This is a genomic window from Bifidobacterium reuteri DSM 23975, from assembly GCF_000741695.1.
Lineage (GTDB): Bacteria > Actinomycetota > Actinomycetes > Actinomycetales > Bifidobacteriaceae > Bifidobacterium > Bifidobacterium reuteri.
In genome coordinates, this window is record NZ_JGZK01000006.1 from 115343 (window position 1) to 173013 (window position 57671).

Sequence of the window (57671 nt, forward strand, 5' to 3'; positions counted from 1 at the left end):
TTGAGGGTCTGTATTGTGTGGGATTATGCCCGGAACGCGCGCATTGCGACGCGCGCGTCCCGGGCATAATCGGAGGAGTCACCAGCCGGCTTGCGTGCGCGAGGCTGTCAACTACTTGTGGATGAACAGCCCGCCGTCACCCCACGCCCACTGTCCCTGACCGGCACCGATCTGGAAGTGGAGCTTGGCGATGCCCAGATCATTGAGCGCATAGTGCTCATCACCGGCAGAGGTGTCGATATGCGCGGCGGCGGTATCGTCATCCGGATTATAGGAGAAGGTGATCGGCTGCCGATTCATGGCACTTGGCGCCTTCATCGCGGCCTCCACGCCGGCTTTGAACCAGTCCGGAGCCTGAGCACGAGTCGTGTCATCCATCGTGGCGGTGAACTGCTCATAGGTCTTCGAAGCGCGATGGGTGCGCTGACGCTCGCACAACTCGTCGTACGTCATGGACTGATACGCCAGACGGTTCTTGGGATAGCCGATCACCACGGCGAGCAGTAGCGCCTCATCCTTGGCGATTCGGCAGTGCTTGGCAGCCTCCGCCTTATCCCAGGAACCGGCGACCCAGAGCGTGCCCAGTCCGCGAAGCGTCGCGGTCAGCACCGCACGTTCCGCGTAGAACCCGGCTCGCTCCTTCGCCTGCTCGTCATCTTTCGGCGCCACTATCGCAATGTAGTTCGCCGCTCCGGTCAAATGCCCGGAAGCATTGGCTTCTTCGAACACCTTAGGCTGGTTGAGCACCAGCTGAAGGTTCACGTTGCCGAGCAGGTTGACCGGTTGCAGGGTCATATCAAGCTGTCGTGCCGCATCGTCGTCGATCGGCTCGCCATCATAGGCGCGCACTGCGGTACGGATATTGATCGCATCAATGAGTTGGTTATGTTCTGCCATGGCTCCATTATCACCCGTGTTCAGGTTTTTGTAAGGTGCGCAACGCCTGAGACACGTCGTGTCGTGTCTCAGAAGCGCCGGGTGCATCATGCGTCCACGGATTCGGGGTGCCGACTGACCACGTATCCGTCGGCACGTCAGGCAAAGCTGGTCGTGATCTTTGGCTTTGCGCTCAGGCGCGCGATAGACTAAGGGCGAACCATTCGACGTATCAGGAAAGGAAAGTCAACGATGATTGAAACCGCACAGGCGTTTGGCGTTGACATTGGCGGTTCCGGTATCAAGGCCGCCCCGGTGGATCTGGTCAAAGGCGATTTCGCCGAGCCGCGTCTGAAGATCCTCACCCCCGAGGTGTCCACTCCGCAGGCCGTTGCAGCCATCGTCAAGCAGCAGCTCGACCACTTCGAGGTGCCGGCATCCGCACCGGTCGGCATCGCCTTCCCGGCCCCGATCAAGCCCGGCAAGAAGCTCGACTTCATGGCCAATCTCGACCAGTCTTGGATTGGCGTGGACGTCACCGAGGTCTTCTCCGAGGCCTGCGGACGTCCAGTCGTCGTGGTGAACGACGCTGACGCCGCCGGTCTTGCCGAGGTGCAGTACGGTGCCGCAAAAGGTCAGGAAGGACTGGTCATCGCGACCACATTGGGCACCGGCATCGGCACCGCGCTGATCTACAACGGTCAGCTGATCCCGAACACCGAGCTGGGACACATCATCCTGAGCGCCAAGCATTTGGATGCCGAGAAGTACGCTTCCTCCGCAATACGCGAGAACGAGGATCTGGGTTACAAGAAGTGGGCCAAGAGACTGACCAAGTACTACGGTCTCATGGAGAAGTACTTCAATCCCGATCTGTTCACTGTGGGCGGCGGCGTGAGCCGCGTCAGCGAGAAGTTCCTGCCCTACGTGGACATCAAGACGCCGATCGTGCCCGCCAAGCTGTGCAATCAGGCCGGCATCGTCGGCGCAGCCTATTACGCCAGCACCAAGCAGGCGTAAGTCGTACTGCCACGTGCCACGCAAATGCAGATTCGTCTGAATTGCATTTGCGTGGCAGGTGACTGAACACCCTGAATGATATGAATGGCGGAATTCCGCCGATTGTGTGATGTACGTTGTGCCACACGAGTGCGAAATCGCTGAAAATGCGCTGGCGTGGCAATCACGCATGCCACGCAAATGCAGAATCGCCGGGAATGCATTTGCGTGGCACGGTCAGGCCGGATTCTATACCAGGCTCTATGGTGGAGAGGCATGACCGTGCATTTCTCCTCCCGCGTGAATGTCAGTGACCCGAATCCGATTGCGTTGGCCGAAGCCAAGGCCAAGGCGGACGGCGTCACGCTGGGCAAGCTCAATGACTCCAATCCCACGCGGCATGGGTTGGCGCCGGCACTGGTGCCGAGCGTGTACACCGCTGAGCCGCGCGGTCCGAAATCCGCGCGCACGGCTTTGGCGGCGTTCCTATCGGATCGCAATGCCGAGGATGCCGCGTCGCATGAGGCCCATATGGGCTATCCGAGGGTCGATGCAGACGACCTGTACATTCTGAGTTCCACATCCGAGGCGTATTCCTGGCTGATCAAACTGCTGTGCGATCCCGGCGACGCGGTGCTCGCCCCCAAGCCCGGGTATCCGCTCATCGAATCCATCGCCCGGCTTGAAGGGGTGGAAACGGTCGAATACCAGCTGCAGTTCGACGGTTCCTGGTTCCTGGACACCGCATCCCTCGCCGAATTGCTTGACGGTGAACACGGCAGCCGGATTCGAGCGCTGGTGTTGATCAATCCGAACAACCCCTCAGGTTCGTACATCAAACCGGACGAGCGCCGGCAGATTGTGAAACTGTGCGTGAAACATGGCGTGGCGCTGATCGCCGACGAGGTGTTCTTCGATTACAGCCTTGAGCCGTTCGCAGGTAACGCGCGGCTGGCGGGAGAGTCAGGTGTGCTGACGTTCGCGCTGGACGGATTCTCGAAGATGCTCGCCGCCCCCCACGCCAAGGTCGGCTGGATTCAGGTATCCGGCCCCAAGGATGATGTGGAACAGGCGAAGCGTCGTCTGGATGTCATCGCCGATGATTATCTGCCCATGAGCGATATCATCGCCGAACGCATCCCGGCACTGCTTGAGGCCGCGCCGGTCCAGACCGGGCGCGTGCGCGAACGGGTGCGGGGCAATCTCGCCCGGCTGCATGAGATGCTGAAAGCCGACCCGAATGGCCTGGTGAACGTCCTTCGTGCGGAAGGCGGATGGAATGTGCTGCTGCGTGTGCCTTCGGTCATCGACGAAAACGAATTGGTGCTGCGTCTCATCGCCGACTGCCGTATCACCGGCCAGCCCGGCTACTTCTTCGATATGACGTCCAACGGGTATCTGGCGATATCGCTGCTTCCTGAGCCCGCGGAATTCGAGCGCAACGTGCGTGCGGTACTTGACGTCACCGCACGCTTCATGGAGTGAATCATGCGGCGACGCCGGACACCTGACACTGGACACCATTCGAGGGCGGTGTCGTATGGCGGCTTCGGCTGCCGGTGATGAGCGGGGATTACAATAAGTGCTATGGGATTCTCATTGTTCAAGTCCAAGGAACTGCCGCGTCCGCAATCATTGACGTTTCGTCTTGAAGGCGCAGCTCATACGTACGATGACGGGCAGCTGGGGCTTGGTCCTACCACGCTGACCATCAGCGAGCGGCGCGTGGCGGTCATCGGTCTCAATGGCGCCGGCAAATCCACGTTGCTGGGATTGCTCGATGGGTCATTGAAGGCGACGGCCGGTGCCGTCGTGATCGAGGGTGGCGAGGAGCGGCTTGATCCGACGTCGAAGAAAGACGACAAACGCATCAACGATCTGGTCGGCATCGTTCGCCGCGAGGAGATCCCGAACAGCTTCTACCGTGCGAAGAACATCGCCGAAGCGGTATCGGAGGCTTTGAAGAAGCACAAGATCCCCGAAGGGGAGCGGCAGGCGCGCATCGGCAATCTGTTCGCCCATTTCGATCTGGCGCAGGTCTCGCGGGCGAAGGCCAGCGAGCTCGATTCCCTGAAGCGCCATCTGCTGGCCATAGCCGCCGCATTGAGCTTCGAGCCCAGTGCCATCGTGGCGGACGAGCCCAGCAAAGGGCTGGATGAAGTCGGCACCGCGCATGTGGCCAAGGCGCTGTTCAGCTATGACAAGCAGGTGGTGTTCGCCACACATGACACCGATATGATTCGCCGGCCCGAATACGCGATCGACCGCGTACTCGTCGTGGACGATCACAGTATTGTGTTCGACGGCACGCCGAACGATGCGGTGGCCTTCTATGAGCATCTGATTCGGGGCAAGTACGAGGCCGCCAAACAGCAGGAGTAGGCGTCCGGTGTGCCGGCTGGCCGCAGGGCAATGGGTCACAGCAGGGAGAACCATGAGGCCACGTCGTGCCACACCGTCGGATTGTTGTTGATCAGCGCATCATCGCGTGCCAGTACGAAACAGCTGAGCACTGCGATGGACAGCGTGAACAGTGTCAACAGCAATACAGTCCAGCGCATCAGCCAACGCCAAGGCGTCACATGGGCGATGCCGTCGCCCGAAGCGGCGTCGTTCGCCCCCGCCAAGGAGTGGCTGGGCTCCCTGCCATTGACCAGCCATAACGTCGCAGGTATCGAGGCCAACGCGAACAGCCAGCCGAAATCGGCGCTGTAACGCCAACCAAGACCGCCGACATAGGCGTCGAACACGATAAGTCCGCAAGCCAGCATCGGGCAGCCGATGAGCCAGGGCCGCAGACCATGCATCTCGAGATTGTTCATATATGGCAGCAATACGGCGAGCAGCATCACAGGCGTGGCGGTGAACAACGCGCCGACCATCACCTCGTAGTATCCCCACACGGGCATGGGAGCGGGGGAGATGGCAAGCCAGGGGAACTGCGGAACGAATCGCAAGGGCAGGAACAGGTAATACCATATGGACGATGGCATGTCCGCCATGGGCGTGGTGTACCGCGTCATATCGGACACGGTGAACTGATACGCGTTGCCGAAGTTGAACAATGAGCCGAACCTCGCATGGTTCCACGCCATAAGAGGGGCCACGACCGCAATGGCGGGAACCAGCATGGCAAGGGGAGCGCGCAACGCCTTGGCCACACTGATGCGATGGTGCCGCAGCTCGCCGATCACGGCCCGGATCTGCGGCCAGAACAGCGGGAACGCCAGTAGCGCGGCAAGGGTGAACGTCGGACGGCAGCCGAAGTTCGCGGCAATGCACAAGGCTCCGGCAGCCAGTCGCGGCAACGACAGCGGCGCCGTGTCACCGGCACGCCAGCGGTCGACGGACAGCACCGGCCGTGCGGAAGTCTCGGCACCGAGCCAGAACCATAGTCCGAGCGATGTCAATGCCAGTGATGCGGCGAACGGCACCTGATAGAAATTCGTGCGGTACACCAGATATCCCGTCTGTGCTCCCAGCAGACCGGAGACCGTGGTCAGTGATGCCGCAGCCAGAGAGGTTCGCGGCATCACACGGTGAATCGTGCGGATCATCAGCATCGAGAAGAAGATGATGAACAGCAGCATCAGGAACTGTTCGGCGGCTCCGGTGGACAGCATTCGCCCGGTAATGAGGCGATACGGGGCGAACAGCACTGCAGCCGGAACCACACCGAAGTAGGAATACCAGTGTCCGTCATGGAACGCATAATCCCAGTAGATCGGGCTGACTCCGTCGCTCAGCAGTTTGAGACGGGTCGGCACATCATACGGCTGCTCGGCCTGCGCAAGTTCGCTGGGCACGTCTAGATCCAGCCATGGACGGCCGGCAATCAGGGAATCCGCCACATGCGCGTACTGGTCATAATCGTAGGTGTATCCGCCTGCGGTATGGAACACCATTGGCGAAGCGTAGATGATCTGCGCAATGATCGACCAGCCTAGAGCGATCGCCGGAATAGCCATCACCGCTGCGAATGCCAGACGCTGTCGAACACTGGCGGGATTCAGTTCGATGCGCCACAGCCTCGACCCCGGCCTCCACAGCGCCACCAGAGCCGACAGCAGTGCCATCACTCCGACACGTATCCAGTTGAAGGCAAACGGCACTTTCACGTTCGCACGCGCATCGCTCACCGGTATCACGGCGCCGCGCTCCTCTTGGATCCAGACACGGACCAGGCCCGCGCCGACTGCCTTGACATAATGGCTGCGTGTGGAGCTCGGGCTGATCGACTGCATGCGTCCGGTCGTATCACCGATATCCACGCGAACATGCACGGTGGAGGAGGGCATGGCGAGTTCCGTATCCCCCTGGGAATGGGATTGCCTGAGGGTCTTGTCCCGTACGGAGCTGATGGTGGCCGCATCGACCGTATCGATGCGGAGGAAATCCGACGTGCCGTCCGCAGTCAATTCCAGATAGGCGTTGGTGGGATCGGTCACAGTCAGCATGCCGTCGCTGCTTCGGGTCAAGCCGCTGCCGAGCGCGTTATGCACGGCGTTGGTGTCGGTGCTTGCGCCAAGCGTGCGCCAGAACGGCATATTGAACACTATGCACTCCAAGGCGAGCATCACCATGGCCACCGCCATGATGGGAAGCAGGATGCGGCGAAGCCTTGACGCGATATGCGACGGCTGCGAATGGTGCGTCGTGGGGCTGGCTGCTGAGGAAAGGTCCATGGAATGCACGCCATTATTCTATAAGCTTTATGTCGGGCAAACAGGAGAGAATGAGAATCATGCCAAATCGTATGTCGAATCACAGGAACCAGTCGCGCAAGTCCCTGCTGGGGGAAATCATGGATTCGATGAATGCGTTCGCCGCCGATTTGGGCCTGGCAAAGCCGAAGAAGGCCGGAACGAATCCATTCGGTGACGCACTGCGGGAAAACAGCGAGCGTGAAGGCAGCGTCATCGATGAGCTGATTCGCCATGCGGTCACGATTTCCCCGGTGGTCAAGCGCCACACGTTCCCTGCCTTGGAGAATGTGCCGGAACATCTGGTGCTGGGATGGGCGCAGCTGCCTTCCACGCGAGGACGGGGCTTCTCACTGGGTATTTTCCCCGACCGTGATCATTTCGCCCAGGTGGCGTTCGCCGATACGCACGGCCGTGTATTCGTGGGTTCCGACCCCGACATGGATGTGCAGGACATGCAACCGCGGTTCATGTTCGGCAAGGAGAAGAACGTCACGCTGCCGGACGGGGAACGTCTGGGCTTGGATGAGAACGCGCAACGCGGAGCGATGGACGGTATGCGCGCGCTCGAGCGGGCGCTGCGCCGCAGGAACGGGAAACCGGTGAAGGCCGTGGCGGGCGGCGTCATAGGCAGGGACGATACCGGACGCATGACCTGGCTGGCATCCTGGCTGAAAACCGATAATCGGTACACGCTGGAACAGATGCGAGCCAATCTGCCGTCTGAGATGCGTCATGATCTCGAATACCGCGATGCGGTGGCCATCGCGTTCTTCGCCGCATATATGCTGCCGCAGATCAACGGACTGCTGATTGGCTTCGGATCCGGCAACATCTTCCGCCGTCTGAACCGTGAGGCGCCGATTGGCGCCATCCGGCGCTCCGTGCGTGATACGCTGGCTGCGCGCGCCCACGGCATGAGAGCCTCCGGATTGGAGGATCACTTCGCCGATCTGATGCGCGAGGCCGGAGCATTGGACAAGCTTGAGGGGCTTGAAGCCGTGCATGGCGCCGAAGCCTTGCACCTGTATACGTCCAGCTATTCGAACAGTTACTTCTTCACCTGGGACAAGTCTCTCGCATTCGCACAGGCATTGAAGGCGTTGAAGATCGAAGGCAATCTGAATCGTTTCGCCGCCGTCAGTGCATGGTTGGAGCGCAATTCCTCGCTAGGGCGCACACTCACCGAGGATACGGTGACCCGAGCGGAGGCGGCGCAGATCGATATGAAGCTCATCGAGAATTCAGCGATCATGGCTCTCGATCCGTTCGAAGGCACCGACGAACGTCAAGCCGTGCTCAAGCTGGTGGATATCGCCGGCCACACCGCCCGGAGAATCCGCGAGCAATTCCCCGATCCCAGAATCGCCTCGGATGGTCGACAGGACGCACATGGGTATGCCGGCAAGCCCAGCGAATGGGTGTATCGCCAGGCAATGGCCACGCTGCTGCGTCGGCTGCGCCTGCCCTACCGCTTTGATGTGGAATTCCGCTCATGTCTGGAATCAGGCGAGGTGGCCATCGGCTTTACCACGGCCGGCACGTCGATGATGCCCAACAGCCGTTATGACGAGATCAGCCATGCCTGGCGCACCTTGTCCAGTACCGAGCGCGCCGCGATGAGCGTGGCCTACAATCTGCGCGTCGGCCTGATGATGGCGGCACTGAGCTTTGGCGTCAGCCCGGCGGTCAAACAGGTGTCGTTGCACATCGACTCCATCGGATTGGAAGAGGCCATCACCGAGCAGGACAGCGCCATCGAACAGATGATGAGCGAGGCGTTGCGCGCATTCGAGCATCTGCGCAGCGGTGACCTGGGTCGTTCCGGTTCCAAGGCGGACCCCAAAGACGGTGATTTCCACGGTGACCCGACGCGACCCATCGCCCATGAGGAGTCCTTCGGACATGATGCGCATGAGGGCGATGCCGCTGATGGTCAGGACGAGGGACAGCACCAGTCCGATGGACAATCCATCGACTCCCAGTTCGAGGACCTGATGCGGGGTGTCGAGATCGACGATATGTCCTTCGGCTTGGGGGCCGACGATGGCGGGAATGCCGATGACGACGCCGATATGGCCGATGACCCGATGAACGTCCTGCGCAGGAATCCCACCGTGCGCAACATGGTCACCGTCACATTGAGCCGCGACGCGTTCCTGCGGCGTCTCCACACGGATGGTCTCGACCATCCGCAGGACACCTATCGCATGTTCGGCGCTGTGATGGACGTGGATGGCGAAGGCGGTCTGAAGCCCATCAATGCGGACTTTGACCTTGCCGACAGGCGTTTTTCGCCGCGCGGCTCCCAAGAGGAGCCCGAACTAACCGAACGGGTTTTCGACCCCGCTGTGGCCCAGGTGCTTGGCGCGGCCAGCAGCGATGGTCTGGCGATCCAACGTGTGGACATGCTGCAGCGCGCGGTGAACGAATTCCATGCGTTGGCTCAGAACCGGGAACTGGATTCCGTCGGCAAGGCGCAGCGTGCCGTGGGTCTCATCGAGAGCATATGCGATCCGGAACTGACCGGACGGTCCTCCGAGGTGACCAGCGCGCTGATCGACGGACGAGACACCCCGGATCTGACGTTCACGCTCGCCGATGAACTCGACAAGGCGCGTCTTCACGCCCGGGATTTGCTGTTCTCCGGTCAGGCCGATCAGGCCATTGAGACTTCGGAGGCGGCCGTGACCCGTATGGATCAGCTCTTCGCTTCCGGCGCAGGTGTGCCGCGGTATTTCAACTCCTATGCCGAACGCGTGGTGTACAACCGGCTGTTCGCCACACGGGATGAGCGAACCATGCTGATTCCGGACAACCTGTTCTATGCGCATATGGAATTGGCCGACGTGCTCAGTCAGATCAAGGGTGCCAAAGCCGCCATACCGCATCTTAACCGCATGGTCGCCTACGCTCCCGCATATCCGCTCTCCCATCTCAAGCTCGCCATACAATTGGCGCGTAGCGAGGATTGGGATTCTGCCCGCGCAGCCTGCCTCAATGCACTCCGCGTGGCCCTGGATCGTGATGATGCCGCGTTCGCCTACTATCGATTCGCCTATTGCGAGTGGATGCTGGACCATTTCGAAACGGCGGCTGCGGCCTATATCCTCAGCGATCACATCGCTCCGGGCGCCATCAGCAGTCTGGAAGGCGAACTGCAGGAGCTTGTGGCACGTGCCGATTCGCAATGCATCAACGTGCCCGAATCGGTGGATGAAGCGTCCTATGTGCTCGCATCGCATGATCTGCCGGTCTGGCCGCATGTGGAAGTAGGGGATATCGTGCGTGACGCCGCCCGTGTCTGCGTGGACGAAGGCATGTTCGTGCCGGCACGGACACTGTCCGTGGCGGTGGCCCGCATGAATGCCGGAGGCGACGGCGACATCGACGTCATCCAGGCGCAATACCTGCGTTCCCTGACCACCTGACGGATCCCCCGTATCTGGATTGCGGCCCATGTCCTGCATGTTGGCCGCTGACGGGTACGGAATACGCTTCCCGACACGCTCAAGGCCGTTCGGCCAAGCCTACGGTCGGGAGGTGCCTCCCACCACCCACAAGCTCCGTATCAATTCGGATTGCTTCGTCGGGCTTGCTTTGCGGACAATGCTGTGGTTCCTCATGCTCGGCTAGGATAGGCGGTTATGAGCACTGAACAGTTGGCATGGGATTTCGATGATGGCGGGATCGCCGAGGTGAAGCCCGACGAGGGCGCAACGCGTTTCGCGCCTGGCTCGGAGCAGTGGATTACGGCTTTGCAGCCCACCGATGACGATGCGATGCGGCTCGACCGGCTCGATGTGAACACGTTGAGCTCCGAAGCCGCGGCGCGCCTGTGGGCGCGTGTGGCTGCATGGGTGGAAGCCGACCAGATCGCCTATTACATCGATGATGCTCCGGTCAGCTCCGATGCCGCCTATGATGCTCGCATGCGCACGCTCGAACGGCTCGAAGCGGGCTTCCCCGCGTTGGACAATCCGCAGTCGCCCACCCATCGCGTCGGCGGAACATTCTCCAATGACTTTGCCTCCGTGCGTCATCCCAGCCGCATGATGAGCCTCGATGACGTGTTCTCCATCGAAGAGCTCAGGGACTGGTACGATTCGGTGATCCGCGACCTCGACTGGCCTGAAGGCAAGCCGTTGCCGATGAGCTGCGAGGTCAAGATCGATGGTCTTGCCCTGAATCTCATCTACCGCAACGGCGTATTGGAACAGGGGCTGACACGCGGCGATGGCGTGACCGGCGAGGATATCACCCTGAACGTGCGCACCATCGGCTCTATCCCGGCCAATCTGGGAGGGCCCAAGGAGGACATCCCGGACTTCGTGGAGATCCGTGGCGAGGTGTTCATGCGCTGGGATGACTTCCATACGCTCAACAGCGAGCAGGAGGATGCTGGACGCGCCCCGTTCGCCAACCCGCGCAACGCCGCAGCCGGTTCCCTGCGCCAGAAGGATCCGCGTATCACGGCCACACGGCGTCTTAGCTTCTATGCACATGGTTTGGGACAACTCACCTGGGGACCCGATCATCCGCGCGGCACGCATGACGTGGTGGCCGACCAGTCGCAGGCCTATGAGCTCTATCAAAAGTGGGGCATACCGGTCTCGCCGCACAATCGTTCAGTTACCTCCTTCCGAGAGATACTGGACATGATCGACTACTACGGCGAGCATCGCGGCGATATCGAGCATGCGCTCGACGGCATCGTCGTCAAAGTCGATGACTTGGCATTGCAGCATACCCTGGGTGCCACGTCACGTGCGCCGCGTTGGGCCATCGCCTACAAATATCCGCCCGAAGAGGTGAACACCGAGCTGAGGGACATCGTCGTGCAAGTCGGGCGTACAGGCCGTGTTACGCCGGTCGCCGTTCTGAAGCCCGTATACGTCGCTGGCTCCACTGTGGCCCGCACCACGTTGCATAATGCGTATGAGGTCAAGCGCAAAGGCATTCTCATCGGTGACACCGTCGTGGTGCGCAAGGCCGGCGATGTGATTCCCGAGCTGGTCGGTCCGGTGCTGGAGCGGCGTAAGGGCCGCGAAGGGGAGCTGCGTGAATTCGTGATGCCGGAATACTGCCCGTCCTGTGGGGCCAGACTGGCTCCGGCCAAGGAAGGTGACAAGGATATCCGGTGCCCGAATGTGGAAAGCTGTCCTGCGCAGCTGACCGAACGCGTGATCTCTCTGGCGTCGCGCAAAGCCTTCGACATCGAGCATTTGGGCGAGCAGTCGGCGTTGGCGTTGACGAATCCGGAGGAGAACCGCCCTGGTTCCGTGGACACGTATGCGCCGAATATCACCGAGATCGTCGTGAAGCCCGGCGAGGAGCCTGAACCGTACGAGCCGGTGGAGGGATTGGAACTGCCGGCTGAACAGACGCCGGTGCTGTCGAACGAGGCGGGATTGTTCGCGCTCACTGCCGACGACCTGAAGGACATACGCGTCTGGCGTGAGGCGGCTATCGTCGAAGTCCGGGAGCATGTCGACGATCATGGCAGGAAACGCAAGACCCGCAAACGCGTGGGCGGCTCGGGACTGTGGCATCAGGTGCCGGCGTTCTGGACAGCGCCGACTCCCGCGAAAAAGCTCACCGCCAAGCAGCTGGCCGCGCGCGGGGAATCGGATGCTGCTGATATCACGGTGACCGCCTACCCGGATTACGACGTACCCGCCGACGCCGTGATCGTACGCGTGGACCATAAGCGGACCCGCGCCGGCGAAACCGACGTGCCGGTGTACATTCGACCGGGCGAGAACACCCGCAAGATGCTCGATGAGATGGACAAGGCCCGTCATGCCGATTTGTGGCGTGTGCTGGTCGCGCTGTCCATTCGCCGACTCGGCCCGCCCACCGCACGTCTGATCGCCTCGGCTTTGGGGTCGCTGGATGCCATAGCCGCCGCGAGCGTGGACGATCTGACGCAAATCGACGGCGTGGGACCGGAAATCGCCGAATCCGTGGTGAACTGGTTCGCCGCCGCCCGCGAGCCCGGTGACTGGCGTGGGGAGACCTTGCGCGCGTGGACCGCGGCAGGTGTCGGTGTGGCTGCCGCAGAACAAAGCACGTTGCCGCAGACGCTGGCCGGCAAGACCGTGGTGGTCACCGGCTCCTTGGAGGGCTACTCGCGCGATTCCGCCAAAGAGGCGATTCTTGAGCGTGGCGGCAAGGCCGCAGGTTCGGTGAGCAAGAAGACGGATTACGTGGTGGTCGGCGCGAACGCCGGCTCCAAGGCAGCCAAGGCGGAGGAGCTCGGCATTCCGATGCTGAATGAAGCCCAATTCGCCCAGCTTCTGGAAACCGGCGAGGTCAGTGCTGAACGAGGTGAGGCATCGCCTGTCAGTCGCGCAATGCGAGCATGATCACCGGGAACACGATCGCGGCTGCCAGCGTAATCGTGCCGAGCAGCCGCACGTTGCCCGTGTAGAAGTCGGTCGGCTCCCCGCCTTTGACATCGAGATAATGCTTAAGCTTGAAGACAAGTTCGGGCTTCCATAACAGAAAGCCGCCGATGCCGATGAGAATCACCTCACTGAGCACTATCTGCAGGATAAGAGGCATCATTGCTCCTTTCCACGTGAAAGTATCACATCAAGACCCTAGCATGCCGGCCGATTGCACGGTACTCTGGTGGACGGCGATAAGGAGGATTGATGAGCGAAACCCGTGCAATCGAAGCAGCGATATACGAACGTCTTAGCCGTGTGATCGACCCGGAATTAGGACGATCGGTCACCGATTTGGGCATGATTGCGGCCATCGACGCAACCCCGTCTGCGAACGATGCGGAAGGCGACTACGACGTCACCGTGCATGTGGAGCTCACCGTGGAGGGCTGTCCGCTCTCAGAGACCATCACCAATCAGATCAACGGTGCGGTGGCCTCCTATCCGGATGCCAAACTCACACCTCATATCGAGGTCTCTTCGATGAGCCGGGACAAGCTCGACGATCTGGTGGCCGACCTGAAAGCCGAACGCAAGCAGAACCCGTTCAGCAAGCCCGGGGTCAAGACTCGCATCTTCGCCATCGCATCGGGCAAGGGAGGCGTCGGCAAATCGTCGGTGACGGCGAACCTTGCCGCCACATTCGCGGCATTGGGCTATGACACCGCCGCCATCGACGCCGATATCTACGGGTTTTCGCTGCCAAGGCTGTTCGGCGCGCACACCCAGCCGACGAACCTGAACGGCATGCTGATGCCGGTCACCGCGTGGGGCGTCAAACTCATTTCCATCGGCATGTTCGCGGGCGCGGATCGCGCCATCCTCTGGCGAGGCCCGCGTCTGCAGCGCTCGCTGGAACAGTTCCTGTCTGATGTGTGGTGGGGTCAGCCGGACGTGCTGTTGCTCGATCTGGCACCCGGCACCGGTGACATGGCGATATCCGTGGCTCAGGCGCTGCCGAACGCGGAGCTGGTCGTGGTCACCACACCGCAGCCGTCCGCATCCGATATCGCCGTGCGTTCCGGCTTGGTGGCGTTGCAGGTACCGATGAAGGTACGCGGCGTGGTGGAGAACATGAGCTACTACGAGCACAACGGCGAGAAGCTGCGCATTTTCGGCGAAGGTGGAGGTCAACGGGTCAGCGAACAGCTCACCGAAGCGTTGGGATACGATGTGCCGTTGATGGCACAACTGCCGCTGGAACCCGAGGTGCGTGAAATCGGCGAATCCGGCCGACCCGCGGTGTTGGATGCCGATGGCGCACTGCGCGCTGACGGCATTGGTGCCACCTTCCGTTCGCTGGCCAATCAGCTGATGCGTAGCTGAGGGGGGGGTCGTCAGACTCATCACCAAAGCCCTCATGAGGAACGCTTGTGTTCTGCGTCAGAAACTCATTACTGTATTTCTGGCTCCCCTTGTCAGGGGAGCTGTCGACGAAGTCGACTGAGGGGTAGTCATTTTGTCAACGAACTTCTGACGCAAGACGCTAGTGCTGCGCCCGCCAGATGTCCGGCTCCACGTAGATTTCCCAGATATACCAAGGCATCGCCGTGCGGATGTTGGTCTCGATCTTGTCGACGGTCTGCACGTCGAAATCACGGTCGAGCTTCGACGTCTCCACTTTGAGGCATAGCAGCACGGAATCCTCATCCATGTGGATGGCCTGCATGTTGATGAGCCGGTCGACGCCGGCGGTATCCTCCACGGCCTTGACCACCATTGCTCGCGTGCTGGGGTCAAGGCTTTCGCCCACCAGCAGCGAGCCGGATTTGAACGCCAGCGCAGCCGAACCGCAGACCAGCACCAGACCGACGAGCATGCCGCCAATCGCATCATAGAGTTCGTCGCCGGTCACTATCGACAGTCCGATGCCAAGTCCTGCGAATGCCAGACCAATCAGGGCCAGCGTATCCTCCATCATGACCGAAGCCAATTCGGCGGACTTGGTGCGACGCCAGAAACCAATCAGCGAATCATCTTCCACCTTGACGCGTTTCATACGCCCGCGAGCCTCATGGACGGAGGTGTGCAGACCATACCCTTCAAGACATGCGGAGACGCCGACCACCACCAGCGCGGCGATGAGTTCAACCGAGTTCGCATCACGGGACGCTGTGCCTTCGATGAGCGCGCCTAGTTTGCCCGCCGCCTGAGAGACCGCGAACACGCCGCCGACGAAGAACAGCAGCGTAGCCACAATGAAACTGGCGAGATACTTCACGCGGTGAAGCCCGAACGGGTGATCGCCACGGGATTTATGGTCGGATGCCTTATCGCCCACCATCAGCACCAGTTCATTCGCGCAATCCGCCACCGAGTGCACGGATTCCGAGAACATGGATGACGATCCGGTGAACGCCGCCGCCGCGAACTTGGCACAGGCGACACCGACATTGGCAAGTAGTGCGGCCTTGACCGCCGCGCCGCTGTTCTTCTGATCAGACATGAGATATGCGCCCCTCTTCCACCGCGGCATTATAGCGTTCTCCTGTACCGAATGCCTTCATCGGGCATCAATACGGAAAAGCCCAGCCACATGATGCAGCTGGGCTTTCCGTATTGCGCTACCGGCTCATTGTCAGGCTATACAGCCAACAATCAGATGTGGTAGTAGAGCTCGTACTCGAGCGGGGTCGGGGTCAGGCGGGACTGATCGATCTCGTCGCGCTTGAGGCCAATCCAGGTCTCGATGAGGTCATCGGTGAACACGTCGCCGGCGGTGAGGAAGTCGTGGTCCTCTTCCAGGGCGTCCATGGCTTCGGCCAGGGAGCTCGGCACCTGCTTGATGCCGGCGTGCTCTTCCGGAGGCAGCTCGTAGAGGTCCTTGTCGACCGGCTCCGGAGGCTCGATGTGGTTCAGGATGCCGTCCAGGCCAGCCATCAGCTGAGCGGAGAAGGCCAGGAACGGGTTGCAGGACGGATCCGGGGCGCGGAACTCGATACGCTTGGCAGCCGGGGAGGTGCCGGCCAGCGGAATACGGATGGCGGCGGAACGGTTGCGGGCGGAGTACACCAGGTTGACCGGAGCCTCGAAGCCCGGAACCAGACGGTGGTAGGAGTTCAGGGACGGGTTGGTGAAGGCCAGCACGGAGGAGGAGTGCTTGATGAGGCCGCCGATGTACCAGCGGGCCAGATCGGACAAGCCGGCGTAACCCTTCTCATCGTAGAACAGCGGCTTGCCGTCCTTCCACAGGGACTGGTGGCAGTGCATGCCGGTGCCGTTGTCGCCTGCGATCGGCTTCGGCATGAAGGTCACGGACTTGCCGGCCAGAGCGGCGGTCTCGTGGACCACGTACTTGTACTTCATCAGGTCATCACCTGCGTGCTGCAGGGTGTTGAAGCGGTAGTTGATCTCCTGCTGGCCCGCGCCGGCCACCTCGTGATGGGAGCGCTCGAGAATCAGGCCGACCTTCTGCAGGTTGGCGACCATGTCGTCGCGCAGGTCCTGGCTGTGGTCGATCGGGGGAACCGGGAAGTAGCCGCGCTTGACGCGGTTCTTGAAGCCGATGTTCGGGGTGCCGTCCTCTTCGGTGTCCACGCCGGAGTTCCACGGGGCCTCAATGGAGTCGACCTCGTAGAAGGAACGCTGCATGGAGTTCTCGAAGCGTACCTTGTCGAAGATGAAGAACTCGGCCTCAGGGGCGAAGGACGCGGTGTCGGCGATGCCGGTGGACTTGAGGTAGGCCTCGGCCTTGCCGGCGACCTGACGGGGGTCGCGGGAGTAAGGCTCGTCGGTCAGCGGGTCGACGATGGAGAAGGCCACGTCGAGGGTCTTGTGCTTGCGGAACGGGTCGACGAAGGCGGTGGTGATATCCGGAACCAGCTTCATATCGGACTCGTTGATGGCCTGGAAGCCCTGGACGGACGAACCATCGAACGGCATGCCTTCGGTGAAGGCGTCCTTCAGGAACTCGCTTGCCGGCACGGTGAAGTGCTGCTGAACGCCGATCAGATCGGTGAAACGAACGGAGACATACTCGATGCCTTCCTTATTGATAAGGGCCTCGGCGTCTTCCTTGGACTTGAGTTCGGTCACGGGACCGCTCCTTTCGTGTGAAACGTAACGATATACATCGTAAAATCGTGCGTTTCGCGAGCTCGAAACTTGGGTTACGAGAATGTTTCGTGACTATGGCCTATTGACGTTCAAGCGCGGTATTCCAACGAAACATCATTACGAATCGGAAACGAAGGACCTTGTGCAATGGCCGAGACAGTCCGCAACGTGGACAGTTCCGAATTCGTATGACGATAAGAAGAATAACGAGGAAGCCTCCTTGGATCCCATGCCGGATTCAAGGAGGCTTCCTCGTTATCGTCTGGCGGTCGAACCGTGATCAGCGTCCGCGCATCGCGCGACGGGACACCTTCTGCGGGTGGTAAGGGTCGATGCCCTTCGGCACGCCATATCCGGCCTTCAGCTGCAGAGTGCGCAGACGATCGTTCAGCGTGGCGATCTCGGATTTGGTCAGCAGGAAACGACGGCGGGGATGGATCTTCGCGATCAGCGGGTTCTTGTGGTCAGTGGGCTCATACGTCTTGGCCTTGGTCACGGCGTTGCGCAGCTTGTCCAGCGGCACCTGCTTGGGGCCGTGGCCCACGGCGATACGATACACCGGGATGGAGGAACCGGCGGTGACGCCCTTGATATCACGCTCCTGACGGTTCATGGCGCGCATGACCCGGCCATAATCGCCCTCGCCGATCAGATAGATGCCGTTCATCGACGTGCCGCGCCAGATGGCGTCCTTGGTCTTCGGATCGATCCACACCGGTTCCTGCGGGAAGTCGAAGCCTGCCTTGCTCATGTTGCTCAGCACGCTGATGGCGGCACCCGGCTTGCCGTCGATCTGCTTGTATCCCACGGCGTCGGCACGACGGGTCAGCATCATTGTGGCGAGCAGCAGACCCAGCATCACTGCGGTAATCATCAGGAAGATCCAGGTGAGCCATGTCCACTTGAAGATCAATCCGATGATGACCATCACGATCACCGGCAGCAGGAAAGCACCGGCCTCAAGCCAGGGCAGTGCCTTGTCTTCCTTCGCCGTGTACTTGTAGATCTGGATGATCTGCTTGATTGTGCTTTGCTTTTTGGGCTTTGCTTCCTTGTCCGCCATCACTTTTTCCTTTACTGCATGCTTTTGCAAACGAACACACTGGCAAATAACTGTATCAGGTGCGCTGGTCCGGTTTCAGCGCGTGTGCAGAGGGCGGCCGTCCGCTTTGAGAAGCGCCTCGCCGAGCGTCTCGCTGAACGTGGGGTGGGGGTGGATCAGCCGGGCGGCTTCGCTCAACGGAATATGGTTGCCGACAAGCTGTTCTGCCTCCGCGATGAGGTCCGAGGCCAGTGGAGACACAATATGCACGCCCAGGATGCGGGGCACATCCGGCACCGACTGGTCGCATCCTGAGACGATGGTCATCGATCCCGCCGTGCCCCGCATCAGCATGCGGGCGTTCGAGAGCATGGGATAGGCGGTTTCCTTGACCTCCACAAGATCCTCCCGGGCCTGCGCCTCGTCCAGGGTCAGTCCCACACAGGCGGCTTCCGGTGAGGAGAACACCACCTGGGGTATGGTGTCCTCCTCCACCGGCTTGACATGTCGTCCCGCGATCGTCTCAGCGATGACCAGTCCCTGTTCGAATGCGCGATGCGCCAGGGCATGGCCTTCGGTGACATCTCCCACCGCCCAGATGCCGGGTTTATCGGTATGGCCGAATGCGTCGGTGGAGACAAGTCCGGCATCGGTGAGGGCGACGCCCCACGAGGCATCGGTGATGGGGTCGCGTCCGATGGCCGCCAGCGCGACTTCGCCCCAAACGCTGTGCTCGCCGTCTTCTCCTTGGATGGTGTAATGCACTGTGGCGCCGAGGTTCACGCCGACGTCCACATGGGTCACGGCGGAATGGGTGATGACCTTGATGCCATGACGCTTGAGTTCGCGGGTGAGCGTCACTCCGGCGCGACGGTCCCATGCTGACAGCACGCGATCCTTGCGGATGAGCAAAGTGATGTCTGATCCGGCGGCATTCCACATGGAGGCGAACTCCAAAGCCACCGCGCCGGCGCCGATGATGACCGCAGACGAGGGGAACTCGTTGGCTTCCAATGCCTGCGTGGAATCGATCAGCGCCCCGCCAAACGGGTTGCCGGGCAGGGGGCGCGGGCGTGCGCCGGTGGCGATCACGATGTCGGTCACGCTCAGGTCCAGTGCCGTACCGGCAGGCTTCGGGACATTGGCTTTATGGTAGACGATGACCTCGTTCTGTTGCGGGGCCGGAGCGATATGCACGATATGCCGCCCGCCGGCGTCGGTCTCGTCCGCAGAGAACGTAGCGAATCCACGGTATACGGTGATGCCTCTATGCGCCAGCAATCCCGACAGCCCCTGCACCATCGTGTCGACGATATGCCGCCTGTAATCGTGCAGTTTGCCGAAGTCGATGCCGTCGACCGTGGCTTGAACGCCGAGCTCGGCTGCGCGATGCACGGTATCGATGGTATGTGTGGCCGTGATCAGCGCTTTGGATGGTATGCATCCCCGGTTGAGGCAGGTGCCGCCGACGGTGGCGTCCCGTTCGATCAGAGCCACCTTCTTGCCAAGTTCAGCGGCTCGCAATGCTGTGGAATAGCCTCCCGGTCCCGCGCCGATGATAGCGATATCGTACTGTTCGCTCATAGTGTCCTCCGTTGCAAACACAGGTAATCACATAATAAAACTCCCCTCAACCGAAGCGAGGGGAGTTGATTCATTACATAACAGAGGTATGAGGAGTAGACACTAGTATGGCTCCCCTTGTCAGGGGAGCTGGCCCGCGAAGCGGGACTGAGGGGTAGTGAATTCGTCAACGAATTTCTGATGAAGGATGCTAGTCCTCGGGCCAGTGGCCGCGCTTCGGATAGCGCGGCTTCGGCAGCCTCCAACGACGCATTTGAATGGAGCGGCTCCAGGCGTAGGTGAGCGAGCGGGAACCCTTGGCCACGGATGCCTCGCCGTACTTGGCGATCAGCTTCGGCTTGAGCTTGCGCCACATCAGCCAGACGTCGATGATGATCGCAGCCAGATAACCGTACATGATGATCATCATGATCAGCGACGCCCAGGCGTTCGGGAAGAGCGAGGACACGACCATGGACACGATCAGAATGCCGAACGCCACCGGGATGAACCATTCGCCAAGGTTGATGCGGGCGTCCACATAATCACGGATGTAGATGCGCCACGGAAGACGTTCCGCCTTGGGCATGTGGTTGATGTCGCCCTTCTGCATGGCCTCGTATTCGGCGTTCTCGCGTTCGCGCATGCGGGCTTTGGCGGCTTTCGCGCTGGCCTTGCGATCCGCAGGTACCAGCGGGCGGATGCCTGCGGCCTGTGCTTTCTTCATCTTCGGTGTCGGACGGCCCTTGCCTTCGGACGGATTCTTCTGTGGTGCGGCCTGATCAACAGGAGTCTGGGCCTCTTCCTTCTTCTTGAACGGATTCCATGTCATGCTTAGAGGTTACGGTGACGTTCAGACACATGTTCCTTGGGCGTAACCATTGCAATGACGCCTTTTATATGACTGATATATAAGGAGGACACACATGGCAGGACTCACCGTAGACGAGGTTCGCGCGCGCGTCGAAGCCGATTGGGACCGTATCGTCGAAGTGCTCAGGCGCAAGATCGCCTTGCAGTCCGTCTCCGCCAAAGGCATCACGGCAGACCATATGAAGCGTTCTGCCGAGTTCGTGGCCGAGGAGCTCAGACTGGTGGGCGTGGACGCGAAGGTGGTGCAGGCGTCCAATGAGGATGGCACCCCGGGCGCGTGGGAGGTCATCGGTTCTCGTATGGTCAGTCCGGACGCCCCGACCGTTTTGCTGTATGCCCATCATGATGTCCAGCCGGTGCCCGATCCTGCCGAATGGGACACCGACCCGTTCGTGGGCACTGAAATCGACGGACGGCTCTATGGCCGTGGATCCGCCGATGACGGCGGCGGCATCGCCATCCATTCCGGTGCGCTCAAGGCGCTTGGCGACGATCTCAAGGTGAATATCAAGGTGTTCATCGAGGGGGAGGAGGAGATGGGCTCGCCGAGCTTCATCCCGTTCATCAGCGCCCATAAGGACGAGTTCGACTCCGATGTGATCATCGTGGCCGATTCCGGCAACTGGTCCGCCGAAATCCCGTCCCTGACCACGTCACTGCGCGGCAACACCTGCGTGGACGTGACCGTGCGCGGACTGAAGCATCCGGTGCATTCCGGCCAGTACGGTGGGCCTATTCTTGACTCGAACACGCTTGCTGCCATGCTGATTGCCTCCCTGTATGACGAGAATGGCGATATCGCCGTGCCGGGCATCGCCGCGCAGGAGCCGGTCGGAGGCCTGCAGCAGGACGTCGACGAAGCCGGCGTGCGCGCCGATGCGGGCGTGGTCGATGGATACGTGCTCGCCGGTTCCGGCTCCTTGGCATCACGTCTGTGGACCAAGCCGAGCCTGACGGTGATCGGCTTCGATGCGCATCCGGTGGACGGCTCGTTCAATGTGATCGCCCCCGAGACCCGCTTCCGCCTGTCCCTGCGCACAGCTCCGAGCCAGCGCCCCGAAGAAGCTCAGGATGCGTTGGCCGAGTTCCTGCTGTCGCATGCTCCGTTCGGCGCTGAGATCGAGGTGACCAAGCTGGAGAACGGCATGGGTTGGGCCATGGATCCGGACGCCGTGGCCACCAAGGACGCGCTCGAAGCCATGGAGGAGACATTCGGCGTCAAGCCGATCAATCAGGGTCAGGGTGGCTCCATCCCGTTCATCCCCGAACTGCAGCGCCTGTTCCCGTCCGCTCAGGTGCTGGTCACCGGCCCGGAGGACCCGAAGGCCAACGCCCACAGCCCGAACGAGTCCATCTCGCTGTACGGCTTGAAGCACAACGTGATCACCGAGGCGCTGCTGCTCGACAAGCTCGGCAGGTAGCGGCTCACGAAAGGCTCGCGGGCCTTGCGCCGGATGTCGGCTGTGTGATCATCGCGATGGCTGACACTCATCGTGATGATCACATGATCCGGGAAGGCACCGGTTTCAGGATTCCTCTATTGCCTTTGGCGGCGGCTTGCCTTATAGTCGGGGAGTTGACACGGGAGCTGCCGAAGGGCGGCTGAGAGGAGACGCTGAGTCTCGACCGATGGAACTTGGACGGGCAATGCCGTCCACGGAATTGTCGCTCTTACATACCCGTGCCTGAACCCGATGTGATACGCGGCCACTATGCCGTGAATCGCATGAGAGAAGAAGGAAAGGCACAATCATGGCTGAAGCCGTCGCCAAAGCAAACTACAAGTGGCGCGTCGTGGATATCGTCGTCGCCGCCATCATCGCCGTCGCATCCGGCGTCATCTTCTGGGGTTGGGACATCGTCTGCGCAGCCCCCCTTGCCCTGTTCGAAGCCGTCACCCCGGGCTTCGAAGGCCTGCTCAACGGCTTCTGGCTGTTCGCCGGCCCGCTGGCCGCCATCATCATGCGCAAGCCGGGTGCCGCGCTGTTCGCCGAGACCCTTGCCGCATTCCTCGAGCTCACCTTGGGCAACCAGTGGGGCGTCGGCGGCTCCCTGATCGTCGGCATCATGCAGGGCCTGTGCGCTGAGATCGGCTTCGCGATCTTCATGTGGAAGAAGTGGAACATCGTCACCACCATGCTGTCCGGTGCCCTCGCCGGCGTCGGCTGCTGGGCCTACTACTGGATGACCAACCCCGGTTGGAACGCGATGCGCGTGACCTGGTACCTGGTCGGCTCCATCATCTCCGGCATCGTGCTCGCCGGCGCGCTCATGTGGGCGCTGCACAAGGCCATCGCCGCTACCGGCGTGCTTGACCGCTTCGCCTCCGGCCGTGCCGAGGCGCGCGTCTGATGCGCATCACGCCCGCCCATCTCGAGGCAAAGCAGTGGGGATGGCGTCACGCCACACGAAAGGACTTTGCCCTGCGCGGGCTTGACTTCGACATCCAGCCCGGCGAGCATGTGCTGCTCCTCGGCGCCTCAGGGGCGGGCAAAAGCACGCTTATGGCCGGATTGGCCGGCGTACTCGGCGGATCCGACGAAGGTGAGCAGGAAGGCTCCCTGACCATCGACGGCATCGAGGCCGGCATTGCCCGCGGCAAAGCCGGCCTCGTGCTGCAGGACCCGGATTCGCAGATCATTCTCGAGCGCGTGGGTGATGACGCGGCCTTCGGCTGCGAGAACCTGAACATCCCACGCGATGAGATCTGGCGGCGTGTTCGCGAATCGCTCAATCTGGTCGGTTTGAAGGACATCGACCTCGACCGTTCCACGCGCCACCTGTCCGGCGGGCAGCGGCAGCGCCTCGCGCTAGCCGGCGTGCTCGCCATGCAGCCCGGACTGCTGCTACTCGACGAGCCGACAGCGAACCTCGATCCCGATGGCGTGGTCGAAGTGCATGATGCGGTGCGTGACGTGCTCGCACGCACCGGACAGACTTTGGTCGTCGTCGAACACCATATCGACGTGTGGATGGATCTGATCGACCGCGTCATCGTCATCGGACACCCGGATCCGGACTCGCCTGTAGGCGGCATCATCGCCGACGGCAGTCCGGATGAGGTGTTCGGCCGATACGGCGATCTGCTCGCCGGCGGTGGCGCATGGGTGCCGGGGCGGGCGATTCCCGACCGTAAGCCGAAGGACAACGTCTCCTCGGGCGACAGGCCGGCGCTCATTACCGAAGACCTGAGCTTCGGTCGCGGAACGGCACTGGGCGAGCATATCGACCTCGCTTTCCAATCAGGCGAGGTGACGGCCCTCATGGGTCCGAATGGTGCCGGCAAATCCACGCTCGCATTGACGCTTGCCGGCCTGCTCGAACCGCTGAGCGGGCACGTCCGTGTTCGCGCGGACATCGCCGACGGGGCTCGAGGCGATGAGCCGAACCGTTGGAAAAGCCGTGAACTGCTCGGACGCATCGGCATGGTCTTCCAGGAGCCGGAACACCAGTTCGCGGCGCCGCTCGTACGCGACGAGGTCGCCATCGGCCCCAAATCGATGGGCGCGGACGATGCCAAGGCGTACGCCATCGCCGACGAGATGCTCGAACGCATGAACCTGAGCCGTTTCGCCAAAGCCAACCCGTACACGCTGTCCGGCGGCGAGAAGAGGCGGCTGTCCGTTGCATCGATGCTTGCAAGCGCGCCGAAGATCCTCGTCATGGACGAGCCGACGTTCGGACAGGACTTCACCACATGGACGGAGATGGTCGACCTCATCGCCGGCGTGCGCGACCGAGGTTCCGCCGTCATCGTCGTCACGCACGATGAGGCGCTCGTCGAAGCGTTGCACGCGCGACGCATCATGTTCGGATTCGCGGGGGAGTGAACTGAAAATGACTGGGACGGACAGGACGATAGCGTTGGCCGTGGCGGATGAGACAAGAGCTGGCACAGGTGTTGGCGCGGCGGCTGATGTTGTTCTCGCTGATCGGACGGTCGGCACGCCCAAGAATGACATGGTGACCGTCACGCCGCCATCCGCGCGGAATGAACCGGCGAAGCCCGCCTCGCCATCATGGTTCATCGCGAAAGTGAACCCGGTGGCGCGCATCATCGGCGCGCTGCTGCTGTGCATCCCCATGTTCGTGAGCCTCGACGTGGTGTCCGCATCCGTGGCGCTGGGACTCGAGGTCATACTGCTGTGGATTGGAGGCGTGAACCCGCTGCGCGTCTGCCGCAGTACATGGCCCGTGTGGATCGCTGCGGCCGGCGGATTCATCTCGGTGCTGCTCTACGGTCGCACCTCCGGTGCGATCCTGTGGTCCGCCGGCTGGATCGTAGTGTCCGAGGGATCCGTATACCTCGCGTGCGCCACATTTCTGCGCGTGCTGGCCATCGCCGTCCCCGGCGTGGTGCTTGCGCTCGGCCTTGACCCGACCGATCTGGCCGACGGCCTCGTGCAGATCCTGCATTTCTCCCCGCGCTTCGTCTACGGCGGTCTGGCCGGCATGCGCATGTTCACACTGCTTCAGGACGATTGGCGTGCGCTCGGTCTGTCGCGGCGCTCGCGTGGTCTTGGCGACGGCAACGCCATACGCCGCGCGTTCTCGCAGGCGTTCGGCCTGCTCGTATTGTCGATTCGCCGTGCGACGAAACTCGCCACCGCAATGGAGGCGCGCGGATTCGGCGGCACAGGTCCCCGTTCGGCGGCCCGCGTCTCGCGCCTCAACCCAATCGACGCCGTGTTCTGCGTGATCTGTCTGTTGATTCCGCTCGTCGCGCTCGGTGTCGCCGTGCATGCCGGCTACTGGCATTTCGCCTTCCAAGGCGTGTGAGCATTGCCGACGCGACTGTGATCCGCAAGTCGTGGGACGCACAGCCATGATTCATGGAGCTAGCCGGTGATTTCGTGACCTCGTGGTCTTTCGCACATCATGATTATGGGGCTCGATGAAGCGCAGAACCGTCTTCTAGCGTATTCCCCGGGTAATGGACTCGCCCCTTGGATCTCCGATGGATTTCGAACAACCCATAGGACGCATTGGTATTTCGTGAGCTATTGGAGTGCGTTGCAGGTATTTTGTGTACTCGTAGAATCCGTTGCAGGTGATTTGTGTACTTGTAGAGCCCGGAAATCTCCGTACAAGTACACAAAACACCTGCGACCTGTTTTCAAAGCACTGTTTCACCTGCATTCCGCCTCGTAAAAGTGCCTGTTCCGCCTGCAACGGGCCGCAGGAGCCGACGGGAACCGCCTCAGGCGACGCCTTCAACGACATGTTTCACCTGCGACGAGCTCCGGATTCATGCCGTCGTCGATGGTTGTGTTGCGGCGCGCAGGTCGTTGCGTCGGTGTCTGCTCAGCCGTTGGCTGGTTGTGAACATCTACTTGTGACCATCTACTGAAACGTCGCGTAGCCCGGGGAGATCGAATGCTTCCTGATGGGGTTCGCGCGAGATCATCGGTTCTCCTGCTCTTTAGAGCCTCGTGTGATTGAATCTTCGCGTGGTTCCTGGGAGTCATTTATGGCCGCTCTGATCGTCGAAAGACAAGATTTTCCCGTCCTTCATATTCATGAGGCCGGCTGCCTGCACTACGGGGTCCTTGCCGCAGATCAGCGTTTATGGTCCTTGTCATGTGGATGCCGCCATTTACACCACACAGACAAGTAGGCGATGAGTCCCCCTAGGAAAGGCAGGAGATTAACTAACTTCATGATTTACCTCCGCAGATGAATAAAGAACCTGTTCAGCAGTGACTTGAAACCCACGTCCAGAAGAATGCAAAACCAAATCCCACCAACACAGCGATGGCGGGATTCGCCCCGACAAGACTCAATGCGGCTTGCCATGCTGCGTCATGACCAGCTCCTATGGCGGCGACAAGATACGGGCATACATCATGCGTCGTAATTCTCGACTGTGCACTGTTCACAAGTTCCTGACGTTGTTCCGCAGGAATTTTCTCAAGCTCATTTGCCGCATTGGCGACTACCGCAGCTAGGGATTCAGTGCGAACGGCACCATTGAGATCCTTGACCGTAACGATTCCTGTGTCGTAGTTGATTGTTGCGGTCAACGTACCTTGCCCATCCACTTCGACGGTCGAGGTATTTTCGCCGTGAAGCTCTCCTCCGAATGCCGCAGGTATGGACTCTTTTGGCATTTCGCTGATTGCAATCTCTGCCGCATCTGCTGATGTCATCGGCACGAGTCCCTAAACTAGCGCTACGGAGAATGAGACTACCAGAGCGAGTATCCCACGTGCCGATTTCATAAGACGAGCCATTGATGCCTCCGATACTCCATCGCCTTAGTAGGCAGTGTATCCATTATTTATTAGGCAAGTAGCACATCGCTTGTCTGGTAAAAAGCATATCAGATTGATACCGCGGCGATTCCAGTCAAACAGAGAATCGTGGATAATCTTGCCGAATGTGGGATAAAGGAATATGCCGATGACTCGTATTCGGTGTTTTCTGGTTCACTGGCTATTGAGGACTTTTGTCATATGCTCAAGGATGAGGCCGGCTTGGGGGATCCGGACTTGACGTGGAGGGAAGCGGCAGCACCTTTTGCCCGTGTAAGTACGTCGCATGAGATCGACTATGCGAAACCATTGAACGTCTCGGCTCAAGCGCCGGATGCCCACGCCGTGAAAACGCTTGAGAAGATGTTCAGCGTCTTCCAACCCATCAAGGAACTGGAAGCGACAGCCTTGGATGCGCGGAATCGATACGAGGTGATGCGTAGAGCGGCAAGTATGGGGCTTTCCGATTACATATCATTGAGAAGCAAACGGGATCGGAAGAATGCGCAAGCGCAGCTGAAGATGGCTGAACGAGAACTTAACGATTGCCGATATGGGACAGACCGGAACGTTGAGTTCAGAGGAGTGGAACAAGGCGGGAGAACTCAATGGCACCGTCCAACGACTACAGGCGCAGATCGACTCCTGGGACAAGACAGAAACATTGAAAACGAAGATGCAGTAGACATCCGCGGAACTGCAGGCACAACGGCCGAAGCTCATCGTACAGTGGTCTTCCTGAATGCCGATGAGCGGGCGCTCTATGGCAGACGATGGAACAAGATCGAAGAACAAGAGGAATCGTGACTACGCGAGGGGCTCTGCGGTAGGCGTGACGGTAGGCTGGAATCCATGCCTATCAATGCCCAGATTCTCGACAATCCGAAATCCGACCGAGTGCGCCGCATCGCCGACCTCGTACGCGACAAAGGCCGCGAACGCTCCGGACGCTTCCTCATCGAAGGCCCGCAGGCGGTGCGCGAAGCCGTCACCTGGAGGCCGGACGTGGTGCAGGATCTGTACGTAGAGGTCTCTCAGGCGCTGGAACATCCGCGCATCATCTCGTCCACGTTGGAAAAGATCGTGGACAAGTCGCAGGATTCCACAATCTATGTGCACTATTGCAGCGGCGACGTCATCCGTCATATCAGCAAGGATGCGCAGGGCATTCTCGCTGTGGGCAACGCGCGCGCGATGCAATGCGACACCGAGGATCTCAAGCTGGGCAGGAAGCCTCATATCGCCGCGTTCTGGCAGGTGCGTGACCCGGGCAACGCCGGCACGGTGATTCGCGCTGCCGACGCCGCCGGCTGCGACGCTGTGGTCTTCGTGGACGATTGCGTGGACCCGTTGAACCCCAAGGTCATCCGCTCCACCGTCGGCTCCCTGTTCCATCTGCCCGTGCTGCACATGGGCACCGACGAGTTCTTCGGCTGGGCGAAAGACCACGATATGGACGTGTGGGCCGCGGATGTGTATGGCACCGAGGACCGCAGGCCGGAAAGCCTGCCCCAGGTGCTCGCCGACCCGGCGTCGGCAGACGAGGCCAAAGCCGTGCTGTTCGGCAACGAGGCGCGTGGATTGGAGCCGGAAATCCTTGGAAAATGCGATCGGATTGTGTCCATTCCGTTGTATGGCAAGGCCGAGTCGCTGAACCTCGGCACCTCAGCCGCAGTCATGCTGATGAGCTTGGCTATGTCGGGTCATATTGAAACAATGTGAGTTTGGAAAACGCTGCAAACAACAGAAAACCGCGTTGAGGAATCATCGAACGAAAGGGTTCTCGTGGCAGAACAAGTGGTGTTCGACGCCGACCAGGTGACCGCTGCGGTCGCCGAGGGCATCGAGAAAATCCAGAACGCCTCCGATTTGGAGGAGTTGAAAGCCATCAAGACGAAGTACGCAGGAGCCGAGTCCGCAATGACCCAGGCCAGCAAGGCCATCGGTTCATTGCCTGTGGATCAGAAGAAGGACGCCGGCAAGCTGATGAGCAAGCTGCGCGCCGACTTCGGCCGTGCCTACGGGCCGAAGGAGATCGAGCTCAAGGAAGCAGCTGAGAAGGCGGCGCTCGCAGCCGAGACCGTGGATATGACCCTCCCCGTGGACCGCAAGCCGCTTGGCGCGCGTCACCCGCTGGCCAAGCTGATGGAGGATGTCGAGGACTTCTTCATCTCCATGGGCTGGCAGATCTCCTCCGGTCCGGAGATTGAAGCCGAATGGTACAACTTCGACTCCCTGAACTTCGGCCCGGACCATCCGGCCCGTCAGATGCAGGACACCTTCTACGTCAAGGGCAACCAGGCCAAGGACGCCGCCGGCTTCGTCGGCTCCAATATGGTGGTGCGCACGCAGACCTCCTCCGATCAGGTTCGTGCCCTGCTCACCCGCGGCGTGCCGCTGTACATCGCCAGCCCGGGACGTGTGTTCCGCACCGACGAGCTGGACGCCACGCACACCCCGGTGTTCCACCAGTGCGAGGCGCTTGCCGTGGACAAGCACCTGACCATGGCCGATCTCAAGGGTGTGCTGGACAAGCTCGCCGTGGCCATGTTCGGTCCGGAAGCCAAGACCCGCCTGCGCCCGAGCTACTTCCCGTTCACCGAACCCAGCGCCGAACTCGACCTGTGGTTCCCGGATAAGAAGGGCGGCCCCGGCTGGCTCGAATGGGGCGGCTGCGGCATGGTGAACCCGAACGTATTGAAGTCCGCCGGCATCGATCCCGAGGTCTACACCGGCTTCGCCTTCGGCGTGGGCATGGAGCGCACGCTGCTGCTGCGCAGCGACATCAACGATATGCACGACCTGGTCGAAGGTGACGTGCGTTTCGCCGAACAGTTTGTGATGGGGGAGTGATTCAGCCATGCCTATGATCGACATTGATTGGCTCAAGGACCATGTCGAGGTTCCCGAAGGACTGACCTACGAGCAGCTCGCCAAGGATCTGGTCAAAGTGGGTCTTGAGGAAGAGGAGATCCACGCCTCGCAGGTGACCGGTCCCATCGTGGTCGGCTATGTGGTCGACGCCACTCCGGAACCGCAGAAGAACGGCAAGATCATCAACTGGTGCCATGTGGACTGCGGCGATGAATGGAACGAGACCGACGAGAACGGCAACAAGGTGCCGCGTGGCATCATCTGCGGCGCTCCCAATATGAGAGCAGGCGAGAAGGTCGTCGTCACGCTGCCTGGTGCCGTGCTGCCCGGTGATTTCAAGATCGAGCCGCGCAAGACCTACGGCCACATCTCCAACGGCATGTGCGCTTCCGAGCGTGAGCTCGGTCTCGGGGACAACCACAACGGCATCATCCTGCTGCACGAGTATGGCTTCACAGAAGCCGAATACGAGGCGTTGCAGCCCGGTCAGGACGCGATGCATCTGCTGCATCTCGATCAGCCGTTGCTGGAGATCAACATCACGCCCGATCGCGGATACACGCTGTCCTATCGTGGTGTGGCCCGCGAATACCACCACTCCACGGGCGAGCCGTACACCGATCCGGCGGTGGCGCTGAACGAGAAGGCTCCGGAACCGGCCGACTACGCACCTGGCACCCAGCTTGACATGGATATCGAGATTGAGGACAACAATCCGATTCACGGCGTCCCCGGCTGCGACCGGTATTATGCGCGCGTGGTGCGGAACTTCGATCCGACCGCCAAGACCCCGAACTGGATGCGTCGCCGTCTGACCCGTGCGGGCATGCGCTCCCTGTCTCTGGCTGTGGACGTGACCAATTACGTGATGCTGGATCTCGGACAGCCGATGCACGCCTACGATCTGGACAAGCTCGAAGGCCCGATCGTGGTCCGTCGCGCGAATGCGGGCGAGAAGCTCACCACGCTTGACGGCAAGGAGCATGAGCTGAGCATCGAGGACCTGCTGATCACCGATTCGCCGAATGGCGCCCGTGGCTCCCGCATCCTCGGCCTTGCCGGTGTGATGGGTGGTCTGTATGGTGAAGTGACCGCCGATACCAAGAACATCCTGCTGGAGGCCGCGCACTTCGACCAGGTGACGATCGCCCGGTCCGCGCGCCGCCACAAGATCCCCTCCGAGGCATCCCGTCGATTCGAGCGCGGTGTGGACACCGCTCTGCAGCCCGCAGCGGCCCAGATGGCGTCCGAGCTGCTCGCCAAGTACGGCAATGGCGAGCCCAGCGAACATCCGAATGACGTGAACAACACGGTCCGCCCCAAGGTCATTCATTTCAAGGCCTCCGAGGTGGCGCGCGTTGCAGGACTCGACGTGGACATCAACCGTGTCTCCGATATTCTCACCGACATCGGGTGCACTGTGGCCGGTGGCGGCAACGGCGAATTCTCCGTGACCCCGCCGACATGGCGTCCTGACCTGAATGCGCCGTGCGATCTGGTAGAGGAGATCGCCCGTCTGGTCGGCTATGACCAGATTCCCGTCACTGTGCCGCCTGCTCCGGTCGAGGGATTGGTCGGGCTGACCCCGAACCAGCTGCGTCGTCGTCGTATCGCCGACGAACTGGCCGAATACGGCATGGTGGAGGCGCTGAGCTACCCATTCGTGGGCGACGAGGATTACAAGGCTTTCCGCTACGACGCCGAACAGACCAAGAAGGTCAGCGTGGAGATCGCCAACCCGCTGTACGGTGACCGTCCGTATCTGCGCCGCGACATCCTCCCGACCCTGGCCACCACGGTTCAGCGCAACATCCGCCGTGGCATCGAGAACGTATCCCTGTATGAGCTCGGCCATGTCTATCTGTGGAACCCTGACGCCCCCGCCATTCCGGCGTTGCCGGGCGGCGTGCGTCCGACGGATGAGCAGCTTGCCGCGCTCGACGCCGGTCTGCCGGATCAGCCCGACCATGTGGCCGGCATCCTGACTGGCCTAGCCGAGGATTCCGGCTGGCTCGGTGACAAGCGTCCGGTGGATTGGTCCGACGCCGTCGAGGCTGTGCGCCGCATTGCCGGCCGCATCGGCGCTGTGATCGCTTTCGACCAGCCCAAGGCGGACGATGTACCTGCACAATGGCATCCGGGTCGTGCCGCCCGCGTCAAGGCCGGCGAAGTCTTCGTCGGCTGGGTGGGCGAGTTGCATCCGCGCGTCAACGAGGCGCTCGGCTTCCCCGAGCACTCCGCCGCCTTTGAACTGAACCTCACCGACCTGTTCTCCACGCTGACGGGCAAGCCGGTTCAGGCCAAGCCGATTTCCACGTTCCCGCCGGTCAAGCAGGATCTGGCCTTCACCGTGGACGACACGGTGAGCGCCGCACAGCTCGAGGATGTTATTCGCAAGGCCGCAGGCGCCAACCTTGAATCAATCGAGCTGTTCGACGTCTTCACCGGCGAGCAGGTGGGCGAAGGCAAGAAGTCCCTGGCCTATGCCGTCGTCTTCCGATCCCCGAGCAAGACGCTATCCGCAGAAGACAGCGATGCCATCCGTCAGGCCATCGTGGCCGAAGCGGCGCAAATCGGTGCGCAATTGCGCGCCTGACCCACTGGTGGCCTGAACCGCAGACCACCTCCAGCAAGTCGAATCAAAGGAGCACCATGAACCAGCCGGAACAGCAATCACCGCAATACGGGCAGTACAAGAAGCCTGAATACGGTGCGATGTCTGGCCAGTACGGTCCCAACTACAACCCGTATATCTATGGTGCTCCCGATCCCGACCCCAACCAGCAGCAGGCCGACGGCACACAGAATGCCGGAGCTGCACAGCCCCAGAATGCGCAAGGGTATTATCCGGGTGGCTACCCGGGCGTTCAAGGGCAGCCTTATAGTGCGGGCAATCAATATGGCAATCAATTCGGCGGGCCCGCGAACCAGGGTGCACAGCCTCATCAGCCCCGATACTATAACGGTGTCGATCTGAACGACCCCAATCAGAACCCGTTGTATGGGCATTGGGATTCGTATGCGATCATCTCATTCGTGTTGGCGCTCTTCTTCCCGGTACCGGTGCTTTCTGCGCTGATGGGCATCGTGGCCATGTGGCGCACCCGCACCTTCCACATGAAGGGATTTGGCCTGGCCGTGGCTGCAGTGGTGCTCAACGTGCTGTACACGTTGGCGGTGCTGTGGATGACGTTCAACGGCTATGATCCGATGACTCTGTATCAGGATGCCCTGCAGCAGTTTGTCGGCGGCTCGGGATCATCCGGCGATTCCATCTCCGCCTGATTCGCTATTGCCTGTTGAAGCTGGAATCAGCAGATGTCCGATTGTCGTGGTCGTCCATGTAATGACGCCCCGATGATGCCGTCCAACACACCATTGCATAACTATACATAAGTTTGCATAATCATGTATACTCGTCTCTGTTGCTTCAATGGAAAAGAGATGAGTATGCCGAAATATTCAGTGGCCGTGGCCGGTGCCACGGGATATGCCGGAGGTGAGGCGCTGCGCATTCTTGCGGCCCACCCCGACTTCGAGGTCACATGCGTGGCCGGCCATTCGTCCGTGGGAGATTCCATGGCGAAACATATGCCGCATATTCCCCAGCTTGCCGATTTGACGGTGGAGGACACCACACCGGAGGTGCTGAACGGCCACGATGTGATCATCCTCGCGTTGCCGCATGGCGCATCGGGCAAGCTTGCGGCGCAGCTCGACCCCGACGCAGTGGTCGTCGATCTAGGTGCCGACCACCGCCTTGAGGAGCGGTCCGCTTGGGATGAGTTCTATGGCGGTGATTTCTACGAGCATTGGACATACGGCATGCCCGAGCTCATCACCGGCAAGAACCCGGATGGCGCGTACACCCGGCAGCGCGAGGCCCTGCCCGGCGTCAAGCGCATTGCCGGACCGGGATGCAACGTCACTGCCACGACGCTGGCATTGCAGCCGGCCATCGCCGAGGGGCTCGTGGATTCCAAGGATATCGTGGCCGATCTGGTCGTAGGCTATTCCGGTGCCGGCAAGAACCTGAAACGCACGAATCTGCTCGCTTCCGAGGCGTTGCAGTCCGCCTTGCCGTATGCGGTGGGTGGAACGCATCGTCATATCCCGGAGATTCTGCAGAACTTCGCCCATGCCTCCGGAGCGAGCGCTGCGGCGGCCAGCGAATTCACGCTTGGATTCACGCCCATTCTGGCACCGATGTCACGTGGCATTCTCGCCACCGTCTCCGCACGCATGAGTTCCAAGGCCCTCGCCATGAGCGACGCGGACATACGAGCCGTATGGTCCAAGGCATATGAGGGGCAGGACTTCATGGTGCTGCTGCCGGAAGGCATGCTGCCGGCAACCGGCAACATCATCGGATCCAACGCCGCGCACCTGCAGGTGGTCGTGGATCGCAGGTCCCAACGTCTGTACGCATTTGCGGCCATCGACAACCTGAACCGTGGCACAGCCGGACAGGCCGTGCAATCATTGAACATCGCACTGGGCCTGCCTGAAGACGCAGGTCTGACCAAGATTGGAGTAGCACCGTGAGCGTTACCTTTGCCCAAGGATTCTCAGCCGCTGGCGTTCAGGCCGGCATTTCCGCAGTCGCCGACAAGAAGGACCTGGCCCTCGTGGTCAACAATGGACCGTTGGATGCCGCAGCGGGCGTGTTCACTTCGAACCGATTCTGCGCCGCTCCCGTGCAGTGGAGTCGCGGCATCGTCGCGGACGGTCATGTCAAAGCCGTGATCCTCAATTCCGGCGGTGCCAATGCATGCACCGGGGAGGCTGGATACGCCCAGTCAAAGGCCACTGCGGAGAAGGTAGCCTCATTGGTCGGCGTCGAGCCTGATCAAGTGGCAGTGTGTTCCACAGGTCTGATTGGCGAACTTCTGCCGCTTGACCACGTGCTGGATGGCGCCGAGAAAGCCTACGCCGCGTTGGCGGACACTGCGGATGCCGGTGCGGACGCCTCCCATGCCATCATGACCACCGATACCAAACCCAAGACGGTCGAACTGACCGGCACTACCGGTTGGAAGATCGGTGGCATGGTCAAGGGATCCGGCATGATCGCCCCCCAGCTGGCGACGATGCTGTGCGTCATCACCATGGACGCCGTGGTCTCCGCCGGACAGTTGCAGGCGGCGCTGACGGTGGCCGCCGAACACTCCTTCAACCGCATCGACGTGGACGGCTGCATGTCCACCAACGACACGGTGCTGCTGCTCGCATCCGGTGCCTCCGGCGTGGAGCCGGACAAGGATGAGTTCAACGATCTGGTCCGTCAGGCATGCGCCAGCCTCGCGCGACAGATCATCGGCGACGGCGAGGGCGCGTCCCATGACATCCGTATCACCGTCACCGGTGCCACCAGCGAGGAAGCGGCATTGGCCTGCGGCCGTGCCGTGGCCGCCTCGAACCTGCTCAAATGCGCGATCTCCGGCAACGACCCGAACTGGGGCCGAATCGTCAGCTCGCTGGGTACCGTGCCCGAGGATGTGGCGCCGTATGATGCCGACAAGGTGACCGTGGACGTGAACGGCGTGCGCATCTGCGAGAACGGCGGAGCCGGACGCGACCGCAGCGAGGTCGATATGACCCCGCGGGAGGTGCACATCGATATCGATCTGAACACCGGTTCGGATGCATGCGCCACGGTCTGGACCGACGACCTCACCCATGAGTATGTCCATATCAATGCCGATTACGAAAGCTGAGCAATGGTCGTGCGAGGGTTGAACCGGTGTTCGTTGTCCGACACGCTCCGGGCCGCTCAGGCCAAGTCCTTACGGTCGGACAACGAGCACCGGCATCAAACCCTTACTCGGTTGAATACATATGAGGGGAAAACAGTAGATTTATGGCTAGTGAAGTAAAGGGACCAGGGTTCCACTTCGACGTGCATACGGATCTGCGCGCCGATCAGAAGGCGGAAGTGCTCATCGAGGCTCTGCCGTGGCTGGAGGAGTTCGCCGGCCAGCGCATCGTGGTCAAATATGGCGGCAATGGCATGGTGGACGAGCATCTCAAGCAGTGCTTCGCCGAAGACATGGTGTTCCTGCGCCAGGTCGGCATCCATCCGATCGTGGTCCATGGTGGTGGCCCGCAGATCTCCCAGATGCTGAAGGCGTTGGGCATCAAATCCGAGTTCAAGGGTGGACTGAGAGTCACCACTCCCGAGGCCATGGATGTGGTGCGTATGGTGCTGACCGGCAAGGTCTCCCGTGAACTGGTTGGCCTGATCAATGCGCACGGGCCGCTGGCGGTTGGCTTGTCCGGTGAGGATGGGGGCTTGTTCTCCGCGACGCAGCGCAAGCCGGTGATCGACGGTCAACCCACCGACATAGGTCTGGTCGGCGACGTGGTATCCGTGGATGCCTCCGCCGTTGAGGATCTTGTGGCGGCAGGCCGGATCCCGGTCGTCTCCTCGGTCGCGCCGAACGAGGAGGACGCCACCGAAGTGCTCAATGTCAACGCCGATTCCGCCGCCGCGGCGCTGGCTGCGGCGGTAGGCGCCCACAAGCTGGTGATCCTGACCGACGTCGACGGCCTGTACGCCGATTGGCCGGACCGGAACTCGTTGATCGGACGCATCGGCGTGGAGAACCTGAGGGACATGCTGCCCGATCTTGAGTCCGGCATGCGCCCGAAAATGGAGGCGTGCGTGCGCGCCATCGACGGCGGCGTGCCACAGGCCCACATCATCGACGGTCGCAAACCGCATTCGATCCTGAACGAGATATTCACCTCCGCTGGTATAGGCACCATGGTCGTGCCCGAGGACGGACTGGAAATGAGGAGCTCTTATGTCTACTGAACAGCCAATCGAGCATAAGGAAACACTGGGGGACGAAGACAGCAAATGGCTGGGTGAATACTCCCGAGTGCATATGAACGTGTTCGGTACGCCGCTGCGTGTCATGGACCATGGCCAAGGTGCACACCTGTGGGATGTGGATGGCAACGAATATCTGGACTTCCTCGGGGGCATCGCGGTCAATTCCCTCGGCTATGCACACCCCAAGTGGGTGAAGGCCGTATCCGAACAGGCCGCGAAGGTAGCCCATATCAGCAACTATTTCGCCTCCGAGCCGCAGATCGAACTTGCCGCCAAGCTGGTGAAGCTCGCGGGCGCTCCGGAAGGCTCCAAGGTGTACTTCGGCAATTCCGGTGCCGAGGGCAACGAGGCCGCATTGAAGCTCGCCAAACTGTACGGCCGCACGTTGCCGGGCGCCCTGCCCTCAGTGGGGGGCAAGCCGGCACGCATCATCGCCATGACCCAGGGATTCCACGGCCGTACCATGGGCGCTCTTTCCGCGACGTGGAAGCCCGGTATCCGAAAGCAGTATGACCCGTTGGTGCCGAATATCGAGTTCGTGCGCCCGGGTGACAAATACGCCCTGCACGACGCCTTCGCGCAGACCGGTATCGGCCATTACGGCAAGGGTCCGGTCGCCGCAGTGATCCTGGAGCTCATCCAGGGCGAGGCCGGCGTCAAGCCGCTGGGTGCCGACTATGTGCGATTCGTGCGCGAGATGTGCGACATCAATCACGCGCTGCTTATCATCGACGAAGTGCAGACCGGCATCGGCCGCACCGGCGCATGGTTCGCCTTCCAGCGCGAGGATCTGGCCGGCGGCGTGGTTCCGGATATGGTCACCTTCGCCAAGGGTGTGGCGGGCGGTTTCCCGATGGGCGGCATGATCGCATTCGGCGCCGAACTCGCCGCGTTGTTCACGCCGGGTTCGCATGGCTCCACATTCGCCGGCAATCCTCTGGGCGCCGCGGCGGGCCTCGCCACACTCGGAGTCATTGAGGAGGATGATCTGGTTGCCAATGCCGAAGCGCGCGGCAAGCAGCTGCGCGAAGGCATCATGGCCACCGGTAATCCGCTGTACGTGTCCGTGCGGGGAGCGGGGCTTCTGGACGCCGTGGAACTCAAGCACCCGTGCGCGCACGCGGTGATGAACTACTGCCTCGAGCACGGCTGATCGTCAACGCAGTGGCACCTGACGCGCTGCGGTTCGCCCCGCCGCTGATCGTCACCGAACAGGACGTTGACGAAGCCCTCGCCGTACTCAAGACCGTGCCCGTTGATCTGCCCAACGACTGATTGCCGAACCGTAAAGGAGCAACACCATGACCCCAGAATTACGACACATGCTGCGTGATGACGATCTCGACCATGACGAGCAGAAGCAGGTGCTTGAACTCGCCATCAAGTTCCATCACGACCGTTTCTACAAGCAGCCGTTCGCAGGCCCCCAGGCTGTCGCCGTATTGTTCGACAAGCCATCCACCCGAACCCGTTCCAGCTTCTCCATCGGCGTGGCGGAGCTTGGCGGATACCCGCTCGTCATCGACAAGTCCGGTTCGCAGCTCGGCCGCGGCGAACCAGTCGCCGATACCGCACGCGTGCTCGACCGCATGGCGTACGGCGTGGTATGGCGCACCTTCGGCCAGGACCGCGTGGAGGAAATGGCCAAGTACTCCACCCATCCCGTCATCAACGCGCTGACCGATGACTTCCACCCGTGCCAGATCCTCGCCGACTTCCAGACCATCGCCGAGCACCGCGGTGGCGTCGACAATCTGAAGAACCAGACCATCGCCTACGTGGGCGATGCGGCCAACAACATGTCCAACTCTTATCTGCTCGGTGGCGCTGTGGCGGGCATGAACGTGCGCGTCGCCGGTCCGCAGGGGTATCTGCCCCGTCCGGATATCGTCGCCGACGCCGAACGCATCGCAGCCGAGAACGGTGGTTCCATACTGGTCACCACCGATGCCCGTGAAGCTGTGAAGGATGCCGACTGCGTGTTCACCGACACGTGGGTCTCGATGGGTGAGGAAGCCGAATACGCCATTCGTTCCAAGCCGTTCTGGGACTATCAGGTCAACGCCGAATTGATGGCGCTCGCCAAGCCGGATGCGCTCTTCCAGCATTGCCTGCCTGCATATCGTGGCAAGGAGGTCACCGCTGAGGTGATTGACGGGCCGCGATCCGTGGTTTGGGATGAAGCGGAGAACCGTCTGCATGCGCAGAAAGCGCTGATGACATGGCTGGCCGGCAAGGCCCGCGGGGACGAAAGCCTGCTGGCATGAGCGACTCCTCTCCGTCGCTGCAGCGGCCGGCCACCCGGGCAGCCAGGCTCAGTGCCATTGAGCAGGCGTTGGCCACGCATATCGTCACCTCGCAATCGCAGCTTTCCAAAATACTGATCGATGAGGGCATCGCGGTGACGCAGGCTACGCTGAGCCGCGATTTGGATGAGATGCATGCGGTGAAGACCCGGTTGAAGGACGGTACGGTGGCATACGCGGTCGAACGCGGTGCCGCCGCGCCGGACGGGGATGCGATGGGGGAGCGCACGGAGGCGCAGATGTCCCGTGTGCTGAGCGGTCTGGTCACCTCGGTGGCCGCCGCCCGCAACCTCATCGTGGTGCACACGCCTTCCGGTGCCGCCCAATACGTGGCGTCGGTGATCGACAAGCAGCCGATCGATGGGGTGCTGGGCACCATAGCCGGAGACGATACGGTGATGATCATCTGTTCCGATGACGCCACTGCAGGCGATAGAGCCGACTGGCTGCTCGCCCTTGCGTCGAAATGACGTCCTCGTAAAAGGCTTTTTGCGTGCTGGGATTGTCTTTCGCCCAACACGCCGTGCATAAATATGCATACCTCTGTATATAATTGCATTCAGTTTGTTTTTTTATCGTTTAGGAAAGGGAAGCAATGGCAGACAACAAGCGCATTGTTCTGGCTTATTCCGGTGGTCTCGACACCTCCGTCGCCATCTCGTATCTGAAGGAACGTACCGGCAAGGATGTCGTTGCCGTGTCCCTCGACGTCGGTCAGGGCGGTGAAAGCCTTGAGACCATCAAGCAGCGCGCGCTTGCCTGCGGTGCCGTGGAGTCCTATGTGGTGGACGCCCGTGACGAGTTCGCCAATGAGTACTGCATGAAAGCCCTGAAGGCCAACGCCATGTATGAGGGCGTCTACCCGCTGGTCTCCGCCATCTCCCGTCCGCTGATCTCCAAGCACCTCGTGCGCGCCGCCCACCAGTTCGGTGCTGACACCATCTCCCACGGCTGCACCGGCAAGGGCAACGACCAGGTCCGCTTCGAGGTGTCCATCGCCTCCATCGACCCCACGCTGAAGGCCATCAGCCCGATTCGCGACCTCTCCCTCACCCGTGACGTGGAGATCGCGTTCGCCAAGGAACACAAGCTGCCTATCACCCAGACCGAGAAGTCCCCGTACTCCATCGATCAGAACGTGTGGGGCCGCGCCATCGAGACCGGCTTCCTCGAGGATCCGTGGAACGGTCCGACCAAGGACTGCTACTCCTACACCGACGACCCGGCCTTCCCGCCTGTCGAGGATGAGGTGGTCATCGAGTTCAAGCAGGGAATCCCGGTCAAGATCGACGGCCGCGACGTCACCCCGCTGCAGGCCATCGAGGAGATGAACCGTCGCGCCGGCGCCCAGGGCATCGGCCGTATCGATCTCATCGAGGATCGTCTCGTCGGCATCAAGTCCCGTGAGCTGTACGAGGCTCCGGGTGCTGTGGCCCTCATCACCGCGCATCAGGAGCTCGAGAACTGCTGCCTCGAGCGCGAGCAGCACCGCATCAAGCGTGACATCGACAAGCGCTGGGGCGAGTTGGTCTACGATGCGCAGTGGTTCTCCCCGGCCACCCAGTCGCTTAACGCCTTCATCGAAGACACCCAGAAGTACGTCTCCGGCGAGATCCGCATGATCCTGCACGGTGGTCGCGCAGTCGTCACCGGCCGTCGCTCCGACTCCTCGCTGTACGACTACAAGCTCGCCACCTACGATTCCGGCGACACGTTCGACCAGAAGTCCTCCAACGGCTTCATCGACATCTACGGTCTGCCGTCCCGCGTGGCCGCAGCCCGCGACGTCAAGTTCGGCAACGGCATCGAGGTGCCGTCCAACACCGTGGAGTAGGTTCCGACTCAATCCGATTCCAAGTCGATGCGGCAATCTGCATGCCGCAACGCCATATTGAACTCCCCTCAGCAATGAGGGGAGTTTTTGTTATGCGCGTGTGGCCTTTCCTCGTAAGCGAGTTCAAGTGTGTCGCGTGCGAAGTTCGTTGATTATATCGTTGGCTCCCCTTGTCAGGGGAGCGCCCGCGAAGCGGGAATGAGGGGTAGTTGAATTCGCCAGCGAATTTCTGATGCAGATTCTCGGTAAAAATAGCCTCCGGGGCGCGTGATATGACAGAAATACGCAAAACTGTTATAGAAGATATAGAACAAATAGTATGATTGGTGTGGGAAAGGAGAGGCTGTGATTATCGAGGTCGACCAGCGAAGCGACGTACCGATCTATGAGCAACTGCATCGCCAAATCATCGCTGCAATAGCCAACGATGAACTTGTCCTGGGCGACCAGCTGCCTTCGGTCCGTTCGCTGGCTGTAGATCTGGGTATCAACCTGCACACGGTGAACAAGGCCTATGCATTGCTGAGGGATGAGGGCTACATCGTGATGCGACGCGGGTCGGGCGCGCTTGTCGCCGATCGGCGTGATGGCTCAGGCGAGGTGAACCTGATGGCTGAAATGCAAGACAAGCAGATGAACGATGACTTGTATCGTCTGGCTTTGGCCTATAAGGCCCGTGGCGGAGCCGCGGCGGGGTTCCTTGATGCCGCAGAGCGTCAGTGCGGGCGCGCATATCGGAAATGCAACAGTTGAAAGGAGTGTTGTGATGGATAACATCAATACGATGACTGTGGCGACGAACATCATGCTGGGGCTGTTCTTTCTGTTGCTGGTATTGATGACCGCCAGTGTTTCGATGGTGCCATGGATCGCCGACCGGCATGCGGTGTTCGGAGTCAGTGTGCCGTTGTCCGCCCATACGGACAGACGCATTCGTGGATATAAAGCGATGTACGCGTGCAATATAGTGAGTTGTGGCATTATTGCCCTGCTTATCGATGCGATGATTTGGCGTAATTTCGGCATGGCCGGTGCGCTCTGGGCGTTGTTCATCAGTTCGCTGGTGATTGCGGCAATGGGGTTTATCGCGCAGCAGAGGTATCGGCGTCTTACGCTCGAGCTCAAGAAGGAGCGCGGCTGGACCGCGACCGGCGAGCGTCATGCCGTGTTGGTGGGGGAGCGGGACAATCCACAGCCGTTGGGTCTTGCGTGGGAGCTCTTGCATGTCGTGGCGATTGCCGTCACGATAGCGGTTGGTGTGCTTGGCTATGACCATATGCCGGAACGGGTGGCGATGCATGCGAATGCTGCCGGGCAGATCGATGGCTGGGTGGACAAGGGCCCGATGCTGATTTGGTATCCGGTGATCGTGCAGGTGCTGCTGGCTGTGGTCATGACGGCCGGTCACGCTGCGATTATCTATGCCAAGCATCCCATCGACCCGGACCATCCTGCCACCACAGGGTATGCCTATGGCGTGTTCTCCCGCGTGTGGAGCATCTACATGCTGGTCATCGGACTGCTGACTGCCGGTGGCGTCGGTCTGGGCATACAGCTGTCCAACATAGGGGTGATCACGCTGGGGACGTTTGGCGTATTCGCCATGTTCATCGCCGTGGTGGCCCTGTTGGGCGCACTGGTGATAGGCCTGTATTACGGGCAGAACGGATCCCATGAATATGCGGAGCGCCGTTCGGTGACTATGGGCCGTGGCGGCGAGGATGCTGCAACCGATGGTGATGAGCCGATGCCATATGATGACGACCGACATTGGGTGGCAGGCGTGTTCTACGTCAATCATGACGATCCTGCCGTCATGGTGCCCAAGCGTTTCGGCGTCGGATGGACGGTCAACTTCGCCCGCCCGTCGGTGATCATCGTGTCTGTGGTCCTCATTGTGGTTTGCATCGGTTCGCTGGTGGTCGCGGTGATGTAGGCAAGAGATATCTTGAAGGGGTCATTGTCTGCTCAACGTTGGTAAGGGAACTGGTCGTGTTACCGATACATGGCAATTCGCATCCGCTTGGGAACAGCGTAAGTATGAATTGCTGCAGAACATCAAGAAATCCTTGCTTGACGAGATGATTGTGTGAGGGAGGCGGTAATGACCACGTTGGAACGGGAGCTGCTCATTTATTACGACCGTGAGATTGTCCAGCGTATATGCAGCAAATACGGTTTTTCTCCTATGAAGGCGCTGGAATCCTTCATTCGTTCGTAGACGTACGCCATGCTGCGCGATCCGGAATTGGCGATGACCGAGTTTTCTCCTGCGGGCATCTTCGACATGTGGGAGGTAGAACAGATCACCGGTGATCCTAGGGATTCACTGTATTTGAGGAGGGATGAGGTTGACGCGTGAAATGAGCTTCTTCATCTACCTACTGGAGCAATATGCCGGCGACAAGGCCGTTCTGCCTCCGATGTACTGCGTGAATGGGACGAGCACGGCGTCACGCAGGAGATCTACGACATGTACGAGATGTACCATCAGGAAAGCATCTGCAATGCCTACGAGGATATCGATCATCTCGTAGCTACCGGCGAACACAAATGGTGAGGAAGTTGCATGATGAGCAGATAAATGAGCAGATAAACGCATCTGATGATGTTATTGTCAGTAACACTGACAATAACGCTGACAATACTGGCCGCTTCAAAGCTCAGAAGCACAGGGAGGGTGGAATCATGACTCGTAAAAGTCCTCGGTGCTGTACTCCTTCCATTTGAGATACATCTCGCGATAGTTCTTTTTGATGAATTTTTGGATGATGCCGACTTCTTTGGCTGTGAGTCGTCCCTGTCGTTCTAATGTCGTATCGCCATTTGGTTTGACAAAGAACTTCGCTGAGCCGGTTTCAGTCAATTTGGTATCACTGGCATGGACATGCATGCATTCAATCACGCAGAAGGAAGTGAAGTAGAGGTAATAGCCGGCAACCATGAATTGGAAGTATTTAGGCATGATCCAAGAACTCCTTATTGGCACGGTAGTACTCTTGGACAATGCCGATCTCCATATCGTCCATGCTGGTTTCGAGCAGGCTGCCGTCGCTATTGAGCACGGCTGCTGATGTGGGAACGTTAAGGTTCAATACTCTTACATGGCCGTTATCGACAGGAGTGAATGCGTAGCCATTGATGATCATTCCAGCCGAATCGGCTATTGCCCTGATGTCAGTCATGAGCGATTTTCACTTTCTTTATGGGTTGCATGAACGAATTGGCATTGATGTACAAGTCGTTGAGTATCGGCTCCAGATCGATGTATTCCTCTTCTGGAACAGTGTTTTGCTTGTATTGGGCGTCTACCACGAGATAGCCGTTATCCCACTGTTTGACATCAGTGTATCGTTCTAAGGAGTATGGGGCTCGGAACCGTATACGCAGTTTGCCGTATTGAAACACGGTGAATCCATTCTCCGCGCTTAGGTATGCGGTGTCATTCGGCGTTGTGATCGTCACGGTTCGCTGCTCCTTCCTTGATATGGCATCCTTGGCGTGTCAATGCACGTAATGCAATGTTGTGCTGATAGCCATTATAGATTGTGATGAAACTCCGGGCTTGTGCCTGAAGGTGCTTCGCAGCTACCAGTACATCGCCGCCAATGCCATCTCCGACCGGGTACGCAAATGCGATTGGGAACAACGGCCGGCCTTGCCCGGTCGCCCCGGTGGATACGTATGGCATACCACCGGTTCCGGGAAGACCATGACCAGTTTCAAATCGGCACAGCTCATCGCCGATTCCAAGAATGCCGACAAGGTCGTGTTCCTTATGGATCGCATTGAACTGGGGACACAATCACTGAAGGAATACCGCAGTTTTGCGGACAATGAGGATGATGTGCAGGGCACCGAGAACACCGGCGTGCTGCGACATCGTCTTGCCAGCGCGGATCCAAAGGACACGCTTATCGTCACCTCAATCCAGAAAATGAGCAACATCAAGCTTGGCGAAGGCGGCGTTACCCAAGCCGAATTGGACAATATGGCAAGCAAGCGCATCGTCTTCATCGCTGATGAATGTCATCGCTCCACCTTTGGCGACATGCTGCAGGACATCCGGCGATCCTTCCCGAACGCTCTGTACTTCGGATTTACCGGCTTCGACTCGAAATGGGTGAACACGCTGTATCTCGATAAGGTAATTGAAAACGAAAGCAAAAGCATTATTCAGGCGTTCAGCCGCACCAATCGACTCTTCGGACCGGACAAGCCCTTTGGAATGATTCGTTACTATCGCAAGCCCCATACCATGCGCGACAACATCGCGCGTGCGGTCAGGCTTTATTCCGGTGACCGGCCACTCGACCTGTTCGTACAAAAACTGCCACAGAACGTGGCCTCCATGAATGCGCGTTACCGGGAGATTCTAAGCGTGTTCAACGATTCAGGGCAATCGGACCTGCGGCAGCTGCCCGAGTCGGTGGAATCCAAGCGCAAGTTCGCCAAGGAATTTGTGGAGCTCAATCAATTCCTGGAAGCGGCGAAAGTACAAGGATTCGACGGGAACAAAGAATCATTCGAGTTCACGGATGAGAATGGCGACTCAGTGAACGTGCGCCCGGAGCTTGACCAACGCACATATCTGATACTGGCGCAACGATACAAGGAGCTCTTCGGTGACAAGTCGGAAGGAGACAACGCGCCGGGTGACGGCAAGGATGACGACGAAGCTCCGTATGAGCTGGACGGGTATCTGACCGCCATCGATACCGGGCTGATAGACACGGATTACATGAATGCCAACTTCACCAAATGGCTCAAAGCGTTGCGCGAAGAAAGCGCTGAATTGACCAAGGTGACGACGGAATTGCACCGCTCGTTCGCGACGCTCTCGGCCGATGAACAACGACTCGCGGAACTGTTCTTGCGTGACGTGGAACGTGGTGATGTGACCGTCGAGGACGGCATGACATTGCGTGGCTACATCACCCGTTATGCGCGGCGTGAGAAGGACGGACAGATAGACAAGCTCGTGGGCTACTTCGGAGTGCGGCGCTCTCTCGTAGAGGAGTTCATAGGCCAGTTCATCACTGAGGCGAACATCAACGAATTCGGACGGCTTGATGCCTTGTATGACTCCATCGACAAAAAGTTATCGAAATCCACGCTAGAAGTATGGATGGGTGTGATTATTTCACAGCCCAAAGCGAATCGGACAGTGCGAAACCTGCTGAGGCGTTTCGTGTTGGGAGGTGGATTCGATGTCGATGAAACGCTTGAAAAGATGCGAATTGCGAAAGGCGAGGAGGAATCGGACGATACGCCGCGTGATGTAGCCCAACGCTGATACTCTGACAGACAGTCGCAAACCATATGAATGCATGTAAAGTGCGCCATCGTGCACGCACGCGCATTCCCCCCCCGGGATATCGCATGACGCGCAGGAACGCGAAGGAGTAACGCATGACCGAATCCAACCAGCAGTCCGAACACCTCGCCCTGTGGGGCGGCCGCTTCACCTCCGGCCCCTCGCCCGAGCTGGCCCGCCTGTCCAAGTCCACCCAGTTCGACTGGCGCCTCGCGGACGATGACATCGCCGGCTCGCGAGCCCACGCCCGCGCGCTCGGCCGCGCCGGACTTCTGACCGCTGACGAGCTTCAGCGCATGGAAGATGCGCTCGACACCCTGCAGCGCCGGGTGGACGACGGCTCCTTCGCACCCATCGAAGACGATGAGGACGAGGCCACCGCGCTCGAACGCGGCCTGATCGACATTGCCGGTGACGAGCTCGGCGGCAAGCTTCGCGCCGGACGCTCACGCAACGATCAGATTGCCTGCCTGATCCGCATGTGGTTGCGCCGCCACTCCCGCGTGATCGCAGGGCTCCTGCTCGACCTTGTCAACGCGCTCATCGAACAGAGCGAAAAGGCCGGCCGTACCGTGATGCCCGGACGCACCCACATGCAGCACGCCCAGCCGGTGCTGCTGGCCCACCAGCTCATGGCCCACGCCTGGCCTCTCATCCGCGACGTGCAGCGCCTCATCGACTGGGACAAGCGCATCAACGCCTCCCCGTACGGCTCCGGCGCGCTCGCCGGCAACACGCTTGGCCTCGACCCGGAGGCCGTAGCCCGCGAGCTCGGATTCTCCCGCGTGACCGACAACTCCATCGACGGCACTGCCGCGCGCGACCTCGTGGCCGAATTCGCGTTCGTCGCCGCCATGACCGGCGTGGACATCTCCCGTCTCTCTGAGGAGATCATCATCTGGAACACGCAGGAATTCGCGTTCGTGCGCCTTGATGACGCCTATTCCACAGGCTCCTCCATCATGCCGCAGAAGAAGAACCCGGACATCGCCGAGCTGGCCCGCGGCAAGTCCGGCCGTCTCATCGGCGATCTCACCGGTCTGCTGGCCACGTTGAAGGGCCTGCCGACCGCATACGCGCGCGACCTGCAGGAAGACAAGGAAGCCGTGTTCGATCAGGTCGACACGCTGGAGGTGCTGCTGCCCGCCTTCACCGGTATGGTTCGCACCATGCGCTTTGGCGCCGACCGTCTTGAAGCCGAGGCTCCCACCGGCTTCGCACTGGCCACCGACATCGCCGAATGGCTGGTCAAGAACGGCGTGCCGTTCCGTCACGCCCACGAGCTCTCCGGCGCATGCGTCAAGATCGCCGAAGGCCGCGGCCAGGAGCTCTGGGACCTGACCGACGAGGACTTCATCGACACCTTCGCCGCATTCCTGCCTGCCGATAAGGCCCCGGGCGTGCGTCAGGTGCTCTCCAGCCACGGTTCTGTGGACTCCCGCAATGGCAAGGGAGGCACCGCCTACGGTCGAGTGCGCGAGCAGATTGCCGATGCCAAGGCGCAGGTCGAGGAGCTCAAGCTCTTCCCGGCCTCCACGTCGGACGGCTCCGCCTACAAGGTGCCCGGCACGTTCTGAGTGTCATACGGCTCCCCTCGCGCGAGAGGGGAGCTTTTTCATTTGTCCATATGTCACAGAGGGTCTCTACACTGGGCAACTGTAACGAACGGGAGCCGCAAGGCTGAGAGGAAGCGCCAGCTTCGACCGGGGAACTTGACGCGGGTCATGCCGCCGTAAGGAATCGTTGTTGAGCGGTTTGCCAAGTTGCCCGCAGCAGTCTTCAGTTTCCGTGAACACAACTAAGCCGTACAGGCTGTCTGTTGGCGTAGCCAATGCGCCGAAAGCAGGCTGGCGGTCGCATGACAGGGTTCATGAATGGGCGCACCACTTACGGTACGGTTCGTTTCGTGCACCCTTTTTTAGTATTCGGAAAGGGGACCGCAATGCAGGTCAACGGAGAGCAGGTCAAGCTCGAGCAGCCGGTCAGTGTGGCCGACTATCTCGAAACGCATGGATTCCGCGCCGAGCGTGTGGCCATCGAACTCAATGGCGAGATTATCCCACGCGAGAAACGTGCCGAAACCATGCTCGACGACCAATGCGTCATGGAGATCGTGCAGTTCGTGCAGGGTGGCTGACTTCGCGCTTCACCCGTCGGCTCCATTGGCCTCCACTGACAGGGGGAGCCGGAAACATCATCAATCCAATGAAGGGAACATCATGAGCAATATCAATCCGGTCACCGAAGCATCCGTCGAAGCTACGCCGTTGCCGCCGCAGCCCGAGGTCGTCAATCCGGTCGGCACCGCAGCGTCGATGCTGCCGGTCGAAGACAAGCCGCTCAATCTCGGCGGCCATGAATTCGAGTCCCGGTTCATTCTGGGCTCCGGCCGTTACGACCTGAACCTCATCAAGGCCACCGTGGAGCACGCCGGCACGCAGATCGTCACCATGGCACTGCGCCGTGCCCAGACCACCGAGAACAGCGTGCTCGACTACATCCCCGAAGGCATCACATTGCTGCCGAACACCTCCGGTGCGCGCAACGCCGAGGAGGCCGTGCGCATCGCGCGTCTCGCCCGCGAGGTGTGCCACACCGATTTCGTCAAAGTCGAAATCGAGCATGAGACCAAATACCTGCTGCCGGACAACGCCGAAACCATTCGCGCCACCGAAATGCTGGCCAAGGAAGGGTTCGTCGTCATGCCGTACATGTTCCCGGACCCCATCGCCGCACGTCAGCTCGAGGAGGCCGGTGCTGCCGCGGTCATGCCGCTCGGTTCGCTCATCGGCTCCAATATGGGACTGCGTATGCGCGATTTCATCGAGATCATCATTGCCAACGCCAATGTGCCGGTGATCATCGACGCCGGCATCGGTCGTCCGAGTCAGGCGTGCGACGCGATGGAGATGGGCGCGGACGCCGTCATGGCGTACACCGCAGTGGCCTCGGCGGGCAATATTCCTTTGATGGCTGAGGCATTCAAGAACGCGATCAACGCCGGCCGTGCCGCATATCTCTCCGGATTGGGCAAGGTGACCGAAGGAAAGGCCGTGCCGTCCAGCCCGACTACGGGGTATCTGCACTGATATCGGGAATGACTCCCTTCGGTCCGTCCGGCTCCCCCCCCCAGAGGAGGGGAGCCGAGTGAGGGGTCTGGCGTCGCGGTTCCCTCAAGTGAGGGGAATCGAGCGGGGGCCTGGCGTCGCAGTTTCTCTCGCTTGGGGGCGAGGTGTGGGCTTCCTCGCTTGAGGGAGTCAGGATTATGGAGAAAACATGGCATTATCTGACGAACAGCTCGAACGATACTCCCGTCACCTCATTTTGAAGGGTGTGGGCGTCAAGGGGCAGAAGAGGCTGCTTGCCGCCAGCGTGCTCATCATCGGCGCGGGCGGACTCGGCTCGCCCGCAGCCCTGTATCTGGCGGCTGCAGGCGTGGGACGCATCGGACTCGTGGACGGTGATGTGGTCGATCTGAGCAATCTCCAGCGTCAGATCATCCACACCACTGCCGCAGTCGGCACCCCCAAAGTGGAGTCGGCGGCAGCCGCCATCCGTGAGCTCAACCCGGAAGTAACGGTTGAAACCCATCAGGAACTGGTTGACGCCAGCAACATCGCATCGCTGATTGACCCATATGATCTGGTGATTGACGCCACGGACAATTTCGCGGCGAAATTCCTCATCAACGACGCCTGCGTGCTGTCCGGCAAGCCGTTCATTCACGCCGGCGTGGTCGGATTCGCCGGTCAGGTGATGGATGTCGTGCCAGGCGAAGGCCCTTGCTATCGCTGCATTTTCCGCGACATGCCCGCAGCGGGTGAGATTCCGACCTGTAAGGAGGCCGGTGTGCTGGGCGCGGTGGTCGGCGTGGTCGGCAGCCTTGAAGCCACCGAAGCCGCCAAACTCATCGTCGGCGTGGGGGAGCCGCTGGTGGGCCGCATGCTCACCGTCGATGCACTGACGATGAACATCCGCCGTGTGCCGCTGCCCTCGCATGTGACGGATTGCCTGGTATGCGGCGACCATCCGACCATCACCACGCTCGATCCGGCCAACTACGTCCAGCCGGCCTGCGCCATCTGAACCGCACCATCTGAACCATCAAACAGGACGGCCACGAAGGCTCGTCCGCACGGCCATCGGAAAAGGCCATTTTGGAAGGGGAAAACCATGACCATCACCTTGAAGCACGATCATGATGCCGACGACTACCGGCACATCGACGCGAACGAATTCGCACATCTCGACACATCCTCGGTCACGCTTCTGGATCTGCGCGAGCCGGATGAAGTGCTGGTGCACCCGATTGCCGGAGCGATCAACATCCCGTTCGAGAACATCGGACACATCGGCAATGCACTGAGCGACATTCCGAAATCCAAGCCGGTGGTCGTCTTCTGCAGGGTGGGAGACTGGAGTGTGCAGGTATGCGAGATCTTGGCCGACCGTGGATATGATGCCGTCAATCTCGATGGAGGGTATGAAGCATTGCGGGAAGCCACTGCCGGGCCGTCCGAGGATGGTCGGTCCGAAGGCGACTCGTCCGAGATTGGCCAGCCCAAGCGTCAGTCCGTCTCTGATTCGTCGTCCTCTGCGGCCGCTTCCAGTTCCGCGCCGGTCATGCCGCCCGTCGCGCCGGTCACGCTGACCGTGCCTGTCTCATCCAAGACTCAAGGTGGCAGCACCTCATCGGACGGTACCGCAACGTCGCAGCTGTTACATGTGGATGCCAAGGGGCTCAAATGCCCCGGACCAATCGTGGCCGTGGCCGATGCCCTGCGCGACCAGCCGATCGGCACCCGCCTGAAGGCCGAGGCCACCGAGGACGCCTTCTGCTCGGACATCGCCGTATGGGCCGAACGCACCGGCAACCGTCTCATCGATCTTCGCCGGGACGACGAGGGCATCATCCATGTCGAGCTTGAGAAAACGGCCGTCCCGACACAGCCTGCAGGGAGGTCTTTCGGTGCGAACTCGAGCTCGGCTCCGGCATCCACCGACGCCGGCGGCGACGTGCTCCATGACAAGACCTTCGTGGTATTCAGCGGCGATCTGGACAAGACCATTGCGGTGTTCATCATGGCCAACGGCGCCGCGGCGATGGGACGCAAGGTCACCATCTTCTTCACGTTCTGGGGACTCAACATCCTGCGTCGTCCCAAGCGCGTGCGCACGAACAAGAACCTCATCGAGCGCATGTTTGGTTTCATGATGCCGCGCGGCACCCGTAAGCTTGGTCTGAGCCGCATGAACATGGGCGGCCTTGGTGCCGCTATGATTCGTTGGATCATGAAGTCCAAGAATGTGGCATCCCTTGAGGAGCTCATGCGTCAGGCCAAGGAGCACGGTGTGCGGCTGGTGGCCTGCCAGATGTCCATGGACATCATGGGCATCCGCAAGGAGGAGCTGATTGACGGCGTGGAACTGGGCGGCGTCAGCACGTTCCTCGGCTCCGGCGAGACCAGCGATATGAGCCTGTTCGTGTGAGACCATCCGTGCGGGCGAAGTCCATATGAACTTCGCTTGCGCGGCCTGGCCATCTCATCCCGAGGTATGAAGGCGAGCGGGCAAGGTTCCGTCGTACAATCGGCCACGGAAGTCGGCGCCTGACGGCACATCGTCACGCACGCCGGCCCGATGCGATGGCTTTGCACGGTCATCGCATAAGACCTTGATTTCCGATGGGGAGGACCGTACACCGTGTCACATCTGCTCACCCGTACGCAGATTCAGCAATTGGTAGCCATGCATGGCCACGAAATCATTGGGCACAGGCACATGGACATAGAGCGATGCTGCTATCAGCATGGCAATGTCACCACGTTCGCTCATTCGATTCGTGTGGCCTGTTTGGCGGTATGGATGGCCGACCGTGCGCATCTGTGGCATCACGTGGACCTGCGTTCGCTTATCCGGGCGGCCCTGCTCCATGACTATTTCCTCTACGACTGGCATGATTGGGACAACGGCACTCATCGTTGGCACGGGTTCACCCACGGTCATGCAGCGCTCGTCAATGCGCTCAGGGATTTCAAGCTCAATGCCATCGAGAAGGACAGCATTGAGAAGCACATGTTCCCATTGACTCCGATTCCTCCGCGCTATATCGAAGGGTATCTGGTCACCCTGGCGGACAAGATCTCCGCCACACGTGAAACGCTCTCAATGGGCCGATTCCATAAGAAGTCGCTGCCATCTGCGCAGGTGCGCGCCACCATGGTGAAGAATGATTCTCGTCAAGAATCGGTTCGATAGGTAAACCCGCGATAGGTATCCCGTATGCTGCTGTTCTTTGAATATCTGTTTCTGTGGTTCGTGTTCTACAGTTTCGCCGGCTGGGTGTACGAGTCGATTCTGGTATCCTGCCAGGAACGCCGATGGGTGAATCGTGGATTCCTGAACGGTCCGTTGTGTCCGATCTATGGTACAGGTGCGGCAGCCGGCGTGGTTGTGCTCGGAGGCGTTCGCAATCCAGTCGTCCTGTTTGTACTGTCAATGGTGGGCGCTTCGATTCTTGAATATTTCACGTCGTGGGCGATGGAGCAGCTGTTCCATGCACGATGGTGGGATTATTCTCATTTTCGATTCAACCTCAATGGGCGCATCTGTCTGCTTGGAGCCGTGGTGTTCGGCATCGCGGGTGTGATCATCGTCGACGTGATCCAACCGGTCGTCGAACAGATGACCATGATGGTTCCGTTGCGAATCATCCATATGATGTGCGCTGTGCTGCTGGTGCTCATCATCATCGACACCATTGTCACCGTGTGCGGTATCGTCGACTTCGAACAGAGCCTTGAACGGTTCAAGGTCGTTGCGTCCAGATACGGCGATGCCATGCGGGAGAAGGTTACGGACGCTGTCTCCGGTGCCGCCGAAATGGCCAATGGCGTGGTGGGGGATGCTGCTGGTATAGCCTCCAATGTCATCAGCGGCGCATCCGACAAGTTCGGCGGCATGCCATCCGCGGTCAGCCAGAAAGTCGGCGACTCTTGGCAGAACGGCAAGGATATGTCGGCGGAGCTTATGCTGCGCATCAAGGATGCCGCCGATTCCGTGTTCAACCGTCAGCAGCGCCGTATGATTGCGTCCTTCCCGAGGCTGAAGACCACCCGGAACAACGAAACGCTGCAGCAGCTGCGCGAGACGCTTGAACGGCTGTACCGGCGCGGGCGGTGAATGCTCGTAGGCGCGGGGGAAGACGTCATATGGTGTGTGCGCGATATGGAAACCCGACCTGCGCGGCACTGTCGGTGTGTCCTGCGAGACTTATAGACGCTTGAAATAGAAGTAGGGCATCATCCAATCACACAATTCGATAGGGAGAAGCATCAAGCTATGGCTCACGTCACCGACTTCAAGGAAGCGGGTTTCGACACCCTGCTTGAGGAACTGGAATGGCGCGGGTTGATTTCCCAGTCCACGGACAGGGATCGACTCGCGGAAGCATTGAACGGCGAGCCCATCACCTATTATTGCGGCTTCGACCCCACGGCTGCCTCGCTGCATATCGGCAACCTCGTGCAGCTCATCAACATGCGGCATCTGCAGCTTGCCGGCCATCATCCGATTGCCTTGGTCGGTGGCGCCACTGGTCTGATTGGTGATCCGCGTCAGTCCGGTGAACGCACATTGAACCCGAAGGATGTCGTCGCCGGCTGGGCGGAGCGCCTGAAGCGTCAGATCGGCGGCATTCTGGAGACCGAGGGCGCCAATCCGGTGCGCTTCGTGTCCAATTACGACTGGACCGCGCAGATGACCGTCATCGACTTCCTGCGCGATGTCGGCAAGAACTTCCGTCTGGGCACCATGCTCGCCAAGGACACCGTGGCCCGTCGCCTGAATTCCGAGGAGGGCATATCCTTCACCGAATTCAGCTATCAGGTGTTGCAGGGCAATGATTTCCTGCATCTGTTCGATGAATACCATTGCACGCTTGAGCTCGGCGGTTCCGACCAGTGGGGCAACCTCACTTCCGGCTTGGACCTGATTCACAAGGTGCGTGGCGTGGACGTCAACGTGTTCACGAGCCCGATCATCACCGATGCATCAGGCAAGAAGTTCGGCAAGTCCGAGGGCAACGCCGTATGGCTGGATGCCACGATGCTCAGCCCGTACAAGTTCTACCAGTTCTGGATCAACCGTCCGGACGTGGAGATGGAGAATCTGCTCAAGGCGTTCACCTTCCTGCCCAAGGCAGAGATCGAGCGACTGGTCGAGGAATCCAAGACCAATCCCGGCAAGCGTGAGGCGCAGAAGACGCTGGCATGGGAAGTCACCAGTTTCGTCCATGGCGAGGAGGCGACCCAAGCCGCCATCGATGCCTCAGGCGCGTTGTTCGGCCGTGGCGGCAATCTTGAAGACATCGACGAGGCGATGCTTGAATCCGTGCTTGACGGATTCAAGGTGACTGACGAGCAGGGCAATCATGTCTTCCCGGTGGCCCATCCCGGTGACCGTGTCATCGATGCCGCTCAGGCGGCGGGCTTGTTCAAGTCCGGTTCCGAAGCGCGTCGCGCCATCAAGTCGGGTGGCGTCTACCTCAACAACAATCGTGTCGATGATGAGGAGCAGGTGCTTGGCGAGGGTGATTTCCTCTCAGGACGTTTTGCACTGATCCGTCGTGGCAAGAAGGCGCTTGGCGCCGTGGAAACCCGTTAGTTCTCATGTTCGCCGGACCGTCCGACGATGCGGAATCGCAGACGGTTCGGCGAGCATCACGATTCGTAATTCGCAGTGAAGAAAGGCATGCACATGGCAGAAGGAAACGAGCGTTCCGGTAAATCGTACGGCGGCGGACATAAGGGTTATGGTGACCGTCGTCCATCCAGCCGCGGTGGCAACGGTTTCAAGCCACGCGGCAAGGGAGGCTTCAAGCCGCGTCGTGAGGGAGAAGGCTTCAAGCCGCGCTATCGCGACAATGGAGAAGGTCACACCCCTCGTCGGGATGGTGACGGCGAGAACGGTCATGGCGGCTTCCGCAAATCGTACGGCAAGTCCGGCGGCTTCCATAAGGGCGGTTTCCGCAAGGATGGCGAACGTGGCGGATTCCGCAAGGAAGGCGGCTTCCGTCGTGACGGCGGATTCCATAAGGATGGTCCGCGTCGCGACGGCGGATTCCGCTCCCATGAAGGCGAGGCGGGGGAGAACCCGCGCTATCAGCATCGTGACGGCGAACACCGCGAATTCCGTCGTGACAACGACCGCCGTAACTTCCGCCGCGATGGTGAGCACGGTGGCTTCCGCCGCGATAACGACCGTCGTGATTTCCATCGTGATGAACGCCGCGATGGCGAGCGTCGCGACAACCGCGACTTCCGTCGTGACGGCGGACGCAACGAGGGCCGTGGCTTCCGCAGCAATGATGACCGTCGCGATTTCCATCGTGACAATGATCGTCGCGATTTCCATCGTGACAATGACCGCCGTAACTTCCGCCGCGATGGTGAGCACGGTGGTTTCCGCCGCGACGACCGCCGCGATAACGATCGCCGTGGCTTCCGCGGTGACAAGGAACGTCGTGATTTCCATCGTGACAGTCGTGACGACCGTGGTGGTTTCCGTCGTGATGACCGTCGTGACGGCGAGCGTCGTGAATTCTCTGCGGAAGAGAAGACCCAGTATCGGGAGCAGAAGCGCAGCGAATACATGAGCCGTCCGCGCCGCAACTCCGACGGCACGATGAGCTTCCCCTCGCAGAATCCGTACACGGCCCGTCGCCCCGATGAGCCGCGCATGCCCAAGGGGATGGAATGGTCCATGCTGTCCTCGGACGAGCGTGAACGTTTGCGCGGCTTGGCCAAGGAGCATGCAGAGAACATCGGTCTGCACATTCTTGCGGCGTATGCGCTTGAGGAGAAGGATCCGCAGGCGGCACTCGAGCATGCCAAGTGGGTGGCCCGTCAGGCGTCCCGCATCGATTTCGCCCGTGAGACCCTTGCGTTTATCGCCTATCGTCAGGGCAACTACAAGCTCGCCTTGCGCGAGTTCCGCACTGCCTACCGTATGAATGGATTCCAGGATTATCTGCCGTTCATCGCTGATTGCGAGCGTGGCGTCGGCGATCCCAAGAAAGCCGTGGAGATCGCGCAATCCGAAGAAGGCAAGCAACTGCATGGCGCTCCCAAGGTGGAGATGTTCCTGGTGTATGCCGGTGCGCTCGGCGATCTGAAGCTGTGGGACAAGGCCATCGAGATCGTGCACACGGTCGGCCGCTCCCAGGGACTTCCCGGTGAGTACCGTATGCGCGCGGTGCAGGCGGAGCAATACTTCCTAGAAGAGGCCGGTCGCAATGGCGAAGCCGAGAAGCTCGACCGCCTACTCGATCGTCTCGAAGAGCAGTACGCCGATGAGGACTTCGATGAGGACAGCGATGATGTGGTCATCGACCATGACCTCGAAGAGCTGACCGATGATTCCGAGGTGCTCGAGCAGCTGGGCATCGATCCGTCCGAGGCCCGGTTCGCGCCTGAGCCGGAACCCGAGGATGATGAATCCGAGGACGCATCCGACGATGAGGATGACGACGAAGACGCGGAAGAGTCCGGCGATGCTTCGGAAGACGATTCGGATGATTCCGATGAATCCGACGATTCTGACGAATCCGATGAATCCGATGAATCCGATGATGCAACCGAGGAATCCGATGGGTCCGAGGAACAGTCCACCGCCGATAACGCTGATGCCGATGAGTCCGATGCCGCGGATAGCACGGACGATACGGACGCGGATGCTGAGACCGACACTGCGTCCGATGAGACCAGCGTCTCCGAGGAATCGGAGCAGTGAGCCTGACCATGACACGCTTCCTCAAAGGCACCGATCGGCCCTTGGCACAGGCATACCAGCTGGCGTTGCTTGACTTGGACGGTGTGGTATATCGAGGCAAGAATCCGGTCGAGTATGCCGCCGATTCCATTCGTGCCGCAGAACAGGCCGGCATGACCATCGAATACACCACCAACAACTCTTCGCGATTCCAGCACGTGGTGGCCGACCAGCTCAAGGGCTTCGGTCTGGATGTGGAACCGTGGCAGGTCATCACCTCGTCCGTGGTCGCGGCCCGTATGGTGGCGAAGGCCTTGCCGGAGGGGGCGCGTGTACAGGTATTGGGCGCCGAACATTTGCGTGAGGAGGTTCGGCATAACGGCCTGACCATCGTGGACGGGCCGGAAGCCCATCCCGAGGCGGTCATCCAAGGATGGTATCCGCAGATGACCTGGCAGATGATGGCCGATGCCGCATTCGCCGTGGAGGCCGGCGCCGCGTATTTTGTAACCAATCGCGATCTGACCATTCCGCGCGAACTGGGCATCGCGCCGGGTTGTGGCTCGATGATCAACGCGGTCGTCACCGCCACGGGCGTGGAGCCCGTGGCATCGGCCGGCAAGCCGGAATCATACATGTATGACGAGGCACGCGAACTCAATGCGGCGGAAGGTCATGACCTGGTCCCCAAGGAGTCCTCGCTCGCCATAGGCGATCGTCTCGATACGGATATCGAAGCCGGCAACCGTGGCGGTTACGATTCCCTGGCGGTCCTCACCGGCGTCACCAACCCCACGGAACTGATGCTCGCTCCGGCCCACCTGCGTCCTACATTCGTTGCGCAGGACCTGCGTGAACTGGCCAACATCCAGCCTGAACCGGTTCGTGCCGAAGACGGTACTTGGGAATGCCGC

47 protein-coding genes, 1 pseudogene and 1 riboswitch (1 of these 49 cut by a window edge) are annotated in these 57671 nt (G+C 60.4%); of the genes and pseudogenes, 36 read left to right on the forward strand and 12 right to left on the reverse strand.

Going from position 1 to position 57671, the window contains the following annotated elements:
* Positions 1 to 111 precede the first annotated feature (111 nt).
* Positions 112 to 897: a nitroreductase family protein gene (locus BREU_RS07140; protein ID WP_044088624.1), complete on the reverse strand. Its 786-nt coding sequence runs from the start codon at positions 895 to 897 to the stop codon at positions 112 to 114.
* A 231-nt stretch (positions 898 to 1128) separates the two neighbouring features.
* On the opposite strand from BREU_RS07140, the gene ppgK reads away from it, so the two are divergent.
* The 3 genes from ppgK to BREU_RS07155 all read left to right on the forward strand — a co-directional run bounded on the left by ppgK (position 1129) and on the right by BREU_RS07155 (position 4257).
* Positions 1129 to 1896 (forward strand): polyphosphate--glucose phosphotransferase, encoded by a 768-nt coding sequence (ppgK, locus tag BREU_RS07145; protein ID WP_044088623.1) that lies wholly within the window; start codon positions 1129 to 1131, stop codon positions 1894 to 1896.
* Between the two features lie 255 nt (positions 1897 to 2151).
* Positions 2152 to 3360, forward strand: a complete 1209-nt coding sequence (locus tag BREU_RS07150) for a pyridoxal phosphate-dependent aminotransferase (protein WP_044088621.1) — start codon at positions 2152 to 2154, stop codon at positions 3358 to 3360.
* A gap of 102 nt (positions 3361 to 3462) precedes the next feature.
* Complete coding sequence (locus BREU_RS07155) at positions 3463 to 4257, forward strand: ATP-binding cassette domain-containing protein (protein ID WP_044088620.1); 795 nt, start codon at positions 3463 to 3465, stop codon at positions 4255 to 4257.
* A gap of 35 nt (positions 4258 to 4292) precedes the next feature.
* Here the strand turns inward: BREU_RS07155 and BREU_RS07160 are convergent, their stop codons facing one another.
* A complete protein-coding gene (locus BREU_RS07160) occupies positions 4293 to 6470 on the reverse strand; it encodes a hypothetical protein (RefSeq protein ID WP_140462550.1) in 2178 nt (725 codons plus the stop codon).
* Positions 6471 to 6688: 218 nt separating this feature from the next.
* On the opposite strand from BREU_RS07160, the gene BREU_RS07165 reads away from it, so the two are divergent.
* Both BREU_RS07165 and ligA read left to right on the forward strand, forming a co-directional pair.
* Positions 6689 to 10009 (forward strand): tetratricopeptide repeat protein, encoded by a 3321-nt coding sequence (locus BREU_RS07165; RefSeq protein WP_044088727.1) that lies wholly within the window; start codon positions 6689 to 6691, stop codon positions 10007 to 10009.
* Between the two features lie 216 nt (positions 10010 to 10225).
* The gene (gene ligA, locus BREU_RS07170; protein WP_044088618.1) at positions 10226 to 12946 is read left to right on the forward strand and encodes an NAD-dependent DNA ligase LigA; all 2721 of its coding nucleotides are present in this window, start codon (positions 10226 to 10228) and stop codon (positions 12944 to 12946) included.
* Here the strand turns inward: ligA and BREU_RS07175 are convergent.
* Positions 12924 to 13148 (reverse strand): DUF6199 family natural product biosynthesis protein, encoded by a 225-nt coding sequence (locus BREU_RS07175; RefSeq protein WP_044088617.1) that lies wholly within the window; start codon positions 13146 to 13148, stop codon positions 12924 to 12926. The two genes, ligA and BREU_RS07175, sit on opposite strands and share 23 nt — an antisense overlap.
* 89 nt (positions 13149 to 13237) lie before the next feature.
* Between BREU_RS07175 and BREU_RS07180 the strand changes: the two genes are divergently transcribed.
* Positions 13238 to 14356, forward strand: coding sequence for an Mrp/NBP35 family ATP-binding protein (locus BREU_RS07180; RefSeq protein WP_044088615.1), 1119 nt, complete (start codon positions 13238 to 13240; stop codon positions 14354 to 14356).
* 160 nt (positions 14357 to 14516) lie between these two features.
* On the opposite strand, the gene BREU_RS07185 is transcribed toward BREU_RS07180, so the two are convergent.
* The 5 genes from BREU_RS07185 to BREU_RS07205 form a co-directional block, all read right to left on the reverse strand.
* Entirely contained in the window at positions 14517 to 15506 is a 990-nt protein-coding gene (locus tag BREU_RS07185; RefSeq protein ID WP_044088613.1) for a cation diffusion facilitator family transporter, read from the reverse strand.
* Between the two features lie 122 nt (positions 15507 to 15628).
* Positions 15629 to 17065, reverse strand: a complete 1437-nt coding sequence (gene glnA, locus BREU_RS07190; protein WP_044088612.1) for a type I glutamate--ammonia ligase — start codon at positions 17063 to 17065, stop codon at positions 15629 to 15631.
* A 301-nt stretch (positions 17066 to 17366) separates the two neighbouring features.
* Entirely contained in the window at positions 17367 to 18149 is a 783-nt protein-coding gene (locus tag BREU_RS07195; RefSeq protein ID WP_044088611.1) for a DUF4191 domain-containing protein, read from the reverse strand.
* 75 nt (positions 18150 to 18224) lie between these two features.
* A complete protein-coding gene (locus BREU_RS07200; RefSeq protein WP_044088610.1) occupies positions 18225 to 19712 on the reverse strand; it encodes a dihydrolipoyl dehydrogenase family protein in 1488 nt (495 codons plus the stop codon).
* A 190-nt stretch (positions 19713 to 19902) separates the two neighbouring features.
* Positions 19903 to 20523, reverse strand: coding sequence for a DUF3043 domain-containing protein (locus tag BREU_RS07205; RefSeq protein ID WP_044088609.1), 621 nt, complete (start codon positions 20521 to 20523; stop codon positions 19903 to 19905).
* Positions 20524 to 20617: 94 nt separating this feature from the next.
* Here BREU_RS07205 and BREU_RS07210 point away from each other — a divergent pair, with 94 nt between their 5' ends.
* The 4 genes from BREU_RS07210 to BREU_RS07225 all read left to right on the forward strand — a co-directional run bounded on the left by BREU_RS07210 (position 20618) and on the right by BREU_RS07225 (position 25343).
* A complete protein-coding gene (locus tag BREU_RS07210) occupies positions 20618 to 21985 on the forward strand; it encodes a dipeptidase (protein ID WP_044088608.1) in 1368 nt (455 codons plus the stop codon).
* Positions 21986 to 22316: 331 nt separating this feature from the next.
* Positions 22317 to 22916, forward strand: coding sequence for an ECF transporter S component (locus tag BREU_RS07215; protein ID WP_044088607.1), 600 nt, complete (start codon positions 22317 to 22319; stop codon positions 22914 to 22916).
* Positions 22916 to 24394, forward strand: a complete 1479-nt coding sequence (locus tag BREU_RS07220) for an ABC transporter ATP-binding protein (protein ID WP_044088606.1) — start codon at positions 22916 to 22918, stop codon at positions 24392 to 24394. Before BREU_RS07215 ends, BREU_RS07220 begins: the two co-directional genes overlap by 1 nt.
* 130 nt (positions 24395 to 24524) lie before the next feature.
* Entirely contained in the window at positions 24525 to 25343 is an 819-nt protein-coding gene (locus BREU_RS07225; RefSeq protein ID WP_044088605.1) for an energy-coupling factor transporter transmembrane component T family protein, read from the forward strand.
* 914 nt (positions 25344 to 26257) lie between these two features.
* Here the strand turns inward: BREU_RS07225 and BREU_RS07230 are convergent.
* On the reverse strand, positions 26258 to 26713 hold the full coding sequence (locus BREU_RS07230) for a hypothetical protein (RefSeq protein ID WP_052382070.1): 456 nt from the start codon (positions 26711 to 26713) through the stop codon (positions 26258 to 26260).
* Positions 26714 to 26926: 213 nt separating this feature from the next.
* On the opposite strand from BREU_RS07230, the gene BREU_RS07235 reads away from it, so the two are divergent.
* The 15 genes and pseudogenes from BREU_RS07235 (at position 26927) to BREU_RS12655 (ending at position 43230) form a co-directional block, all read left to right on the forward strand.
* Positions 26927 to 27625 carry a hypothetical protein gene (locus tag BREU_RS07235; protein ID WP_152598564.1) on the forward strand — a complete coding sequence of 233 codons (699 nt, stop codon included), beginning with the start codon at positions 26927 to 26929 and terminating at the stop codon, positions 27623 to 27625.
* A 45-nt stretch (positions 27626 to 27670) separates the two neighbouring features.
* A complete protein-coding gene (locus BREU_RS07240; RefSeq protein WP_044088601.1) occupies positions 27671 to 28540 on the forward strand; it encodes a TrmH family RNA methyltransferase in 870 nt (289 codons plus the stop codon).
* A 63-nt stretch (positions 28541 to 28603) separates the two neighbouring features.
* Entirely contained in the window at positions 28604 to 29671 is a 1068-nt protein-coding gene (gene pheS / locus BREU_RS07245; protein ID WP_044088600.1) for a phenylalanine--tRNA ligase subunit alpha, read from the forward strand.
* A gap of 7 nt (positions 29672 to 29678) precedes the next feature.
* A complete protein-coding gene (pheT, locus tag BREU_RS07250) occupies positions 29679 to 32288 on the forward strand; it encodes a phenylalanine--tRNA ligase subunit beta (RefSeq protein ID WP_044088599.1) in 2610 nt (869 codons plus the stop codon).
* A gap of 56 nt (positions 32289 to 32344) precedes the next feature.
* Positions 32345 to 32977 (forward strand): DUF4190 domain-containing protein, encoded by a 633-nt coding sequence (locus tag BREU_RS07255; RefSeq protein WP_044088597.1) that lies wholly within the window; start codon positions 32345 to 32347, stop codon positions 32975 to 32977.
* 165 nt (positions 32978 to 33142) lie between these two features.
* Entirely contained in the window at positions 33143 to 34237 is a 1095-nt protein-coding gene (gene argC, locus BREU_RS07260) for an N-acetyl-gamma-glutamyl-phosphate reductase (protein WP_044088596.1), read from the forward strand.
* Positions 34234 to 35409, forward strand: coding sequence for a bifunctional glutamate N-acetyltransferase/amino-acid acetyltransferase ArgJ (gene argJ / locus BREU_RS07265; protein WP_044088595.1), 1176 nt, complete (start codon positions 34234 to 34236; stop codon positions 35407 to 35409). Before argC ends, argJ begins: the two co-directional genes overlap by 4 nt.
* Positions 35410 to 35552: 143 nt before the next feature.
* The gene (argB, locus tag BREU_RS07270; protein ID WP_044095887.1) at positions 35553 to 36509 is read left to right on the forward strand and encodes an acetylglutamate kinase; all 957 of its coding nucleotides are present in this window, start codon (positions 35553 to 35555) and stop codon (positions 36507 to 36509) included.
* Positions 36499 to 37805: pseudogene (locus BREU_RS07275) on the forward strand (acetylornithine transaminase). The gene argB and the pseudogene BREU_RS07275 overlap by 11 nt, the downstream one beginning before the upstream one ends.
* Before the next feature lie 26 nt (positions 37806 to 37831).
* Positions 37832 to 38797, forward strand: coding sequence for an ornithine carbamoyltransferase (gene argF / locus BREU_RS07280; RefSeq protein ID WP_044088591.1), 966 nt, complete (start codon positions 37832 to 37834; stop codon positions 38795 to 38797).
* Positions 38794 to 39306, forward strand: coding sequence for an arginine repressor (locus tag BREU_RS07285; protein ID WP_044088589.1), 513 nt, complete (start codon positions 38794 to 38796; stop codon positions 39304 to 39306). The genes argF and BREU_RS07285 overlap by 4 nt, the downstream gene beginning before the upstream one ends.
* Positions 39307 to 39431: 125 nt before the next feature.
* Entirely contained in the window at positions 39432 to 40670 is a 1239-nt protein-coding gene (locus BREU_RS07290) for an argininosuccinate synthase (RefSeq protein WP_044088588.1), read from the forward strand.
* Positions 40671 to 41015: 345 nt separating this feature from the next.
* On the forward strand, positions 41016 to 41423 hold the full coding sequence (locus BREU_RS07295) for a GntR family transcriptional regulator (protein ID WP_044088587.1): 408 nt from the start codon (positions 41016 to 41018) through the stop codon (positions 41421 to 41423).
* Between the two features lie 13 nt (positions 41424 to 41436).
* The gene (locus BREU_RS07300; RefSeq protein ID WP_223847846.1) at positions 41437 to 42606 is read left to right on the forward strand and encodes a DUF1648 domain-containing protein; all 1170 of its coding nucleotides are present in this window, start codon (positions 41437 to 41439) and stop codon (positions 42604 to 42606) included.
* A gap of 456 nt (positions 42607 to 43062) precedes the next feature.
* A complete protein-coding gene (locus BREU_RS12655) occupies positions 43063 to 43230 on the forward strand; it encodes a DUF3791 domain-containing protein (protein WP_202962227.1) in 168 nt (55 codons plus the stop codon).
* Between the two features lie 126 nt (positions 43231 to 43356).
* Here the strand turns inward: BREU_RS12655 and BREU_RS07310 are convergent, their stop codons facing one another.
* From BREU_RS07310 to BREU_RS07320, 3 genes are read right to left on the reverse strand one after another with little or no spacing between them, the layout of a single operon-like run.
* Positions 43357 to 43635, reverse strand: coding sequence for a DUF4160 domain-containing protein (locus BREU_RS07310; RefSeq protein ID WP_044088586.1), 279 nt, complete (start codon positions 43633 to 43635; stop codon positions 43357 to 43359).
* Positions 43628 to 43855 (reverse strand): DUF7723 family protein, encoded by a 228-nt coding sequence (locus BREU_RS07315; protein WP_044088584.1) that lies wholly within the window; start codon positions 43853 to 43855, stop codon positions 43628 to 43630. Before BREU_RS07315 ends, BREU_RS07310 begins: the two co-directional genes overlap by 8 nt.
* Positions 43848 to 44135 carry a DUF7724 family protein gene (locus BREU_RS07320; protein ID WP_202962223.1) on the reverse strand — a complete coding sequence of 96 codons (288 nt, stop codon included), beginning with the start codon at positions 44133 to 44135 and terminating at the stop codon, positions 43848 to 43850. Before BREU_RS07320 ends, BREU_RS07315 begins: the two co-directional genes overlap by 8 nt.
* A gap of 61 nt (positions 44136 to 44196) precedes the next feature.
* Here BREU_RS07320 and BREU_RS07325 point away from each other — a divergent pair, with 61 nt between their 5' ends.
* From BREU_RS07325 to BREU_RS07375, 11 genes are all read left to right on the forward strand, one after another.
* Positions 44197 to 45966, forward strand: coding sequence for a type I restriction endonuclease subunit R, EcoR124 family (locus BREU_RS07325; RefSeq protein ID WP_081886603.1), 1770 nt, complete (start codon positions 44197 to 44199; stop codon positions 45964 to 45966).
* 116 nt (positions 45967 to 46082) lie between these two features.
* Positions 46083 to 47564 carry an argininosuccinate lyase gene (argH, locus tag BREU_RS07330; RefSeq protein WP_044088583.1) on the forward strand — a complete coding sequence of 494 codons (1482 nt, stop codon included), beginning with the start codon at positions 46083 to 46085 and terminating at the stop codon, positions 47562 to 47564.
* A 78-nt stretch (positions 47565 to 47642) separates the two neighbouring features.
* A riboswitch (TPP riboswitch) is annotated at positions 47643 to 47744 on the forward strand.
* A gap of 185 nt (positions 47745 to 47929) precedes the next feature.
* Positions 47930 to 48124, forward strand: coding sequence for a sulfur carrier protein ThiS (gene thiS, locus BREU_RS07335; protein WP_044088582.1), 195 nt, complete (start codon positions 47930 to 47932; stop codon positions 48122 to 48124).
* Positions 48125 to 48206: 82 nt separating this feature from the next.
* Positions 48207 to 49076 carry a thiazole synthase gene (locus BREU_RS07340; protein WP_081886604.1) on the forward strand — a complete coding sequence of 290 codons (870 nt, stop codon included), beginning with the start codon at positions 48207 to 48209 and terminating at the stop codon, positions 49074 to 49076.
* A gap of 187 nt (positions 49077 to 49263) precedes the next feature.
* Entirely contained in the window at positions 49264 to 50073 is an 810-nt protein-coding gene (thiF, locus tag BREU_RS07345; RefSeq protein ID WP_044088581.1) for a thiazole biosynthesis adenylyltransferase ThiF, read from the forward strand.
* Between the two features lie 87 nt (positions 50074 to 50160).
* A complete protein-coding gene (locus BREU_RS07350; RefSeq protein WP_052382072.1) occupies positions 50161 to 51477 on the forward strand; it encodes a DsrE/DsrF/DrsH-like family protein in 1317 nt (438 codons plus the stop codon).
* Between the two features lie 213 nt (positions 51478 to 51690).
* Positions 51691 to 52245, forward strand: a complete 555-nt coding sequence (locus BREU_RS07355; protein WP_140490565.1) for an HD domain-containing protein — start codon at positions 51691 to 51693, stop codon at positions 52243 to 52245.
* A 24-nt stretch (positions 52246 to 52269) separates the two neighbouring features.
* The gene (locus BREU_RS07360; protein ID WP_044088580.1) at positions 52270 to 53169 is read left to right on the forward strand and encodes a putative ABC transporter permease; all 900 of its coding nucleotides are present in this window, start codon (positions 52270 to 52272) and stop codon (positions 53167 to 53169) included.
* Between the two features lie 159 nt (positions 53170 to 53328).
* The gene (gene tyrS / locus BREU_RS07365) at positions 53329 to 54651 is read left to right on the forward strand and encodes a tyrosine--tRNA ligase (RefSeq protein ID WP_044088579.1); all 1323 of its coding nucleotides are present in this window, start codon (positions 53329 to 53331) and stop codon (positions 54649 to 54651) included.
* Positions 54652 to 54744: 93 nt separating this feature from the next.
* Positions 54745 to 56778: a hypothetical protein gene (locus BREU_RS07370; RefSeq protein WP_081886605.1), complete on the forward strand. Its 2034-nt coding sequence runs from the start codon at positions 54745 to 54747 to the stop codon at positions 56776 to 56778.
* An 8-nt stretch (positions 56779 to 56786) separates the two neighbouring features.
* Positions 56787 to 57671, forward strand: the 5' portion of a protein-coding gene (locus tag BREU_RS07375; protein WP_044088716.1) for an HAD-IIA family hydrolase. 162 nt of this gene lie beyond the right edge of the window; the window shows 885 of its 1047 coding nt (coding positions 1-885); it begins with the start codon at positions 56787 to 56789; its stop codon lies off the right edge, out of view.

Coding starts and splice junctions, on each gene's coding strand:
- BREU_RS07140 (WP_044088624.1), bottom strand. CDS start 897: ATGGCAGAACATAACCAACTCATTGATGCGATCAATATCCGTACCGCA.
- ppgK (WP_044088623.1), top strand. CDS start 1,129: ATGATTGAAACCGCACAGGCGTTTGGCGTTGACATTGGCGGTTCCGGT.
- BREU_RS07150 (WP_044088621.1), top strand. CDS start 2,152: ATGACCGTGCATTTCTCCTCCCGCGTGAATGTCAGTGACCCGAATCCG.
- BREU_RS07155 (WP_044088620.1), top strand. CDS start 3,463: ATGGGATTCTCATTGTTCAAGTCCAAGGAACTGCCGCGTCCGCAATCA.
- BREU_RS07160 (WP_140462550.1), bottom strand. CDS start 6,470: ATGGCGGTGGCCATGGTGATGCTCGCCTTGGAGTGCATAGTGTTCAAT.
- BREU_RS07165 (WP_044088727.1), top strand. CDS start 6,689: ATGAATGCGTTCGCCGCCGATTTGGGCCTGGCAAAGCCGAAGAAGGCC.
- ligA (WP_044088618.1), top strand. CDS start 10,226: ATGAGCACTGAACAGTTGGCATGGGATTTCGATGATGGCGGGATCGCC.
- BREU_RS07175 (WP_044088617.1), bottom strand. CDS start 13,148: ATGATGCCTCTTATCCTGCAGATAGTGCTCAGTGAGGTGATTCTCATC.
- BREU_RS07180 (WP_044088615.1), top strand. CDS start 13,238: ATGAGCGAAACCCGTGCAATCGAAGCAGCGATATACGAACGTCTTAGC.
- BREU_RS07185 (WP_044088613.1), bottom strand. CDS start 15,506: ATGCCGCGGTGGAAGAGGGGCGCATATCTCATGTCTGATCAGAAGAAC.
- BREU_RS07195 (WP_044088611.1), bottom strand. CDS start 18,149: ATGGCGGACAAGGAAGCAAAGCCCAAAAAGCAAAGCACAATCAAGCAG.
- BREU_RS07200 (WP_044088610.1), bottom strand. CDS start 19,712: ATGAGCGAACAGTACGATATCGCTATCATCGGCGCGGGACCGGGAGGC.
- BREU_RS07205 (WP_044088609.1), bottom strand. CDS start 20,523: ATGACATGGAATCCGTTCAAGAAGAAGGAAGAGGCCCAGACTCCTGTT.
- BREU_RS07210 (WP_044088608.1), top strand. CDS start 20,618: ATGGCAGGACTCACCGTAGACGAGGTTCGCGCGCGCGTCGAAGCCGAT.
- BREU_RS07215 (WP_044088607.1), top strand. CDS start 22,317: ATGGCTGAAGCCGTCGCCAAAGCAAACTACAAGTGGCGCGTCGTGGAT.
- BREU_RS07220 (WP_044088606.1), top strand. CDS start 22,916: ATGCGCATCACGCCCGCCCATCTCGAGGCAAAGCAGTGGGGATGGCGT.
- BREU_RS07225 (WP_044088605.1), top strand. CDS start 24,525: ATGGTGACCGTCACGCCGCCATCCGCGCGGAATGAACCGGCGAAGCCC.
- BREU_RS07230 (WP_052382070.1), bottom strand. CDS start 26,713: ATGACATCAGCAGATGCGGCAGAGATTGCAATCAGCGAAATGCCAAAA.
- BREU_RS07240 (WP_044088601.1), top strand. CDS start 27,671: ATGCCTATCAATGCCCAGATTCTCGACAATCCGAAATCCGACCGAGTG.
- pheT (WP_044088599.1), top strand. CDS start 29,679: ATGCCTATGATCGACATTGATTGGCTCAAGGACCATGTCGAGGTTCCC.
- BREU_RS07255 (WP_044088597.1), top strand. CDS start 32,345: ATGAACCAGCCGGAACAGCAATCACCGCAATACGGGCAGTACAAGAAG.
- argC (WP_044088596.1), top strand. CDS start 33,143: ATGCCGAAATATTCAGTGGCCGTGGCCGGTGCCACGGGATATGCCGGA.
- argB (WP_044095887.1), top strand. CDS start 35,553: ATGGCTAGTGAAGTAAAGGGACCAGGGTTCCACTTCGACGTGCATACG.
- argF (WP_044088591.1), top strand. CDS start 37,832: ATGACCCCAGAATTACGACACATGCTGCGTGATGACGATCTCGACCAT.
- BREU_RS07285 (WP_044088589.1), top strand. CDS start 38,794: ATGAGCGACTCCTCTCCGTCGCTGCAGCGGCCGGCCACCCGGGCAGCC.
- BREU_RS07290 (WP_044088588.1), top strand. CDS start 39,432: ATGGCAGACAACAAGCGCATTGTTCTGGCTTATTCCGGTGGTCTCGAC.
- BREU_RS07300 (WP_223847846.1), top strand. CDS start 41,437: ATGGATAACATCAATACGATGACTGTGGCGACGAACATCATGCTGGGG.
- BREU_RS07310 (WP_044088586.1), bottom strand. CDS start 43,635: ATGCCTAAATACTTCCAATTCATGGTTGCCGGCTATTACCTCTACTTC.
- BREU_RS07315 (WP_044088584.1), bottom strand. CDS start 43,855: ATGACTGACATCAGGGCAATAGCCGATTCGGCTGGAATGATCATCAAT.
- argH (WP_044088583.1), top strand. CDS start 46,083: ATGACCGAATCCAACCAGCAGTCCGAACACCTCGCCCTGTGGGGCGGC.
- thiS (WP_044088582.1), top strand. CDS start 47,930: ATGCAGGTCAACGGAGAGCAGGTCAAGCTCGAGCAGCCGGTCAGTGTG.
- BREU_RS07340 (WP_081886604.1), top strand. CDS start 48,207: ATGAGCAATATCAATCCGGTCACCGAAGCATCCGTCGAAGCTACGCCG.
- thiF (WP_044088581.1), top strand. CDS start 49,264: ATGGCATTATCTGACGAACAGCTCGAACGATACTCCCGTCACCTCATT.
- BREU_RS07350 (WP_052382072.1), top strand. CDS start 50,161: ATGACCATCACCTTGAAGCACGATCATGATGCCGACGACTACCGGCAC.
- BREU_RS07360 (WP_044088580.1), top strand. CDS start 52,270: ATGCTGCTGTTCTTTGAATATCTGTTTCTGTGGTTCGTGTTCTACAGT.
- tyrS (WP_044088579.1), top strand. CDS start 53,329: ATGGCTCACGTCACCGACTTCAAGGAAGCGGGTTTCGACACCCTGCTT.
- BREU_RS07370 (WP_081886605.1), top strand. CDS start 54,745: ATGGCAGAAGGAAACGAGCGTTCCGGTAAATCGTACGGCGGCGGACAT.